Origin of the sequence: Pseudoalteromonas sp. MMG024, assembly GCF_021654175.1 — a bacterium.
GTDB lineage: Bacteria > Pseudomonadota > Gammaproteobacteria > Enterobacterales > Alteromonadaceae > Pseudoalteromonas.
This window is the reverse complement of the sequence record NZ_JAKFZO010000014.1, coordinates 57,672-115,342: the sequence shown is the minus strand read 5'-3', so window position 1 is coordinate 115,342 and position 57,671 is coordinate 57,672. Positions and strand designations below refer to the sequence as shown.

Annotated in this window: 60 protein-coding genes, 3 tRNA genes and 1 pseudogene (2 of these 64 cut by a window edge); 49 read left to right on the top strand and 15 right to left on the bottom strand. The window is 39.9% G+C overall.

The window, feature by feature from the left end:
* The 5 genes from L1068_RS14650 to L1068_RS14630 form a co-directional block, all read right to left on the bottom strand.
* A protein-coding gene (locus L1068_RS14650) for an efflux RND transporter periplasmic adaptor subunit (RefSeq protein ID WP_343221938.1) crosses the window boundary here: on the bottom strand, positions 1 to 4 show its start. The gene continues 1,187 nt to the left of window position 1, outside the view; only the first 4 of its 1,191 coding nucleotides appear in the window; its start codon is at positions 2 to 4; its stop codon lies off the left edge, out of view.
* A gap of 114 nt (positions 5 to 118) precedes the next feature.
* Positions 119 to 469: a hypothetical protein gene (locus tag L1068_RS14645; RefSeq protein WP_237130859.1), complete on the bottom strand. Its 351-nt coding sequence runs from the start codon at positions 467 to 469 to the stop codon at positions 119 to 121.
* A 76-nt stretch (positions 470 to 545) separates the two neighbouring features.
* Positions 546 to 1,427, bottom strand: coding sequence for a cation diffusion facilitator family transporter (locus L1068_RS14640; protein WP_237130858.1), 882 nt, complete (start codon positions 1,425 to 1,427; stop codon positions 546 to 548).
* Complete coding sequence (locus L1068_RS14635; protein ID WP_237130857.1) at positions 1,414 to 2,145, bottom strand: transglutaminase family protein; 732 nt, start codon at positions 2,143 to 2,145, stop codon at positions 1,414 to 1,416. Before L1068_RS14635 ends, L1068_RS14640 begins: the two co-directional genes overlap by 14 nt.
* Before the next feature lie 10 nt (positions 2,146 to 2,155).
* Entirely contained in the window at positions 2,156 to 2,815 is a 660-nt protein-coding gene (locus tag L1068_RS14630; RefSeq protein ID WP_237130856.1) for a cation diffusion facilitator family transporter, read from the bottom strand.
* Positions 2,816 to 2,892: 77 nt separating this feature from the next.
* Between L1068_RS14630 and cadR the strand changes: the two genes are divergently transcribed.
* The 17 genes from cadR to L1068_RS14545 all read left to right on the top strand — a co-directional run bounded on the left by cadR (position 2,893) and on the right by L1068_RS14545 (position 19,247).
* A complete protein-coding gene (gene cadR, locus L1068_RS14625) occupies positions 2,893 to 3,282 on the top strand; it encodes a Cd(II)/Pb(II)-responsive transcriptional regulator (protein ID WP_237130855.1) in 390 nt (129 codons plus the stop codon).
* Between the two features lie 42 nt (positions 3,283 to 3,324).
* On the top strand, positions 3,325 to 3,702 hold the full coding sequence (locus tag L1068_RS14620) for a MerR family transcriptional regulator (protein ID WP_237130854.1): 378 nt from the start codon (positions 3,325 to 3,327) through the stop codon (positions 3,700 to 3,702).
* Positions 3,703 to 3,763: 61 nt separating this feature from the next.
* Positions 3,764 to 4,153, top strand: a complete 390-nt coding sequence (merC, locus tag L1068_RS14615) for an organomercurial transporter MerC (protein WP_237130853.1) — start codon at positions 3,764 to 3,766, stop codon at positions 4,151 to 4,153.
* Positions 4,141 to 4,365, top strand: a complete 225-nt coding sequence (locus L1068_RS14610; RefSeq protein WP_237130852.1) for a GDCCVxC domain-containing (seleno)protein — start codon at positions 4,141 to 4,143, stop codon at positions 4,363 to 4,365. The genes merC and L1068_RS14610 overlap by 13 nt, the downstream gene beginning before the upstream one ends.
* 134 nt (positions 4,366 to 4,499) lie before the next feature.
* A complete protein-coding gene (locus L1068_RS14605; RefSeq protein WP_237130851.1) occupies positions 4,500 to 4,880 on the top strand; it encodes a hypothetical protein in 381 nt (126 codons plus the stop codon).
* 107 nt (positions 4,881 to 4,987) lie between these two features.
* Positions 4,988 to 5,485 carry a DUF411 domain-containing protein gene (locus L1068_RS14600; RefSeq protein WP_237130850.1) on the top strand — a complete coding sequence of 166 codons (498 nt, stop codon included), beginning with the start codon at positions 4,988 to 4,990 and terminating at the stop codon, positions 5,483 to 5,485.
* Positions 5,485 to 6,912: a TolC family protein gene (locus L1068_RS14595; RefSeq protein ID WP_237130849.1), complete on the top strand. Its 1,428-nt coding sequence runs from the start codon at positions 5,485 to 5,487 to the stop codon at positions 6,910 to 6,912. Before L1068_RS14600 ends, L1068_RS14595 begins: the two co-directional genes overlap by 1 nt.
* A complete protein-coding gene (locus tag L1068_RS14590; RefSeq protein ID WP_237130848.1) occupies positions 6,912 to 8,672 on the top strand; it encodes an efflux RND transporter periplasmic adaptor subunit in 1,761 nt (586 codons plus the stop codon). The genes L1068_RS14595 and L1068_RS14590 overlap by 1 nt, the downstream gene beginning before the upstream one ends.
* A 15-nt stretch (positions 8,673 to 8,687) precedes the next feature.
* Positions 8,688 to 11,837 (top strand): efflux RND transporter permease subunit, encoded by a 3,150-nt coding sequence (locus L1068_RS14585; RefSeq protein WP_237130847.1) that lies wholly within the window; start codon positions 8,688 to 8,690, stop codon positions 11,835 to 11,837.
* A gap of 28 nt (positions 11,838 to 11,865) precedes the next feature.
* Positions 11,866 to 12,537 carry a PepSY domain-containing protein gene (locus tag L1068_RS14580; protein WP_237130846.1) on the top strand — a complete coding sequence of 224 codons (672 nt, stop codon included), beginning with the start codon at positions 11,866 to 11,868 and terminating at the stop codon, positions 12,535 to 12,537.
* Complete coding sequence (locus tag L1068_RS14575) at positions 12,537 to 14,369, top strand: 2Fe-2S iron-sulfur cluster-binding protein (RefSeq protein ID WP_237130845.1); 1,833 nt, start codon at positions 12,537 to 12,539, stop codon at positions 14,367 to 14,369. The genes L1068_RS14580 and L1068_RS14575 overlap by 1 nt, the downstream gene beginning before the upstream one ends.
* A 26-nt stretch (positions 14,370 to 14,395) precedes the next feature.
* Entirely contained in the window at positions 14,396 to 14,743 is a 348-nt protein-coding gene (locus L1068_RS14570) for a copper resistance CopC family protein (protein ID WP_237130844.1), read from the top strand.
* 18 nt (positions 14,744 to 14,761) lie between these two features.
* On the top strand, positions 14,762 to 15,658 hold the full coding sequence (locus tag L1068_RS14565) for a CopD family protein (protein WP_237130843.1): 897 nt from the start codon (positions 14,762 to 14,764) through the stop codon (positions 15,656 to 15,658).
* Between the two features lie 15 nt (positions 15,659 to 15,673).
* The gene (locus L1068_RS14560; RefSeq protein WP_237130842.1) at positions 15,674 to 16,138 is read left to right on the top strand and encodes a nuclear transport factor 2 family protein; all 465 of its coding nucleotides are present in this window, start codon (positions 15,674 to 15,676) and stop codon (positions 16,136 to 16,138) included.
* 79 nt (positions 16,139 to 16,217) lie between these two features.
* Positions 16,218 to 16,649 carry a MerR family transcriptional regulator gene (locus L1068_RS14555; protein ID WP_237130841.1) on the top strand — a complete coding sequence of 144 codons (432 nt, stop codon included), beginning with the start codon at positions 16,218 to 16,220 and terminating at the stop codon, positions 16,647 to 16,649.
* Positions 16,639 to 18,882 carry a heavy metal translocating P-type ATPase gene (locus tag L1068_RS14550; protein WP_237130840.1) on the top strand — a complete coding sequence of 748 codons (2,244 nt, stop codon included), beginning with the start codon at positions 16,639 to 16,641 and terminating at the stop codon, positions 18,880 to 18,882. The genes L1068_RS14555 and L1068_RS14550 overlap by 11 nt, the downstream gene beginning before the upstream one ends.
* Positions 18,883 to 18,893: 11 nt before the next feature.
* A complete protein-coding gene (locus L1068_RS14545; protein ID WP_237130839.1) occupies positions 18,894 to 19,247 on the top strand; it encodes a cupredoxin domain-containing protein in 354 nt (117 codons plus the stop codon).
* A gap of 130 nt (positions 19,248 to 19,377) precedes the next feature.
* Here L1068_RS14545 and L1068_RS14540 read toward each other — a convergent pair whose 3' ends face one another.
* Entirely contained in the window at positions 19,378 to 19,983 is a 606-nt protein-coding gene (locus L1068_RS14540) for a DNA-binding protein (protein WP_237130838.1), read from the bottom strand.
* Positions 19,984 to 20,239: 256 nt separating this feature from the next.
* Here L1068_RS14540 and L1068_RS14535 point away from each other — a divergent pair, with 256 nt between their 5' ends.
* From L1068_RS14535 to yfbR, 3 genes are all read left to right on the top strand, one after another.
* Complete coding sequence (locus L1068_RS14535) at positions 20,240 to 20,590, top strand: hypothetical protein (protein ID WP_237130837.1); 351 nt, start codon at positions 20,240 to 20,242, stop codon at positions 20,588 to 20,590.
* A gap of 3 nt (positions 20,591 to 20,593) precedes the next feature.
* Entirely contained in the window at positions 20,594 to 21,163 is a 570-nt protein-coding gene (locus L1068_RS14530) for a recombinase family protein (protein WP_237130836.1), read from the top strand.
* Positions 21,164 to 21,274: 111 nt separating this feature from the next.
* Positions 21,275 to 21,868 (top strand): 5'-deoxynucleotidase, encoded by a 594-nt coding sequence (gene yfbR, locus L1068_RS14525; RefSeq protein ID WP_237130835.1) that lies wholly within the window; start codon positions 21,275 to 21,277, stop codon positions 21,866 to 21,868.
* A gap of 118 nt (positions 21,869 to 21,986) precedes the next feature.
* On the opposite strand, the pseudogene L1068_RS14520 reads toward yfbR, so the two are convergent.
* A pseudogene (locus tag L1068_RS14520) lies at positions 21,987 to 22,316 on the bottom strand (HD domain-containing protein); the annotation flags it as partial.
* A 122-nt stretch (positions 22,317 to 22,438) separates the two neighbouring features.
* Between L1068_RS14520 and L1068_RS14515 the strand changes: the two are divergent.
* Genes L1068_RS14515 through L1068_RS14505 form a run of 3 tightly spaced genes read left to right on the top strand, consistent with a single transcriptional unit; the run spans position 22,439 to position 24,523 of the window.
* Positions 22,439 to 23,014, top strand: a complete 576-nt coding sequence (locus tag L1068_RS14515; protein WP_237130834.1) for a hypothetical protein — start codon at positions 22,439 to 22,441, stop codon at positions 23,012 to 23,014.
* 59 nt (positions 23,015 to 23,073) lie between these two features.
* Positions 23,074 to 23,877, top strand: coding sequence for a glucosaminidase domain-containing protein (locus L1068_RS14510; RefSeq protein ID WP_237130833.1), 804 nt, complete (start codon positions 23,074 to 23,076; stop codon positions 23,875 to 23,877).
* The gene (locus tag L1068_RS14505; protein WP_237130832.1) at positions 23,870 to 24,523 is read left to right on the top strand and encodes a DUF2987 domain-containing protein; all 654 of its coding nucleotides are present in this window, start codon (positions 23,870 to 23,872) and stop codon (positions 24,521 to 24,523) included. The genes L1068_RS14510 and L1068_RS14505 overlap by 8 nt, the downstream gene beginning before the upstream one ends.
* Before the next feature lie 232 nt (positions 24,524 to 24,755).
* Here L1068_RS14505 and pyk read toward each other — a convergent pair whose 3' ends face one another.
* The gene (gene pyk, locus L1068_RS14500) at positions 24,756 to 26,192 is read right to left on the bottom strand and encodes a pyruvate kinase (RefSeq protein WP_237130831.1); all 1,437 of its coding nucleotides are present in this window, start codon (positions 26,190 to 26,192) and stop codon (positions 24,756 to 24,758) included.
* 468 nt (positions 26,193 to 26,660) lie between these two features.
* On the opposite strand from pyk, the gene gndA reads away from it, so the two are divergent.
* A complete protein-coding gene (gndA, locus tag L1068_RS14495; RefSeq protein WP_054981264.1) occupies positions 26,661 to 28,034 on the top strand; it encodes an NADP-dependent phosphogluconate dehydrogenase in 1,374 nt (457 codons plus the stop codon).
* Complete coding sequence (msrB, locus tag L1068_RS14490; RefSeq protein WP_237130830.1) at positions 28,034 to 28,405, top strand: peptide-methionine (R)-S-oxide reductase MsrB; 372 nt, start codon at positions 28,034 to 28,036, stop codon at positions 28,403 to 28,405. Before gndA ends, msrB begins: the two co-directional genes overlap by 1 nt.
* 62 nt (positions 28,406 to 28,467) lie before the next feature.
* On the opposite strand, the gene ansA is transcribed toward msrB, so the two are convergent.
* Positions 28,468 to 29,478, bottom strand: coding sequence for an asparaginase (gene ansA, locus L1068_RS14485; RefSeq protein WP_237130829.1), 1,011 nt, complete (start codon positions 29,476 to 29,478; stop codon positions 28,468 to 28,470).
* 61 nt (positions 29,479 to 29,539) lie between these two features.
* Positions 29,540 to 31,405, bottom strand: coding sequence for a signal peptide peptidase SppA (sppA, locus tag L1068_RS14480; protein ID WP_237130828.1), 1,866 nt, complete (start codon positions 31,403 to 31,405; stop codon positions 29,540 to 29,542).
* A gap of 215 nt (positions 31,406 to 31,620) precedes the next feature.
* Here sppA and L1068_RS14475 point away from each other — a divergent pair, with 215 nt between their 5' ends.
* From L1068_RS14475 to L1068_RS14435, 9 genes are all read left to right on the top strand, one after another.
* Complete coding sequence (locus L1068_RS14475; protein WP_237130827.1) at positions 31,621 to 33,594, top strand: NADPH-dependent 2,4-dienoyl-CoA reductase; 1,974 nt, start codon at positions 31,621 to 31,623, stop codon at positions 33,592 to 33,594.
* Positions 33,595 to 33,652: 58 nt separating this feature from the next.
* A complete protein-coding gene (locus L1068_RS14470) occupies positions 33,653 to 34,348 on the top strand; it encodes a DoxX family protein (RefSeq protein WP_054981269.1) in 696 nt (231 codons plus the stop codon).
* 74 nt (positions 34,349 to 34,422) lie between these two features.
* Positions 34,423 to 34,971, top strand: a complete 549-nt coding sequence (locus tag L1068_RS14465) for an NAD(P)H nitroreductase (protein ID WP_105171316.1) — start codon at positions 34,423 to 34,425, stop codon at positions 34,969 to 34,971.
* Between the two features lie 7 nt (positions 34,972 to 34,978).
* The gene (nagZ, locus tag L1068_RS14460) at positions 34,979 to 35,965 is read left to right on the top strand and encodes a beta-N-acetylhexosaminidase (protein ID WP_237130826.1); all 987 of its coding nucleotides are present in this window, start codon (positions 34,979 to 34,981) and stop codon (positions 35,963 to 35,965) included.
* 12 nt (positions 35,966 to 35,977) lie between these two features.
* A complete protein-coding gene (locus tag L1068_RS14455; protein WP_237130825.1) occupies positions 35,978 to 37,354 on the top strand; it encodes an SLC13 family permease in 1,377 nt (458 codons plus the stop codon).
* Between the two features lie 93 nt (positions 37,355 to 37,447).
* Positions 37,448 to 37,825, top strand: coding sequence for a hypothetical protein (locus L1068_RS14450; protein ID WP_010560000.1), 378 nt, complete (start codon positions 37,448 to 37,450; stop codon positions 37,823 to 37,825).
* A 57-nt stretch (positions 37,826 to 37,882) separates the two neighbouring features.
* Positions 37,883 to 37,973, top strand: a tRNA-Ser gene (locus L1068_RS14445).
* A 52-nt stretch (positions 37,974 to 38,025) separates the two neighbouring features.
* Complete coding sequence (locus tag L1068_RS14440) at positions 38,026 to 38,400, top strand: hypothetical protein (protein ID WP_237130824.1); 375 nt, start codon at positions 38,026 to 38,028, stop codon at positions 38,398 to 38,400.
* A gap of 69 nt (positions 38,401 to 38,469) precedes the next feature.
* Entirely contained in the window at positions 38,470 to 39,087 is a 618-nt protein-coding gene (locus tag L1068_RS14435; RefSeq protein WP_010560002.1) for an FKBP-type peptidyl-prolyl cis-trans isomerase, read from the top strand.
* A 70-nt stretch (positions 39,088 to 39,157) separates the two neighbouring features.
* Here the strand turns inward: L1068_RS14435 and tusE are convergent, their stop codons facing one another.
* From tusE to L1068_RS14410, 5 genes are read right to left on the bottom strand one after another with little or no spacing between them, the layout of a single operon-like run.
* Entirely contained in the window at positions 39,158 to 39,490 is a 333-nt protein-coding gene (gene tusE / locus L1068_RS14430) for a sulfurtransferase TusE (RefSeq protein ID WP_100913447.1), read from the bottom strand.
* A gap of 5 nt (positions 39,491 to 39,495) precedes the next feature.
* Positions 39,496 to 39,753: a DsrH/TusB family sulfur metabolism protein gene (locus L1068_RS14425; protein WP_237130823.1), complete on the bottom strand. Its 258-nt coding sequence runs from the start codon at positions 39,751 to 39,753 to the stop codon at positions 39,496 to 39,498.
* Positions 39,753 to 40,109 (bottom strand): sulfurtransferase complex subunit TusC, encoded by a 357-nt coding sequence (gene tusC / locus L1068_RS14420; RefSeq protein ID WP_237130822.1) that lies wholly within the window; start codon positions 40,107 to 40,109, stop codon positions 39,753 to 39,755. Before tusC ends, L1068_RS14425 begins: the two co-directional genes overlap by 1 nt.
* Positions 40,106 to 40,459, bottom strand: a complete 354-nt coding sequence (locus tag L1068_RS14415; protein ID WP_237130821.1) for a DsrE family protein — start codon at positions 40,457 to 40,459, stop codon at positions 40,106 to 40,108. The genes tusC and L1068_RS14415 overlap by 4 nt, the downstream gene beginning before the upstream one ends.
* Before the next feature lie 57 nt (positions 40,460 to 40,516).
* Positions 40,517 to 41,182, bottom strand: a complete 666-nt coding sequence (locus L1068_RS14410) for a Bax inhibitor-1/YccA family protein (protein ID WP_237130820.1) — start codon at positions 41,180 to 41,182, stop codon at positions 40,517 to 40,519.
* 244 nt (positions 41,183 to 41,426) lie between these two features.
* Here L1068_RS14410 and L1068_RS14405 point away from each other — a divergent pair.
* The 15 genes from L1068_RS14405 to L1068_RS14335 form a co-directional block, all read left to right on the top strand.
* Positions 41,427 to 41,517, top strand: a tRNA-Ser gene (locus tag L1068_RS14405).
* A 14-nt stretch (positions 41,518 to 41,531) separates the two neighbouring features.
* Positions 41,532 to 41,622 (top strand) — tRNA-Ser (locus tag L1068_RS14400).
* Positions 41,623 to 41,709: 87 nt separating this feature from the next.
* Entirely contained in the window at positions 41,710 to 42,087 is a 378-nt protein-coding gene (locus L1068_RS14395) for a hypothetical protein (RefSeq protein WP_237130819.1), read from the top strand.
* A 141-nt stretch (positions 42,088 to 42,228) separates the two neighbouring features.
* Complete coding sequence (locus L1068_RS14390) at positions 42,229 to 42,684, top strand: GAF domain-containing protein (protein WP_010560009.1); 456 nt, start codon at positions 42,229 to 42,231, stop codon at positions 42,682 to 42,684.
* Position 42,685: 1 nt separating this feature from the next.
* Positions 42,686 to 42,976: a hypothetical protein gene (locus L1068_RS14385; RefSeq protein WP_010560010.1), complete on the top strand. Its 291-nt coding sequence runs from the start codon at positions 42,686 to 42,688 to the stop codon at positions 42,974 to 42,976.
* 17 nt (positions 42,977 to 42,993) lie between these two features.
* Positions 42,994 to 43,644: an RNA chaperone ProQ gene (proQ, locus tag L1068_RS14380; RefSeq protein WP_010560011.1), complete on the top strand. Its 651-nt coding sequence runs from the start codon at positions 42,994 to 42,996 to the stop codon at positions 43,642 to 43,644.
* 11 nt (positions 43,645 to 43,655) lie between these two features.
* Positions 43,656 to 45,680, top strand: a complete 2,025-nt coding sequence (prc, locus tag L1068_RS14375; RefSeq protein ID WP_237130818.1) for a carboxy terminal-processing peptidase — start codon at positions 43,656 to 43,658, stop codon at positions 45,678 to 45,680.
* A gap of 137 nt (positions 45,681 to 45,817) precedes the next feature.
* On the top strand, positions 45,818 to 47,278 hold the full coding sequence (gene nhaC / locus L1068_RS14370; protein ID WP_237130817.1) for a Na+/H+ antiporter NhaC: 1,461 nt from the start codon (positions 45,818 to 45,820) through the stop codon (positions 47,276 to 47,278).
* Positions 47,279 to 47,296: 18 nt separating this feature from the next.
* Positions 47,297 to 49,900, top strand: a complete 2,604-nt coding sequence (gene pepN, locus L1068_RS14365) for an aminopeptidase N (protein WP_237130816.1) — start codon at positions 47,297 to 47,299, stop codon at positions 49,898 to 49,900.
* Positions 49,890 to 50,117: a DUF2835 domain-containing protein gene (locus L1068_RS14360; RefSeq protein WP_100913439.1), complete on the top strand. Its 228-nt coding sequence runs from the start codon at positions 49,890 to 49,892 to the stop codon at positions 50,115 to 50,117. The genes pepN and L1068_RS14360 overlap by 11 nt, the downstream gene beginning before the upstream one ends.
* 277 nt (positions 50,118 to 50,394) lie before the next feature.
* Positions 50,395 to 52,488, top strand: coding sequence for a DUF1302 domain-containing protein (locus L1068_RS14355; RefSeq protein WP_237130815.1), 2,094 nt, complete (start codon positions 50,395 to 50,397; stop codon positions 52,486 to 52,488).
* A 10-nt stretch (positions 52,489 to 52,498) separates the two neighbouring features.
* The gene (locus tag L1068_RS14350; RefSeq protein ID WP_237130814.1) at positions 52,499 to 53,866 is read left to right on the top strand and encodes a DUF1329 domain-containing protein; all 1,368 of its coding nucleotides are present in this window, start codon (positions 52,499 to 52,501) and stop codon (positions 53,864 to 53,866) included.
* A gap of 47 nt (positions 53,867 to 53,913) precedes the next feature.
* Positions 53,914 to 54,900, top strand: a complete 987-nt coding sequence (locus L1068_RS14345) for a YCF48-related protein (RefSeq protein WP_237130813.1) — start codon at positions 53,914 to 53,916, stop codon at positions 54,898 to 54,900.
* A gap of 2 nt (positions 54,901 to 54,902) precedes the next feature.
* A complete protein-coding gene (locus tag L1068_RS14340) occupies positions 54,903 to 57,227 on the top strand; it encodes an MMPL family transporter (protein ID WP_237130812.1) in 2,325 nt (774 codons plus the stop codon).
* Between the two features lie 203 nt (positions 57,228 to 57,430).
* Positions 57,431 to 57,671 carry the 5' end (the start) of an NAD-glutamate dehydrogenase gene (locus L1068_RS14335; RefSeq protein WP_237130811.1) on the top strand. Its footprint extends 4,598 nt past the window's final position, so the window shows 241 of its 4,839 coding nt (coding positions 1-241); its start codon is at positions 57,431 to 57,433; its stop codon lies beyond the right edge, outside the window.

Below are 57,671 nucleotides of genomic sequence, written 5' to 3'. Positions count from 1 at the left end.
ACAGGCACAAACCTGCACTTTTTAAATTTATATACATATGAATTCTTATTTTTTAAATTAATAAACACCAACTTTTTGTCCGTGTAACAGGCCCAAAAAGTCATTGATAATTAAAAAACTAAGGAATAGGAGGGCGCAATATAGCGTCTAAGAATTCTTTTGTTTGATCGAATTGAAAAGGTATATGGTTGGTTTTGAATAATTTGGCAGCAATATTAGAATTATTGACTAATATCCAAGATAGGTGACTTCCGCTACAGTGACCACAGTGATGACAGTCACTTATATCATGTGGTTCATCATCAGTGCTATCATTTAAAATATTGCGATCATCTTTATGATCATGTTGAGTTTGTAAGTGCTCTACATCAAATTGATGATTCTCAGAAGTTGCAGACGCAATAGAGCTTATCGATTGTAAAACAATCGACAGAACTAATATTATCTTTAACGCAACAGTGAAATTCAAAATAAACACCTTCAAAAATATTAGCGAAAACTATAGCAGGAAGCGAACATTGGGACTAGCCCAACGTATCGTTTTCTTACTCATCTCGGCAAGTTTCCTTTGGAAACTCAAATTCAATGGTTGTATGAGACAAGCGATAGGCAGAAAGTTTCTTAGCCACTTGTTCCTTAAGTTTAATTAATTCATCAACGTCAGTTTTTTCGACTAATTCTATGTGCGCAGTTAATACGTGACTTTCGCCATCTAACGACCAAAAATGCAGATGATGTACGCCATTAACTTTAGGGAGGTTAGTCAGAGACTGTTTTATACTTTCTTGAGTTTCTTCATCTGGCGCGGCCTGAAGAAACAAGACAAGTGTTGACTTTAGATTTTTAAAAACATTGAACAAGATAAACAATGTGAAGCCAATAGATAGTAACGGATCTAAAATGGGCAAATCTACAAATAACAGCACAATAGATACAATAAGCACAGCAACCCAGCCAAGTACGTCTTCAAGCAAATGCCATGTAAGTACTTTTTCATTTAAGGTTTCTCCAGCTTTCAGTTTGAACACTGCATATCCATTTACGGCAACACCAAGTATCGCAAGTCCTAACATCCCTTCAACCACAGGCATTTCGGGGTTGGATAACCTAGGAATTGCTTCAAATAAAACCCAAACTGAACCAACGACCAACACTATGCAATTTACCAATGCCCCGAACAAAGTGAGTCTTCGATAGCCATAGCTATATTTATCTGACGCTTCTTTGTTTGAAAAACGACTTAATATCCATGCAAAACCTATAGACAGGCTATCACCTAAGTCATGTACCGCATCAGCCATGATAGCTGTGCTGTTGGTAAGCCAGCCACCTATAAACTCTATTATTGTGAATGTTACATTTAGAAAAAACGCCCAACCAATACGGTCGTCTTGTCCATGTTGATGACTGTGATTATGGTTGTGCATTTTGTACCTCCAGTTCTGTCGTCTTTCTTATGTTGGCGACATTGAAGTTGATCAGGTGACGGATCACTCGTTGATACATCCAACGTTTAACGCCTGACAAATTAGTGCCTTTTTCTTGATAGAACTTATCAGGAGAGTCATAAAGTCCGAAATCATCATGAATACCTTCTTTTTGAATATAGGTATCAGTTCCGCGCCAATTTATATCTGGAGTAGAGAAGCATTTTGTCGCAACACCATAACCACAAAAGTTATCTTTTTCTTCGCTAAATTTCTGTTGTAACGAAGTGAGATATTGCTCATCCAAGATAAAGCCTTCTAAGTTGATCCAACGTCCATCAAAGTAAACCTCTACCCAACTGTGGATAATGTATTTCGGCGCTAACCAAAAGACATACGTTGGAATTGCACCTTTTTGTAATTGCTGATCAATGGTGAACCCGTGAAATCGGCATTGAATACCTAACCCTCGTAACAAGGCCATCAGTAAGTTACCTTTGGTATTACATTGTCCGAAACCATCCACTAAAACATTGCTTGCAGAAATGTCATCGCTTTCATTGTAGCCAAATAATATTTCATCTTTAACGAATTGGTAGGCCGCACCAATTTTGTTGTAATCATCAAGTTCTTGCCAATTGCGCTCTTCAATTAAGGCTTGAATAGCAGAGTGTTCAAAATTCACTATCTTGGTTTTTTCTAAATATTTAGTATTCATAAGAGTCTCCTTACTTTGAAGAACAAGAGATTGTTTGTTGATCTTCGCTTTGCTTTTCACATATTTTTTTAGCCACAGCTAATTCTTGTTTAGCATCACTTAATATTCGATATGCGCCTCGAAGAATTAACACAGAAATAGTGCTACCTATAACGATATCAGGCCAGCGTTGTTCAATTACCATAACGAGAATACCAGCGACAACCACGCCAAGGTTTGCGATAACGTCATTTGCTGAAAATATCCAACTAGCCCTCATATGCACCTCATCATTATTGTGCTTTCGGATAAGTAACAAACAGATAGTATTTGCGACTAACGCCACTAAGCCAACTGCAATCATGAACAATGAATGGGGTTCACTTTCACCAAATAATCGTCTAGCGATATCTAACAGTATTAAAACTCCTAATCCCAGTTGGAAGTAGCCACTGACCAAAGCTGCATTAGCTTTGTGTTGGATTGACTTTCCAACCGCATATAGTGCTATTGCATAAACGATTGCATCAGCAAGCATATCTAACGAATCGGCAATTAAAGCCGTTGATTCTGATAACCAACCAAAACCAATTTCAAAAATAAACATCGTGGCATTAATAGCCAGAAGCCAATAAAGAACCGTTTTTTGCTGGTTATCTTTTACTTCAACCTCACATCCACAACCGCTCATTTTTATCTCCGCCAAACTTGTATGCTTTAACTATAAAACCTATAGTGACTATAGGGTCAAGCTTAAATAAGAATTTTATGAAAATAGGTCAGTTATCGAAAACCTCAGGGTGTTCAGTACAAACTATCCGTTATTATGAGAGGGAAGGATTACTTTCAAGTCCAGAGCGATCAGAAGGTAACTTTAGGTTATATAACGATAGTGCTTTGAAACAATTGGAATTCGTCAAACATTGTCGAAATTTAGATATTCCGCTTAATGATATTAAGCGACTCATTGAATTAAAAAACAAGCCAGAGGAGAGTTGCTCTAGTGTAAATGCGTTGATTGATCAACAACTCGAATTAGTTAATCAACGAATGAAAGAGTTAAAGGCACTTAAAGCTGAATTACAGCAAATGGCAAGCACATGCGGGTCCGGCGGTACAATTGAAGCGTGCGGCATTATAAAGTCATTAGATAGTTAAACTAAAGATAACTTTAGATTATTAGTATTCACAAAGGCAATAATGAAAACCATTGGAAAATTAGCACAATCATTAAATTTAAATGTAGAAACCATTCGTTTTTATGAACGAGAAGGGCTGATTACACAACCTGAAAAACCAATATCTGGTTATAGACAATATGACGAAACAATAGCAGGACAACTCAGGTTCATCACAAAAGCCAAAGTCCTCGGCTTTACGTTAAGAGAAATAAAATCGCTAATGTCTATGAACAGCAACTGCGCTCAAGTTGAGCTATTAAGCCGACAAAAGTTAGCAATCATTCGAGACAAAATTAATGACCTTCAACGTTTAGAGAAAGTAATTGTGGATATGACAAATACCTGTATGCAAAACGAAGATCCAACACATTGTCCCATAATTGATTCATTAAAATGATTGACTCCGTACTTGTGTACAGAGTTTAGAGTGTTGGTAATATCAACCAATAGACTTTCAAATGATAAATAAAATATTAGACAAAGTAGGCTCTGGTGGCGTTTGGCTAGCGGCACTTAGTTGCACTGCCTGCTTCCCAGCATTAGGGTCACTTGCATCGGCATTAGGACTAGGCTTTCTCTCTCACTTCGAAGGAATAGCTGTAAATACGCTTTTACCTATTTTTGCATCATTGGCACTATTGGTAAACTTATACAACTGGCACAAAAATAAAAGCCATACCAGAGCTGTCTTCAGCACTCTAGGGCCTGTAGCAGTGCTATTAACGCTTTATCCTTTTTGGCAATATAATTGGAGCACATACCTATTTTACTTTGGTATTTGTTTAATGGTCGTTATGTCGGTTTTGGATATCGTAAAACCAGTAAGGAAGCAAACGTGCAAAATATAGAACTTAACTCGATGATCACATGTCCCGAATGTGGACATAGTAAAATGGAAGAGATGCCAACCAACGCTTGTCAATGGTACTACGAATGTGAGTCGTGCAAGGTCTTATTAAAGCCTCGGAAAGGTGATTGCTGTGTTTATTGTTCATATGGAACAGTAAAGTGTCCACCAATTCAGGAAGGACATAATTGTTGCTCTCATACTGGTGATTAATTAGTTATTTTTTCTCGACTATATTCACTAGTCTCCTGTATTAAGCTGAATTTTTAACAAGAACCACGGTTTATCATTTACTTAGATATGAATTTATTTTAGTATTGTGATGGTATTTTTCTTAAGAGAACTTTATGTTTAAACCACTTTCAAAAGTCTTAGTTTTTGTAGCTATGCTGATTGCCTTTGTTGGGCAAGCATTGGCTTATACTGCTATGTCTTGCGAAATGTCATCAGGTTCTCACGAGTCACACATGAACATGGATCATTCCAAGATGAGTCATCATGAAGGAATGAATCATGGTGAAATGGATAAAAGCAGCAATGGTCAATCAGAAGATTGTTGTGATGTTGAATGTGTTTGCCCTGCAAATGCTTGTTCATCTACCACAGTTCTAAATTCCAGTGTTGACTCGACAGATATTCAATTATTGAGTGAATCTGTAGCTGCTCTGCAACCTAAACAACCTCATTCAATTTCCACTTCCCTTTATCGTCCACCGATTTTTGCCTAATACAGGATTAGTGCGCCCAAATTTCGCGCACATGTAATAAATTTTTCTGTAAGTCAATACAGCGTCGTAGCGCTATAGATATTTTCCAGCGAAGTCTGGGGGCAAAAATGATCAATAAGTATTTAAAAATAGCAGTTGTAATGCTGCTTTCATCTGCGTTTGCAAACGCTAATGAACATAACCATGTAGATAATCACGACGTAACACCTTTGGAGTTAATCGTTTATAAAACCCCTACTTGTGGGTGTTGTAAAAAATGGATAACTCATATTGAAGACGAAGGGATCGTTGCGCACTCCAAAGATTTCCGAAACATCGGCAATATCAAAACTAAGTATGGTATTGAGCCTCATTACCGCTCCTGCCACACGGCAGTGAGCAGAAATGGATTTGCCTTTGAAGGTCATGTACCCGCTAAATTTATTCAACAGTTCTTATTAGAAGAACATCCCAATGCGATTGGGCTTTCAGTTCCAGCAATGCCAGTTGGCTCTCCCGGTATGGAAGTCGGTGACCGCTTTATGCCATACAACGTGTTAATTCTATTTAAAGATGGAACGAGCAAAGTCTATGCAAAAGTTAAGACATACGAGGAGCAATTCTAATGAAATTGAACGCTTTAAACCTTACTTCACTTTCAACTGCACTAATATTCGGCTTATCTGTATTCTCAGCTCAAGCTGAGAAAGTAGTGTCGCTTGAACAAGCTATCACCTTAGCTCAGCAAAATGATCCTTGGCTTCATGGTAGCCGATTGAAACAAAGTGCAGTTGAGAATAGAAGTATTGCTTCAGGTACTTTGCCTGATCCGAAAGTATCGCTAGGGATAATGAATTTACCAACAGATACTTGGGATTTAGATCAGGAAGGAATGACTCAGCTAAAGGTTGGCGTCTCTCAAATGTTTCCTAGAGGCGACAGTCTAGAGATCAAACAAGACCAGTTAAAGATTGAGTCCACGAAATTTCCACTGCTACGCGAGAATCGTAAAGCGAAGTTGAAAAGCCAAGTGTCACAGCTTTGGTTAGATACCTACTTAGCGCAACAAACCATTAAATTGATTGAAGCAGACTGGTCTCTATTTGAGCAAATGGCGGAGGTGGCGAAAGCTAGTTACTCAAACGTTGTTGGTAGAACCAGACAGCAAGATGTTATTCGTGCTCAGTTGGAAATCGTGCAGTTAGATGACAGATTGACGTCTCAAAAGCAGAAACTTGAAACGACAATCGCTCGTCTCAATGAGTGGCTTCACATTTACGATGCGGACCGATTGCATGAATCATTCAACTTTGATGCGCAACCATTAGAATTTAGTGTCTCAAAAGAATTGCCTTCGATTCGATTGAAGAATCCAGCAGTCCTAAAAGCATCTAACTACTCAAGAAATATATTGGCTCAGGAACTTGCGAATCATCCAGCCATACTTGCAATTGATGTAAAGCGCAAAGCTTCAGAAAAAGGAGTTGAGTTAGCCAAACAGCAATATGAGCCGCAATGGGGTGTTAATGCGAGCTATGCCTATCGTGATGATATGCCTTCTGGTGATAGCCGAGCTGATTTATTTTCTGTTGGTGTAACGTTTGATTTGCCGTTGTTCACTGAGAATAGACAAGATAAGCAAGTAGCAGCGTCTATTGCAGATGCAGAGGCTATTAAAACAGAGAAGCTTTTACTGACAAAACAAATGATCAGTGCCTTAGAAAAAGAGCTAAGACAGCTTAAACGCTTATCAGATAGACAATCTATCTATAGAGAACAACTTATCAAACAAACACATGACCAAGCTGAAGCATCATTGACTGCTTACACCAATGATGATGGCGATTTTGCCGAAGTTGTTCGAGCAAGAATCGCAGAATTAAATGCCAGAATATCAGCCTTAAGAATAGATGTTGACGCACTTAAAACAGTTGTTCGCATCAACTATTTCTTTGCGCATTCTCAATCTAACTCAAATGCTGAACATAAGTCGAAGCACACTTCGCACAAAACTAATCAGCTCTTATCCAGTCAGCAATTTGGAGAAAAATAATGTCAACGAATACTAAAACAGTTATTGCCGTCATCATTGGTGCAGCACTAGGTGCTGGAGCATTAAGTTTATATCAAGGTACAGGTTCAAGCGGTAATGGTAATGAAATTACATCAGCAGAGAAGAAACCGCTGTATTGGGTTGCACCGATGGATTCTAACTACCGCCGGGACAAGCCCGGTAAGTCGCCTATGGGAATGGACTTAATTCCCGTGTATGAAGGTGGATCATCAAGTGATGAATTCGGCCCCGGTGCAGTTAAAGTTGCTCCTCACGTCGTAAATAATCTTGGTGTTCGTACAGCGCCAGTTGAGCAAAAAAAATTGCACACCGAAATCTCCACGGTAGGGTATGTGCAATATGACGAGGATAAGCTAATCCACATCCACCCACGGGTCGATGGTTGGATCGAAAAACTATACGTCAAGGCTGCTGGTAACCCAGTTGAAAAAGGTCAGCCACTATATACCTTATATTCTCCTCAGTTAGTTAATGCTCAAGAAGAATTGCTAATCGCTTTAAAGCGCAATAATGGCTCTTTAATTTCAGCAGCTAAAGATCGTCTTAAAGCATTACAACTTTCAGCAGACTTTATTAAAGAGTTAGAGCAAACAAGAAAAGTTCAACAATCCATTACTTTTTATTCGCCTCAAACTGGTGTTGTTGATGGGTTAAAGATACGAGAAGGCTTTTATGTGAAGCCGGGAAATACTTTGCTTAGTATCGGCAAACTTGACCAAGTATGGGTAGAAGCTGAGGTGTTTGAACGAGATACAGCCTTAATCAAAAGAGGATTACCAGTATCTATGACTCTGGACTATCTGCCCGGTGAGGAATGGAGTGGTGTTGTTGATTATGTTTATCCAACATTAAACAGCAAAACTCGCACTCTTAGGGTTCGTTTGAAATTTGATAACCCTGATTTTCAATTAAAACCCAATATGTTCGCACAGGTGTCGATACATGCAAATCAAGTGGGTAGCGCAATTCTCGTACCAAAAGAAGCTGTTATTCGCACAGGTAAACAAGACCGAGTAGTACTTGCTTTAGGTGATGGACAATTTAAGTCTATCGAAGTCAGTATTGGTCGAGTCAATACCAATAGTATCGAGATTTTGGATGGATTAACTGAAGATGATGTTGTTGTTACATCTGCTCAATTCTTAATTGATTCTGAATCAAGTAAATCATCCGATTTTAAACGTATGACCCATGATGAGATGCCGAATTCTATTTGGATGCAAGGCGAAGTAAATAGTGTCATGACAGGACATCGCATGGTCAATATTACACATGACCCGGCTGAAGCTTGGGATTGGCCTGAAATGACGATGGACTTTGATGTGGCTGAAATAGTCGATATTGATTCATTGAAGTCAGGTCAATCTTTGCACTTCGAAGTATCTAAAACTGATGAAAGCGGATATGAAGTCACGGGGATTCATATCATGGGGGAGCCAGAAGTATCGTCAGCAACAGTTTCAGGTTTAATCAATGAAATAATCTTAGGTAATCGCACTGTCAATATTAGTCGAGGTCCAATAGAGAAGTGGGATAGACCTGCGGCAACGATGGATTTTATCGTTGAGGAAAACATAGACATAGCAGACTTTAAAGTTGGTGAAAATGTAATATTTACATTTGAAGTGAGAGATGAATTAGTTATCACTGAAATTTCCCTTGAATCAAATGAAAAAAACAGTGGCGAGCATGAGAAAAATCATGAAAAAAAAGCTGTTGTTGATCATTCGAATCATTAAGTTGGGAGAATAATAATGATTGAATCAATAATTAGGTGGTCAGTTGGCAACCGTTTCTTTGTTTTATTAACCACGCTTATCATCGCTTTTGGTGGAATATTTGCGTTAAAAAATACACCAGTTGATGCGCTGCCTGACTTGTCAGATGTACAAGTAATTATCAAAACGAGTTATCCGGGACAAGCACCTCAGGTAGTACAAGATCAAGTTACTTTCCCTTTAACAACCGCTATGCTTTCAGTGCCGGGAGCGCAAACGGTTCGAGGGTACTCTTTCTTTGGTGACTCTTACGTCTACATTATATTTGACGACGATACAGACCTTTATTGGGCAAGGAGTCGGGTGTTGGAGTATTTGAGTCAAGTAGCTCCGAGTTTACCTGATTCGGCAAAACCACAGCTAGGGCCTGATGCTACAGGTGTGGGCTGGGTTTATATATATGCGCTTACGGACTCTTCAGGAAATCATGATCTTAGTCAGTTACGTAGTATCCAAGACTGGTTCCTCAAGTATGAACTCCAAACTGTGCCGGGAGTTTCTGAAGTAGCTGCAATTGGTGGCATGGTTAAACAATATCAAGTGCAAGTTGACCCAGATAAGTTGCGAGCTTACGGCATACCATTGACTCACGTTCAAATGGCGCTGAAAAGAGGTAACCAAGAGACAGGTGCATCTGTAGTTGAAATGGCCGAAGCTGAGTACATGGTAACGGCGACTGGTTATATTCAATCTGTCGGTGACATTGAAGAAATTCCGTTAGGCGTTAATGAGCAGGGCACGCCTTTACGTATTGGCGATATTGCTGATGTTGGACTAGGTCCACAGATGCGTCGAGGGATAGCAGAATTAAATGGCGAAGGAGAAGTTGTAGGCGGCGTAATAGTAATGCGCTTTGGAGAGAATGCACAGCAAACAATCATTGGTGTTAAAGACAAACTTGATTCATTGAAGTCTTCTTTACCTGAGGGCGTTGAAATTGTTCCTGTTTATGACAGATCTAAGTTAATTGAACGAGCAGTTAGTAACCTATCAGATAAATTGGTTGAAGAGTTAATAGTAGTAGCACTTATTTGTGCAGCATTTTTGTTTCACCTGCGATCCTCTTTTGTGGCAGTTATTACATTGCCGTTAGGTATTTTGGTGTCTTTTATCATCATGTATATGCAGGGTATAAATGCCAACATCATGTCATTGGGCGGAATTGCAATAGCGATAGGAGCAATGACGGACGGCGCAATTGTCATGATTGAAAATATGCACAAGCATATGGAAAAGACACCTTTAACGGATGAAAATCGCTGGCAAATCGTTGCTAAAGCAGCAAGTGAAGTTGGACCTGCATTGTTTTTCAGTCTCCTCATTATCACCGTGTCATTTTTACCCGTCTTTATTTTAGAAGCGCAAGAAGGAAGAATGTTCGCCCCGCTTGCATATACAAAGACCTACGCAATGGCGGCTTCCGCTGGATTAGCAATCACTCTAGTTCCCGTTCTTATGGGATACTTCATTCGTGGCAAGGTTATCTCGGAAAAGAAAAACCCACTAAATCGCGTACTAACCGCTCTATATATGCCAGCCTTAAGACAAGTAATGAAATTCCCTAAATCGACAATTGTAATGGCAATATTGGTTACGGTAGTTGGTTTTTGGCCTGTTAATAAGATTGGTAGTGAATTCATCCCGCCACTAGATGAAGGTGACCTGATGTATATGCCAACCACTTATCCGGGCATTTCTATTGGTAAAGCTCGCGAGATATTGCAACAAACTGACAAATTACTTCGAACAGTACCTGAGGTAGAAACCGTTTTTGGTAAAGTTGGTCGTGCTGAAACCGCAACTGACCCAGCCCCTTTAACTATGATTGAAACTTTCATTCAGTTAAAACCACAAGAGCAGTGGAGAGAAGGCGTAACCACTGAAAGTCTAAAAGCTGAATTCGATAAGTTGGTTAAATTCCCCGGCTTAACAAATGCGTGGGTAATGCCAATAAAAACCCGAATAGATATGTTAGCGACAGGCATCAAAACGCCTGTTGGAATTAAGGTAGCAGGTCCTGATCTTGATAAGATTCAAGAAATTGGTCAACAGATAGAACAACTGTTGCCAAAAGTAGAAGGTACTGCGTCTGTTTATTCTGAACGTGTTGCAGGAGGCCGTTATATCAAGGTCGATATCTCTCGTGAAAAGGCGAGTCGATTTGGGTTAAATATTGCTGATGTCCAGCAGGTCGTATCGACGGCTATTGGAGGCATGAATGTCACTCAAACTGTTGAGGGACAAGAGCGTTATCCCGTTAATTTAAGATATCCACAAGATTATCGAGATTCTCCTGAGCAACTTGCAAGGTTACCTGTTATTACGCCAAATGGTCAGCGCATCGCACTCGGCGATGTGGCAGATATTCGAGTTGAAAATGGTGCTCCGGGAATAAAAAGTGAAAACGCTCGTATTAATGGCTGGGCATTCATCGATATTGAAGATGTTGATGTCGGCACCTATGTAGAAAATGCCAAAGAGTACCTTGATAAAAACTTAGAAATACCAGCAGGCTACTCAATTTCTTGGGCTGGACAGTATGAATATATGGAAAGAGCTAAAGAAAAATTGACTTATGTATTGCCTTTAACGCTTGCCATTATCTTGATCTTGCTTTATTTGAATTTCCGCTCGTTCAGCGAAGTTGCCATTATAGTTGTGACATTACCTATGGCAATGATAGGTGGCCTGTGGTTGATGTATTTAGAAGGGTTCAACTTTTCTGTTGCTGTTGGCGTAGGCTTTATTGCGTTAGCAGGAGTTGCAGTCGAGATTGGCGTGATCATGCTTGTTTACTTGAATCAAGCGCTTACAGAGCTTAAAGAAAAAGCTACTGAACGAGCAGAAAAAATATCTGACGATGAATTCAGAGATGCCTTATTACATGGGGCTGGCTTGCGTGTGCGCCCTGTCATGATGACTGTAGCAACAATTATCATTGGTCTTTTACCTATTTTATATGGAACAGGAACTGGCTCAGAGGTTATGAGTCGAATCGCCGCACCAATGGTGGGTGGAATGACGAGTGCAGTTTTATTGACTCTGATTGTACTGCCAGCTATTTATTCAATCGTTAAAAAGCCTGAAGTAAATTCATTTAACAAAGAGTTATCAAGTGATGCTTAGTAAAGCTAGAAAGTATCATAAATGGCTGATGGCTTTTGTCGGAATACAGTTCCTGTTTTGGTCGATTACTGGCATGTATATGGTGACTATGGATATTCACTATATACATGGTGAATCTTTGGCTAAAAGCCAGAAGGCCAAGATAGATATGGTAAATGTAGACTACTCTGTAGCGGAGCTTGTAACTAAGTATCCTGAAGCTAGAAGCGTTACACTTTCCCAAAGCATGGGTAAACCTTTGTATACATTCGTTGATGGAGAAAAGGGTAAAGTCGCAATTAGTGCCAAAACGGGTTTGCCTCAGCCACTTGTTGATGAAGTAAAAGCTAAAGAAATAGCATTATTTTACTACATGGAGAGCCACGAAATAGACAGTGCAGAGCTTATTAGCTCTGTAACTGATATGCCTGCTGAGCTATCTCCAAGACATTTACCTGTGTGGCGAGTGACTTTTGACAGTTACTCAACACCAACATTTTATATAAGCCAACATACAGGAGCGCTCGTCGCTAAACGACATGACTTTTGGCGTTTGTTCGATTGGATGTGGCGCTTTCACATTATGGATTACGATGATGGTGAAAATGTTTCTAACTGGTTTTTATTTTTAGTAGCTGCATTGGGTCTAGTTGCTGCTATCACTGGCGCGGTATTGACTTACTTTCGTGTGTTTTCTTCAAAGAAAGAGGAAGTAATCTGATGAGGCTATATAAACTAAATACGTCAGTACACAAATGGCTTTCTTTGATAGTTGGCCTACAACTGCTTGTCTGGCTGGGTACGGGCTTGTACTTCAATCTGATGGATCACACTAAAGCGAGTGGTAATGAGTTTAGGGTTCATTCTCACCATGACGGCAATATTGCTGATTTTAATCTAATTCCTGTTAGTGAAATCAATAGTGAGTCGCCCTTGGAAGTAAAACTTATATGGGTTTTACATCGACCTTACTATCACTTTATCTATGAGAAAGGACAGCATAGCTACCAAAAGCAAGAGTCAAAGTTATTTGATGCTACAACAGGTAAGCGCTTTAACCTGTCTAAAGAGCAAATTTTAACTTTGGCTCTAAACTCTTACTCAGGATCAGGAGATTTAACCACTCCAGTACTCACTCAGCCACCATTTTCAGATTACGTGAGTCAACAAAACTTAATGTGGCAAGTGGACGTTAAGGATGAAAATAGTACGACAGTTTATTTAGACAGCACTACGGGACAAATACTTCGTCATGCCAATGATGACTTTAGATTGAAAGACTTGATGATGATGCTTCACTTTATGGATTATGGGAAGTCTGGTGGGTTTAATCATTGGTGGATCATAGCGTTGGCTTTTGCGACGCTGTTTCTATCGATTACTGGCGTTACTTGGCTTATACAGCAGTATCAAAACGGTTTACTAAAGCTTAGCTGGAATCGAAATAAACAGAAAATAGCCGTGACTTTTTCAGAAGACGGCACAAGCTCAGACTTTGATGTAAACGGTAATTCAAGCGTGTTGGAAGGTCTTGCCAATTCACATATTTATTTGTCGTCAAGCTGCGGCGGTGGCGGTACTTGTGGCACATGCTTATTCTTAAATTCAACTCAATTACCGATCACTTCATCTGAGCAGGAGCACTTATCTATTGAGCAATTGGAGCAAGGCTACCGATTGGGATGTCAGCATAAGGTTTCGGAAATCAATTCAATTGCAGTTAATACGAATCGTGATATTGAAAATCATGAGTTAGTTGTTACCGCGACCCACTTTGTTACTCCATTTATTAAAGAGATAAAGTTTAAGGTGAAATCTGGCAAACAATTGTCATTTAAAGCCGGGGCATACATGGAATTTAAAGTACCTGCGGGGACCAATGAATTACGCCCAATTGATATGCCAGCTAACTTTGAAAAACATTGGAATGAATATCCTCACGGAAAATTCTCTCATGAAGGTGCGACTCGTCACTACTCTCTAGCTAATTTTGACGAAGAAACCGATGAGCTTACGTTTAACGTTCGCTGGCAGACTGCTGTGAATGGTGATAGAGCTGGGATCGGTTCAAGTCATTTAGGTTCACTGCGAGTTGGAGAAATCATATCTGCCAAAGGTCCATTTTCAGACTTTTGTGCCACTTCAAATAACAAGGTTCGCCGCTTTTTTATTGGTGCTGGCTCTGGCCTTGCCCCGCTTAGGTCGATCATTTTCGAACAGTTGATAAAACACCATCATCAAGGTGATATGACGCTGATTTACGGTGCTCGATCTGAGGATGACTTGTTATACCAAAGCGAGCTGGCTGCAATGGAACAGCAGCACAACAACTTTTCTTATGTTCCTACACTATCAACCCCTTCAGAAGAATGGGAAGGTCACTCAGGTTATGTACAGCATGTGCTATTGATGCATTTGAGCAAAGGAGTTCAACCATTCTCGACAGAGTTTTACTTGTGTGGCCCTGAAGCAATGATGAATGAGGTAGAACAAATCATTACTGATGTTGGTGTGCCCGGCAATCAAATATTCAAAGACAGTTTTAGTCGCTAATTCATAAATTTTAAATAGAGGTAAATATGAAAACATTAATCAAAATTTTGGCTGTAATAAGTATTTTATTCAGTAGCACAGTATTCGCACATGTACATCTTGAAAAAAGTGTACCTTCGGATAATGCAATGCTAATGAGTACACCGGAAAAGTTGACGCTTACATTCAGTAAAGATGTACGTTTGGTCAAAGTATCGTTAAAAAATAAGCAAGGTAAAAAAGTGAAGTTTGGCTTTAAACCTTCAAAAGAAGCGAGCAATGAATTCTCGTGGAAGTTACCTAAGTTGGCTCCCGCTAATTACATCGTAGATGTGACTTTCTTAGGTAAAGATGGTCACAAGATGAAGGACAACTTTGGTTTCATGGTTCATTAACTAAATGGAATAACTGTAATGGAAATCTATATCTGGAATACAGTCATAGTACTGTCAAAAACAACTTTTTATATTGGCTTTGCCTGTATTGCTGGGTATACATTTTTTGACCGAGCGTATAGTGGAAACGTTATTGAAAATGGAAAAGAAAGATCATTTAGTCAAATAACCATTTTGAGTGCCTTCATAGCTTTTATTGCCAATGCAGTATGGTTTTTTGCTAATACTGGCGCAATGGTTGAAGAAGGGATATCAGGAGCAGTAGACCTAGACATGATTGATATCATGTGGGATTCATCAATTGGCGATACGGCATTATGGCGCTCGATTGGCTTAATTGGAGCTACTACAGTAGTAATGTTTTCTTCTAGATTTACAGAAAGAAAGCAAAGTAAACATGTCCAACAAGCCTTGCTTGTCATATGTCTATTTGTCTTTTCCTATTCATTTACTTTGATTGGGCACATTTCCGACATGGGGGTGTTTGAAAAAACTCTGTTAATGGTGCATGTCATAGTTATGGCATGGTGGTTTGGTGCCCTTTACCCACTCAAAAAAGCTTGTAATACGTTAGGGCGAGATGAGCTTTATCAATTAATGGAAGGCTTTGGAAAACAAGCTAGCGTTATGGTGAGTTTGCTACTAGTTGCGGGTTTATTATTAGCAATTCAGTTGGTTGGTGATATTGATGCTTTGTTGTGGAGTAATTATGGGCAAACCATATTGGTTAAATTGTTTCTTGTAACTAGCATATTGACCATTGCAGCTTTGCACAAACTAAAATTGGTCCCAAATCACGAATCTCACAATGGCAGAGAGGCTTTATCTAAATCGATCTCGATAGAAATGGTAGTCGCTTTTGTCATTTTATTCGTTACTTCAGGGCTTACCAGTGTTGTTGGCCCTGCAAATTAAAACCTAAAAGAGAACATGAAAACAATAAATATATTACTCGTTTTATTAATTATGTTTAGTTTCGCGGCAAACGCTCACGGAGATAAACACAAAGGCAAAGGATTATTTAAAGGGATAGATACGCCTGCTGCAAAGGTAGTGTTGGCGTTCCACGAGGCACTTGAAACTGGCAATAAGAAACAAGCTAGAGCGCAGTTAGCGGATGATGTCACCATTTATGAGGGCGGTCGTGTTGAAAGAAGTGCAGACGAATACGTTCATCATCATATGTTGTCTGATATGAAGTACTTGGAAGTTATGAAAAGCAAAACTCTAGAGCACCAAGTGACAATACTTGGAGATACAGCGATTTCAGCCTCACGTAGCCACACCCAAGGCACTTTCAAGGGTAAAGAGCGCGACTATCAAGGGATGGAAACAATGGTGCTGGAAAAACAAAACGGCGAATGGAAAATCAAGCACATTCATTGGTCAAATTGATAATTAATATACTTGACCTGTGTCTTGGACACAGGTCTAAACTGTACTTAATTACTAATTTATTAAGTCAGGAGAGTCTATGAAAGTCTCTGAATTAGCGGATGCATTCGGCACGACAGTCGATACTGTTAGATACTACACTCGCTTAAAAATGTTGAACCCAATTAAGTCAGAAAATGGCTATAAGTATTACTCTCCTAGCGAAATTTCTCGGTTCAAGTTTATTTTAAGTGCAAGACAACTGGGGTTTTCAGTGTCAGATATACAAAACATTGTTGATGAGGCGAGTCACGGTAAAGCGGCTTGCCCCTTGGTACGAACACTAATAAAGGAAAGGTTAGCTGAAACCGAAGAACAATTTCAGGCTATGTTAGTTTTGCGAAAAAATATGAAAGATGCGTTGATGCAATGGGAAACCAAGGAAGACAAAGCTCCGACCTCAACTATGGTATGCCATCTAATAGATAGCTTCGAGCTAGTGGCTGATGAGGGAGGTTCTAATGACAAATAAGATATCCAACCAACAACTTATCATTGAAGGTGCGGGCTGTGCTAGCTGTGTTGGAAAAATCGAAGGGGCTTTAAATGCAACCCTTGGTGTAGTTAGCTCAGAAATGAACTTTGCCGATAGAACCGTAGTGGTAGTTGGTAAAGCTAAAACTGAAGAGTTAATCAGAGCCGTAGAGTCGGTTGGTTACAATGCTAAACCAATTGAGGATAGCTCGGCAACTGATGTACTAGATGAAAAAGAAGCGGCTGATTGGGCTTATTACAAAAAGCTGATGAGAGATACATTTATTGCACTTTCTTTAGGCATACCTCTTATGATCTACAGTATCGTTGTTGGTGAAATGACAGTAGAAACAAACGCTGAACGAATGTCGTGGTTCATGGTTGGTGTTTTAATTTTTGGCGTTATGTACTTTTCAGGTAAGCATTTTTATGTTGGTGCTTGGAAGAACTTCAAAAATCATTCTGCCAATATGGACACTCTGATTGCACTAGGAACGGGTACGGCATGGATTTACTCTATGGTTGTTGTCTTGGTGCCTGATGCTATCCCGATGATGGCTAGGCATGTGTATTTTGAAGCAACTGCTATGATAATTGGTTTGATTAATTTGGGTTTAGCACTTGAACTGAAAGCTAGAGGAAAAACATCGGAAGCTATAAAGCGTCTCATTGGTTTACAAGCTAAAACAGCAACTGTAGTTCGCGATAATAAAGAAGTTCAAATTGGAATTGAACAAGTTTTACTTAACGATGTTGTGAAAGTTAAACCGGGTGAGAAAATTCCTGTCGATGGCGTTGTATTAGAAGGTCACACTGCGATTGATGAATCAATGCTTACTGGCGAGCCGATGCCTGTTGAGAAATCTGAGAAAGATGAAGTTGTTACGGGCACTTTAAACAAATCAGGCATGATTTTATTTAAGGCAACACGAGTAGGGAAAGATACTGCGCTTGCACAAATTATCAATATGGTGAAACGAGCACAAAACTCTAAACCACCAATAGGCCGACTTGCAGACGTGATTTCAGGTTACTTTGTACCTGTAGTGATGATCATTTCGGTTTTAAGTGCATTAGCATGGCTTAACTTTGGGCCTGATCCGGCGATAGCCTTTGCCATTGTTTCCGCAACGACGGTGTTAATTATTGCTTGCCCTTGTGCCTTAGGCTTGGCGACGCCTATGTCGGTTATGGTTGGGGTAGGTAAGGCAGCCGAAGCTGGTGTACTTATTCGAAATGGAGAAGCATTACAAACAGCCTCAAAAATCACGGCAATGATATTAGATAAAACAGGAACTATTACGGAAGGGGCACCTAAGGTAACAGATATCGTTTTGGCACATTCAAAAGACGATAAAGAAGTATTACAGCTTGCCGCTAGTCTAGAGAGTGGTTCAGAGCACCCTTTAGCGCAAGCGATTGTTGAAAGTGCGTTAGAGCAGGATATTGAGTTACTAAAAATTGAATCGTTTAACGCCATTACGGGTTTTGGTGTAGAAGCAAACTGCAACAATAAAACCCTGCTTTTCGGCAACGATAAGTTAATGAAGTTAAAAGGCATAGACTTCACTGGCTTTATTGAACAAGCGCAGTCTTTAGCAAAAGAAGCCAAAACACCTATGTACTTTGCTGTAGATGGTGAGCTTGCCGCAATTATTGCTGTCGCAGATCCCATTAAGTCAGACTCAATCTCTGCTATCAAACGTCTTCAGGCCAATGATATACGCATCATCATGTTAACAGGTGATAACAAGGAGACTGCCGCCTCTGTTGCTAAAAAAGCGGGTATTACAGAGTTTCTTGCTGAGGTACTGCCAGAAGATAAAGCAAACAAGGTTAAAGAGCTACAAGACAGTGGCGAGATCGTTGGTATGACAGGTGATGGCATTAACGATGCTCCTGCGCTAGCGTTAGCTGATGTTGGTTTCGCCATAGGCACAGGGACTGATGTAGCTATCGAAAGTGCTGACATTACCCTAATGCGTGGCTCACTTCATGGCCTTGCTGATGCTATAGCGGTAAGCAAAGCAACTCTGCGAAATATCAAACAAAACTTGTTTGGCGCGTTTATTTACAACGTTGCAGGAATTCCTTTTGCAGCGGGAATTCTTTATCCGTTCTTTGGTATTTTACTTAGCCCCGTCATAGCAGGGGCTGCTATGGCCTTTTCGTCTTTGACTGTGGTGTCAAATGCGAACCGTCTTCGTTTATTTAAAGCAAAAGAACACTAAGGGAAATCGTTATGATGATTACTAATTTCTTAGGTTTTGTATTGATAGCGCTCATTATTTGGTGGTTCTGGCTATACAAACCCAAAAAAACAATCGTAGATACTAGTGAAGTTATTATTGAAGTAAATGATGGCGTTTATTCTCCAGCATCTATTCAAGTCCCCGCCAGACAGCCAATTACTTTGAAGTTTATACGTAAAGATCAATCTCCATGCTCAGAAGCATTACTTATTCCAACACTTGATGTAAGTGAGCAACTGAAATTGGGAGAGGTAACACAAATTAATCTTACAAACCTAATGCCGGGCGAATATGCGTTTCATTGCCAAATGCAAATGTATTGTGGTGTTATAAAAGTAATTTAAAATCACTTGGTAGTATTTTTTTCAAGTGGATTTGAATATAGAATCCACTTCATAGAATTGTTAGGTCTGAATTTACTGGCAAAAGTACAAAGATCTGTTACCGACTAAGCGTAATATTAGATCAATGTTATTACTTACTTAATACTTCAACTTTACCTTCTAGTTTTCCGTAAGCTCGTTGGAGTTTATCAAACTCAACTTCTTTAAATTCAAGTTGCTTGATGCGACTTTCATTCGCTTCAATTAGTCCAATAAGCTTCGAGTTCTCAGCAACTAATTCCTCATTTCTAGATTGCAAAGCATCTATTTCAGATTCTAGTTCGTCAATTTTATTGTCGCTTGATTCAATAGCGAGGCTTGCTTGATTTTCAGATTCCTCATATTCAAGGATCTTTGATTGGTAATCATCAATAGTAGATTTAACTCTTCTTTCGGCAACTTGTTGTGCGACTTTGTAGCTTTCAATTGCTAGTTTTTCTAATTGGCTCTTAGCAGTCAGTTGGTTTTTTTCTAACTTGTCTGCTATTTCAATCGGCAGCTCTACTTCTGTTGTATCTTCCTCTGTAACTGTTTCTTGTTCTTCTAGATGTTTGGACCACACTAATTTAATACGTTCCGAACTTCCGCCTTGCAATCTATTTCTTATCGCAAAAGGGCTTATGAGTTTGCCTTCTGCCTCAATTGCCAGCCCAGCGTTAATAATTTGCTGATCTGAAAATTCCGCTTTTCTACCCATGCTCACCTCAAAAAATAAGTTAAATAAGTTATTTATCTTAATTAACTTTAGTGTGTTTTTGCTATTTTTCAAATAAATGAATAGATAAAGTCGCTTGTAAGCTAAGCAATCACTTTTTTGTAAATGTTATGGCGTTCTACTCTATATGGTGAACGAAAGTTGTCGATTCTATTAGTTCATGTACGAAACTTGTTGGATTGACTTTCGTTCACTTCTTGGATAGGGTGTACGAAAGGTATAACTTTCGGACATTTATATGAGTAAAAAGAAAGAAATCAGAAAAATATCATTCGAAGAGTTAAAAGAAATTTTAAGAGATCCATTTCGAGTAATAGTGGAAGAAGGTAATACCACGCATATTTGTGAATATGGACAAGAAAGCTATAAGGTACTTGAACGAGTGTCATTAAGTTCAGAGGCTCACAAATTAATTAAGCATTTAAGTACTAACAACATTATTTATAAATCTAAATGGGGAAGAAACATAGTTTCTGATATTCCTGACTTCGCTACGTTCTATGACATTCATCGTGGAGATATCTATGGAAATCAAACTAGTGATGAGTACGAGATAGCAGAATCTTTAGGGCTGGCTGAAGCTAGATAATATATGAAAGTTGGTTTTGCCAGAGTATCAACTCAAGAACAGGAGCTTGATATTCAACTTACTAAATTAACTGAATTTGGCTGTGAAAGAATCTTTCAGGGTAAACAGTCTGGTGCTTCAGTTAAAAATGATGAGATGCTAAAAGAGCTTATTGATTTTATAAGAGATGGTGATGAGGTTATTGTAACTCGACTAGACCGATTAGGTCGCTCTTTAAAATCTATTCTGAACGCTATAGAGGATATCCATCGCAAAGGTGCAAACCTTAAAACCATAGATGGCTCACTTAATACAAGCAGTGATAATCCTTTTTCGAAAGCGATGGTTAATCTGTGTGGAGTATTCGCTCAACTGGAACGTGACCTTATTCGGAGCAGAACTGCTGAAGGTCGCGAAAAAGCAAAAGCCCAAGGAAAGCATTTGGGAAGGATGCCAGCGTTATCTAATAAACAAGCTAAAGATATAAAGGAAGCTATATCCAGAGGTGAATCTATATCTAGTATGGCAAAAAAGTACAAAGTTAGTCGCTCAACAATCAATCGAACACTTAATCGAATCTCAAAAGAAGGCTAAGTACACATTTTATAGATATATGCCACTTGAACCTTCAAGTGGGGGAATATGATATTTTATTTTAAATACTGAATTGGTAAGAATTTTAATTTTATTAAGAGAGGTGCTGTAGTGAAAAATAGTTCGTTTTTAGCATGGATATTGCGTATGAACCTTATTAAGCGATGGTCTCCCATGCACTTAATGAAACAAGAAAATGTTGCAGAACATAGTCATCAAGTTGCCGTTATTGCTCATCTCCTAGCAACTATTAAAAATGTGTACTGCGGTGGTCAAATAAGTCCTGAGAAGGCGGCTACAATAGCTTTGTACCATGAGGTTTCTGAAACTAAACTTCAAGATATTAATCACGTTACTAAATACAGTTCTCCAGCATTAACCGAAGAATTCAAGAAAATTGAAGACTTGGCAGAGATTGAGTGTCTAAACACGCTACCTGAAAAATTACAACCTCTCTTCAAAGAGCTGGTTATCCAAAAACAGGTTGATAAAGAATATAAGAAACTAGTAAAAGCAGCCGATATTCTTACTGCTTATTTCAAAGCATGTGATGAACTCAAATTTCATAATCCTGAATTCGTATCTGTCAAAAAGCGCTTATCTGAAAAGGTTGATTTGTGTAAAGAAGAAATGCCGGAAGTAGGAGTGTTTATGGAGCTATTTGAACAAAATTGTTTAGCTAGCTTGGATGATTTATCTAGTTAAATTTGACTTTTGAATTTTGTATGTGGTAAATTGTATGTATAGTTTTTGGCTTAAAGCATTAATTAATAAAGCCTAAAGCTGCCTCCCTTCATCAACAAATACAAAAACGGTGTTTTCTTCCGAATGGCGGGTGACCAATGTCGTGGGCGAGCGATAATGTTTCGATAAGACTGCGGCAAGGTAAACATGCTGAAAATGACGCATTGCTTGGATTTGCTCTTAGTTGACCTAAAATACCACTGGCAATTTGCGCTACTTCGAGTGAATGGGTTAATCGGGTGCGATAAAAGTCATTTACGCCAATGCCCATAATTTGGGTTTTTGCTTGTAAACGCCTAAAAGCGGCTGCGTGAATAATGCGAGAGCGGTCTTTTTGATACGGGGAACGTTTATCATCGGGGCGATGTTTGTTTTCTTGATAACGTCTAGCCAGCCATTCTTCAGTCATAAATCCGGTTTAATCTACTTATATCATAGTGTTATTTTAGACATAAATTGCAACAACTTAAAACACTATTAAGGTATAAGCTGTGCCATAGTTAAAGCTATGGTGATATTTGGAGTGAGATTATGCCATTACCCATTTTGCTTGGTGTGTCAGCAGCCGCAGTGTTAGCAAATTCGTTTTATCGTAGTGAGATAGAAAAGCAAGATAAACAACGTAAGTTAGGTTTAAAGGCAAGCAGTGCGGTCGGACGCTACCCGTGTGATCATTTACCGAGTGAATTTCAAATAACGCCGCAAATTGGCAGTATAGTGTGTTGTGGTGTGTACAACGGGTTTATCCACACAGGCTTAGTAATTGATGATGACCTTGTATTAGAGTTACATGGTTCTGGATTATCGCGTGCCATTAGTTTTAAGCGCTTTTTACAAGACCGCAGTGGTCAGCATATTTTTGTTGCAGCAGACACGCTTACCAACCCAATCATATTTGATTTTGACCAAGAACACATCGCTCGTCAGGTGTTTGCTTATCACGATTATCACGTGAGTAAACGTAATTGTTATTCACATTCTTGGTACTGCTTAACGGGTAAAATGACGCCGTTTGCTAGTTTCGAATTATTTAATAAAGCACTTAGTTCGTTAGTGGGTCACAGTATTTATTGGGATAGAGCAAAGATTAAAAAGCTTACGTCCTAGTATGCATTAGTGTAGAATTGTTCCTTTTTTTAGACATTTCTAAACTACTTAAATTTTATATGAAGTTATTATTAAAACTAATTATAGTGTGTTTGTTTGGTTACATGTTGGTCGCGCCTTGGCTCACTGACACTGAACAACAAACCGAATCTAAAGATAAAGCAACGCAAGTAAAAAAAGTGGTTGTTGAAAAGCCGCTGCATAATGTGAAATTGCCTGATTTTGCGGAAATTCGTGATGTGAAAGCGCGCAAAAAAGCGTTCTTTGATTTGTTAAAGCCGCATGTTTTAGCGGAAAACAAGCGCATCCTAAAGCAACGTGAAAAAATTGATTTAGCCTTAACTGAACTAGAACTCGGCTTTGCAGTTCCCGAAACACAAATCAAACCGTTAAAGAAAATTCTTGTTGAATATAAACTCGACGACACAGTTAACGAAGAAAACTTAACGCGTGCATTACGCCGTGTTGATATGATTCCACGCGCCATGGTGTTAACACAGGCGGCGAACGAGTCAGGCTGGGGTACCTCGCGTTTTGCACGTATTGGCTTAAACTTCTTTGGCTTATGGTGCTTTAAAGAAGGCTGTGGCATGGTACCTAATAAGCGTAATGAAGGGCGTAGCCATGAAGTTGCGGCATTTAAAACACTTGAGCAAAGTGTGCGCGCATATTTCAGAAACATTAATACTCACCCTGCATATCAACAACTTCGTGATCTAAGGCAAAGCAATCGCTACGACGAGCAGATTATACTAGCCGAGAAGTTATTGAATGGTCTTGGCAGCTACTCAGAACGCGGTCAAGCCTATATTGATGAACTAAATCACATGTTAATGACGAATCAAAGGTATTTCGGTGAATAAGATTTTAGTAGCGGCAGGCATTTTTGCATCAACACTTTCGTTAACGGCAAATGCGTCTGAATTTGTTGTCTCGTATGATGGCTTTTATGACCGTTTAAAAGTGATGTCGAAAGGGGATTACGCAAGCGCAGATGTTGGTTTTTATTTAATTAACCAAAACGCCAATCCCTGTACGATTGAAAGCGGCAGTATTATTACTAAAACCAATGAGTATCCTCTTAATTATACGCAAACCAGTAAATTGCTGTTACCGTTTGATGAAACGCTCGATAAAGACAAAGCGCTTATCGTGATACAGCCAAAAGCAGGTGAGCAATGTCAGTTAAAATTGCAGATGGAATCAAGCCAAGATTATGGTGACAGTGTGTCGTTAAAACAAATGGCAAAGCTGCAAACTGAGTTTGATGATTTAATTGGCCGTTTGTCTGGCTTTTTTATGCGTACGTTGTTCTCGTTTATGATGCCAGAAGTGAAAGGTGTCACCTTAGTGTTTGATAACACAGTAGCTGCACCAATGGGCGCGGGCGATGAAATTAAGTGTAAGGACAATCGCTGTACAATTGAATCGCTTAATGTGGAAGGGGAAGACAAGCGTTTAACGTTTTCACAACCAATTAAACAAGTGATCCCATATATCGCAAAATAATACCAATTCACTTAAGTAGCTGATCATCCTAGCGGACTAAATATCATGTTAACTGCGTTAGAATTTATCAATGTAGAACAACTACATAAGAAAAATTCCGCCTTGTTACCATTTCATTTATCCAGCGCTATTCTTGATCACATACTTAACAGAATTGGTATAAGCGATTTATTCATTGTTAAAAACAAAAAAACCAGTTCATTTGAACTGGTTTTTTTATATTAATTTCGGCTTAATCTACCGTAACTAACTTAAGTGTATTTGTTGCACCAACAGTTTCCATTGCATCACCATGGGTCAAAATTACTTTATCACCAGATTGTAAGTAGCCTTTGCTTACTAATGTCGCTAATGCTTGTTTTACCAGCGAACCTGAATCGTATTCTGTTGAATCGAAATACACCGGATAAACACCACGATAAAGTGCTGTTTGACCAAGTGTGCGGTTGTGGCGAGATAGCGAGTAAATTGGTAAACCAGAGCTAATACGCGACATTAATTTTGCCGTGCTACCCGATTCAGTTAATGCAACAAGTGCTTTTACAGAATCTAAGTGGTTTGCTGCGTACATTGCTGATAGTGCGATTGTTTCAGATGTATTTTCAAACATTGAATCTAAGCGGTGCTTAGAAATAGCAGTTTGAGGCTGAGACTCTGCACCTAAACAAACACGCGCCATAGTCTCAACTGTGATAGCAGGGTAGTCACCCGCTGCAGTTTCTGCTGATAACATTACCGCATCAGTGCCATCAAGTACGGCGTTTGCAACGTCCATTACTTCTGCACGAGTTGGCATTGGGTTATCAATCATTGATTCCATCATTTGCGTCGCAGTGATAACAGTGCGGTTTAGCGTACGTGCACGGCTGATAATTGCTTTTTGCTTACCAACAAGCGCCGCATCACCAATTTCAACTCCTAAATCACCACGGGCAACCATAACGGCGTCAGATGCTAATACGATATCGTCAATTGCTTCTTCCGTTTCAACGGCTTCTGCACGTTCGATTTTTGCAAGTAGTTGCGCTTTTGAACCGGCAGCTTCTGCGAGTGAACGTACATAACGCATATCATCGCCAGAACGAGGGAAAGAAACCGCAATGTAGTCAACGTTGATCTCAGTTGCAGTGATTAAATCTTCTTTGTCTTTGTCTGTAAATGCTGGTGCGGTTAAGCCACCACCTAAACGGTTGATACCTTTGTTGTTTGATAACACGCCACCAACAGTTACTGTGGTGTGCACTTTTTTACCAACAACTTCATCAACAGTTAATTGAATTAAGCCATCGTTTAATAGCAATAAGTCGCCTGATGACACATCTTGTGGTAACTCTTTATAGTCGATACCTACACCATTGATGTCGCCTTGACCTTTTTCCATTTCAGCATCAAGAATAAACTTTGCGCCTACTGCTAAGTCAACTTTACCTTCTTTAAACGTTGAAACGCGGATTTTAGGGCCTTGTAAGTCGGCAAGAATAGCGATGTGTGTATCTAATTTTTTAGCAATTTCACGTACTTTTGCTGCACGATCTTTATGATCTTGTGCGACGCCATGAGAGAAGTTTAGGCGTACTACATTGGCACCTGCTTTTATTACTTTTTCTAAATTATCGTCTCTATCTGTAGCAGGACCGAGTGTGGCAACGATTTTGGTACGTCTTGGCATTTAGTAGCTCCCGTTGGCTATTTCTATATATTCTTTGTATTACACAACAACTAAGCTAAAGAGGCTAGCTTAATATACTTGCTTTTTGTGTGGTTAGTAGATTATGACACCGGTGTCATGTTGGCGTCAACTGATTGCACACTAGATTTAGTATGAATAATATTTATGTAAATTTTATTATACGCCTTTTAAATTATCTTAATAGCCCTAAAAAAGGACATAAGTCCGCTGAAATCGGTCGTTAGACGATTGATATTCGGTAGAGAATTGAACAAATCGAGTAAAATTAAGGCCTAGCAAAGAAATTATATTCTATAATTTTTTTAATAATAAAATTGCATGCTGGTCGAAAAGCCATATAATGCGGCGCCATTACCGCTTAACTAATCTAAAAATTCAGTGTAAACATCGCACTGACTAAAATTTAGATTAGCAATGAATTCACACCTAACAGTTAGGAGATTTTATATGCAAGTCGCATTAGTTGGCTTAGGCGTTATGGGTAAGAACCTTGCCTTAAATTTAATTGAGAAAGGTTTAAATCTCGTCGCTTATGACAAAAACCCAGATGCAGGCGAAGATTTACTGAGCTTAGCGAAAAAAGAAGGGTTTGCCGAACGACTGCATATTGTAAGCGACTTATCCGACATGGTTCGTCGTCTTGAAACACCGCGTTCAATTTTACTTTTAGTACCAGCAGGCGAGTTGGTAGACAAAGTGTGTTCAGAATTAATCGAAGCGGGCGTTGATATTAACGATATTATTGTCGATTGCGGTAACAGTAATTATAAAGACGGTATTGCCCGTAAACTGAAATATCAAAATAAGTTTGAATTTGCCACTATGGGTATTTCGGGGGGGGCTGAAGGAGCACGTCATGGTCCTGCAATGATGGCATCGGGCTCTGAAGGCGGTTGGGAACGCATTATTCCTTTCTTCGAAAAAGTAGCGGCAAGCCATAATGGCGAATCGTGCTTTGCCCGTGTTGGCCAATCGGCATCAGGTCATTTTGTAAAAATGGTTCACAACGGCATTGAATATGCGCTGATGCAGTTAATTGCTGAAGTGTATCATTTATTGCGTTTAGGCTGCGGTAAATCAAATGATGAAATTGCAGCGCTTTTTGATACTTGGTCTGAAGGTGAACTAAACAGTTACCTACTGTCAATTTCAAGCCATATATTAAAGCTTAATTCGAGCGATAACACACCGATTGTTGATTTAATCGATAACAAAGTTGGTGCAAAAGGCACAGGCCTTTGGACTGCACAAAATGCCCTTGAATTAGGTATTGCGGTACCGTCGTTAGTCGCAGCGGTTCAAGCTCGCCACTTAACGAATACACAAGATACACACGCTGCGTTAGAAATGACTTACGCAGCTAAGCAACCTGCGAAAGTAGACATTGATCTTGAAGAATTACGCAAAGCATTCCATTTAGCGAGCCTGTTATGTTACCGCCAAGGTTTAGCCTTGATTAAAGGTGCATCACGCTCTCATCAGTGGAAGGTGGATTTAGCTAAAACGTTACAAACATGGCGTGCAGGCTGTATTATTCGTGCAGATTACTTAGATCAAATCGCAGAAGGTAACGGCTTTATTGATGGTTTAAATGATGAAGTGATTGCACTTCGCAACATTGCTGCTGACGCAGTAAGATCAGGCCTTGCGTTCCCAGTACTTGCAGCTACGCAAACTTACTATGCAACGCTCACAACACCAAGCAATGGTCATTTAGTGCAAGCACAACGCGATTACTTTGGTGAGCATGGTATTAAAACGCATGAAGGCGAAACCTGTCATTTAACTGACTTAACGCATATAGACGCAAAAGTACGATAATGGATAAAAAATGGCAAACACACCTCACCGACGCACAAAAACATGTGTGCGTAGATGGGGGCACTGAATACCCATTTACGGGAGAATATAACGACTTCTTTGAGTCGGGTGATTATTACTGTGTTTGCTGTAATGCTTTGCTATTTAAATCGGATGATAAATTTCAATCTGGTTGTGGTTGGCCGGCTTTTAGTTTCAGTGAAAAAGAAAGTATTCGTTACTTACGTGATAGCTCACATGGCATGGAACGTATCGAAGTGCGTTGTAAGCAGTGTGATGCGCATCTTGGTCACGTATTTAATGATGGTCCGCCGCCTACCGGTACACGCTATTGTATTAATTCAGTGTGTTTAGATTTTAAAGCAAAGTAATTACAAGTTAGTTAATAAAAAAGCGCCGTAGGGCGCTTTTTTATTGGCATATTACATTTGCTCTAGCGAGTGAGTTCACCTTTTAGATTGTCTTGCATTAAATGACGTACTGTTTCAACTTCTAAGTTTTGACTAAGTAAGTAATGTAGTTTTGTAAGACAAGCTTCTAATGTCATATCGTAACCGCTAATTACGCCCGCATTTAGTAGTGCGTTACCGGTTGCATAACCCCCCATATTAACACTGCCTTGAATACATTGAGTAAGGTTGATAATTACTAACCCTGCTTGTGTTGCGCTACTAAATAATTCAAGCATTTCGGGGTTTTGAGGTGCATTACCTACACCGAAACTCAATAGTACAAGTGCTTTTAAAGAGTCTGTCATCATACTTTTAATCAGGTCGACAGAAATGCCTGGGTACAAGTGCAATACGGCAATTTGCTGAGGCGTAATTTTAGTGACGTCCAGTTTATTGTTTAAACTTGGGCTTAATTGACCGGCAACTAACTCAATATTAATGCCAACCTTAGCAAGGGGCGACATATTGGGTGAACCAAAGGCAGCAAAACCATCAGCATGCATTTTAGTTGCACGGTTACCACGGTAAAGTTGATTATTGAAATATAAACTTACTTCACCGATAGGGTAATTAGCTGCAAGATACATTGCATTGAGTAAGTTAACTTGACCGTCTGAGCGCAATTGCGATAGTGGAATTTGCGACCCAGTAACAATTACCGGCTTGGTTAAATTTTCCAACATAAAGGAGAGGGCAGATGCGGTATACGCCATGGTGTCGGTGCCATGTAGGACGACAAAACCGTCGTAATCTGCGTATTTTGCTTTAATATCATCGGCGATTTGCTGCCAATGAATCGGGCTCATATCAGATGAATCAATTAACGGGCAATACTCGTGAATATCAAATAATGGCATTTCTTCACGATTAAATTCAGCGCTGGCTTTAACAGTTTGAGTAAGAAATCCTTCAGCTGGAATATAGCCTTTGCTTGATTTCTTCATACCTATGGTACCGCCTGTATAGGCGATATATATTTTCTTTCTTTTCATAAAAATAGCCCGGTAGTTGTACCGGGCTATTATAGTGTAAAAGTTAGGATATAAGTAGCGTTTAGTAGCTAACTGTACACACTAAACACTTAGCGTAAACACCATTTGGATCGTTAAACTGCTCTAAGCTTGATACTTGCTGTTTAAGACCATGTGCTGTTTGCATTATGCTGTTTTTAACTGGCGCGTAATCGTCTTTACTAATGTACGCTTTAACAAACGCGGCCGCTTGAGATTCACCAAAAATCTTTTGTACTAGCATTTCTTGCTCAGTCAGTTGATGCTCAATAGTGATAACATCGTACATCGATAAGCTAGCAAGCTCAGCTGCGCGTTTAATTGCATCTTGCTTATTACCAAGAGCATCTACAAGACCAAGCTCTTTTGCTTTTGTACCAATCCAAACGCGACCTTGTGCTACTTTATCAACTTCGCCTTTATCCATACCGCGTGCTTCAGATACAACCGTTAAGAAGCGGTCATACGCACTTTCTACAGACATTTGAATAACGTCAGCTAGCTTTGGCTCAAGTGGGCGCAGCATAGAAAACGATGCCATATCGGTTGTTGCAACACCATCTGAATAAATACCTAACTTAGCGAGGGTCTTTTCAAATGTCATCATAGTACCGAATACACCGATTGAACCAGTGATAGTACTAGGCGCCGCCCAAATTTCATTAGCGTTTGCTGCAATCCAATAGCCACCTGATGCAGCAACAGAGCCCATTGATGCAATAACAGGTTTACCTGCGTCTTTTAACGCTAACACTTCTGCACGAATAATTTCAGATGCGAACATACTACCGCCACCTGAATCAATACGCAGTACAACGGCTTTTACTTTTTCGTTTAAGCGAGCGCGACGTAGTAGTTTCGCTGTTGAATCACCACCAATTTCGCCTGCTTTACGTTCGCCATCAACAATGTTGCCTTTTGCAACAACCACAGCAACTTTATCCGTAATTGGGTTTTCAATTGGGAACGGTGGTTTTAACGTTTTTAAGTATTTGTTAAATGAAATCTGTTTAAATGATTTACCTGATTCATTGTTGCCTACTTCTGCAATTAGCTTTTGGCGTAATGCCTCTTTGCTCACTAATTGATCTACCCACTTATATTGCAATGCGAATTGACCTGAATGACCATTAACCTTGGCAAACTTTTCTTTGTACGTTTCCATATCTTCGTCAAAGTTTGTTATTTCAAAACCACGGTGTGCTGCAACGTCTGTTTTATATTCAAGCCAAAGCGCGTCTAACCATGCTTTATTTGCTTCTTTTGCAGCATCTGACATGTTGCTGCGGATCAGTGGCTCAACAGCGGACTTAAATGTACCAACGCGGAAGATATGTTGTGAGATTTCCAGCTTATCAATCGCTTCTTTAAAATAAAGCGGATAAGTTGCATAACCTGAAATATCAACAGCGCCATATGGGTGCATTAAGATTTCATCGGCTTTACTGGCAATGTAATACTGCGCTTGCGAATAATAATCGCCGTATGCATATACTTTTTTGCCAGTTTCTTTGAACTTATCAAGCTGCGCCGCAATGGCCTTTAATTTATTAAGATGCGCGCCCTGCATTTTTTGTAGGTCGAGTAATAACAGCTTTATTTTTTTATCTTTTGCTGCGTACTTAATCGTCATCAAAATATCGTCAAGCAATACTTCAGGTGGCTCATCATTTGAACCCATAGAGTCATTAAGTGCAGCTTCTACAGGGTCAATGTATGTTTTCTCTTCAACAATATTGCCAGATAATGACAGTACTAGCGCAGAGTCTTGTTCAACAATAATTTCGTCTTCTGAACTCATAATTGATACAAACAGTGCAATTAGAATAAAGAAGAACAGAATGTTTAATACGAGGCGTCTTGAAAAATTTAGAATATTCCAAAAGCCTACAAATGCCTTTTTAACCAAAATCCTATCCTATATATAGATTTATCATCTATTACCATCTTAACTTACTTTTTAGGCAAACTTAAATGAAAAACGTAACTAAGTGTTTAGCAAAAAAGTTTAGATAAAACATTATAGTTAGTGAGTAAGTTAAGAGATCACTTTGGACAAGCTTGAGTTAACTGGTTAAACCAGTTAAAGTGCTTGAGGTATGACCAGTAGAGTAAGTAGCAAGTATGTTAGAACAAGAATTAAAACTGAAAAACAATTCACTGCGAAATCGCCTTGTAATGGGCTCAATGCACACCGGTTTAGAAGAAGGTGTTTGGAACATAAAGCGCTTAAAAGCATTTTATGAGGCACGCGCAAAAGGCGGTGTTGGTTTAATTATTACAGGGGGCTTTAGCCCAAACTTGGTTGGTAAATTAACGCCAATCTCGTCGTCATTTAATACGTTTTTTGATGTGTTAAAGCATCGCCCAGTAACCAAAGCGGTGCACGAACACGGTGGTAAAATTTGCTTGCAACTGCTTCATGCAGGACGATATGCCTATCACCCATTTAATCAAGCGCCAAGCGCAATTAAGGCGCCAATCAATCCATATAAGCCAAAAGAAATGTCGCTTAGCAATATTCAAAGCACGGTTAAGTCGTTTGCTAAATCGGCTCGACTTGCAGAGCGTGCAGGCTATGATGGCGTTGAAATCATGGGTTCAGAAGGTTACTTAATTAATGAGTTTATGGCTCCGCGTACCAACAAGCGCACCGATAAATACGGTGGTTCAAACGAAAATCGTATGCGTCTTGCAAAAGAAATTGTTGAAGCTGTGCGCCGAGAAGTAAGCGATAAGTTTATTATTGTATTCCGAATTTCGGTAATGGATTTAGTGGAAGAAGGTTCAACCCAAGATGAAGTGATTGAACAAGCAAAAGTGTTAGAAAAAGCGGGTGTTGATATTTTTAACACCGGTATTGGCTGGCACGAAGCTCGTGTTCCAACCATTGCTAGCATGGTACCGCAAGGTGCGTTTGTTGAAGCAACCGAAATGCTAAAACAGCATGTATCTATTCCATGTGTTGCGGTAAACCGTATTAATACGCCAGACCTAGCTAATTCAATCTTAACTAATAAATCTGCCGATTTAATCTCAATGGCAAGACCGTTACTGGCAGACCCAGATTTCTTTAATAAATACGTTGAAAACAAAAGCGACAACATTAATGTGTGTATCGCGTGTAACCAAGGTTGTTTAGATAACGTATTTAAAGGTAAACGCGCCACATGCCTTGTCAATCCGCGCGCAGGTTTTGAACTAGACTATTCATTAGAGGCAACAACTAATACTAAAAATGTACTTGTTGTCGGTGGTGGGCCAGCAGGCTTAGCGGCAAGTTGCTATTTAGCTGAGAAAGGGCACAAAGTGACGTTAATTGAGCGCTCAAAGCACTTGGGTGGTCAGTTTAATTTAGCGATGCGTGTGCCGGGTAAAGAAGACTTTAATTATACCCTTGATTACTTTAAATCAGAGTTAGCTAAGTTAAAGGTAAATGTTCAGCTTGAAACTGCGTTTGACGATAGCATGTACGAACAATACGACAATCTGGTATTTGCTACCGGTGTGCGCCCGCGTGAAGCGTCATTTGCGTTAAAAGATGGCAGAACCTTGCTTGCGTATGATGAAGTTATCCGTGGCGAAGTAGAAATTGGCAAAAATGTCGTTATTTTAGGTGCCGGCGGTATTGGTTTTGATATGGTTGCGTTTTTAGCTGAAAAAGCGAATAAGTCGGTTGACGAATTCAAGCAGCAATGGGCAATTAATGTCGAAGGGCATCAACATAACATTCCACACAATATTACTATGTTAAAGCGCAGTCCAGGCCGTTTTGGTAGCGACCTAGGTAAAACGACGGGTTGGATCCACCGTGCGGTAGCGAAGCAACAAAATGTACAACAGATCAGTGGTTGTAATTATGTCGAATTGAATAAAGACGGTCTCGTTATCGAGGTAGATGGTAAACAACAAACCATTCCATGTGATTCGGTGATCACCTGTATTGGCCAAGTGTCTAATACAAATACCTTTGAATCACAACTCGAAAATGGGAAATATGCGTCTAAAATTGATGTGATCGGTGGCGCAAAATTGGCCTCAGCAATCGATGCAAAACGCGCAATTTTCGAAGCGCTGCAAGTTGCTCGAAAAATTTAGTGAATAAATAACTATGTTTTACCGGTCTTTAATTTAGTTATAAAAATTAGAGGTCGGTATGACACTGCTTAATCACTATCAAACATTAATTCAAAAAAGCCAGATTTTCTCTGGTATTCCATTTTTACTGTTCCGCTTAATTCTCGCACCTGTGATGATCATTGCAGGTTACAGTAAGCTCGGTATGAGCGAAAACCCTGCTAGTTTTTTAGAAGCCATTACAGCGTTACCTAGCGTTGTTTCATGGTTTGGTAATAGCGAATGGGGATTAGGCTTACCAATGCCGGAGTTGTTGGCATTTTTAGCTGGATGGACAGAATTTCTGGGTGGGTGGTTGATTTTAATCGGCTTATTTACCCGCGCCGTTGCGATTCCATTAGCGTTTACTATGGTTGTCGCGATTACCACGGTGCATTGGCACAATGGTTGGTTTTCAATTACCCCAACAAATAGTGAAACCAGTGCCGCAAAAGTATTGGATTGGCTAGCTATTCCTGGTGCAAAGGCCAGCTTAGAAAATTCCAAAGCAGCACAAGAGCGATTGAACAAGATGCGCGAAATCCTTGATGAACATGGATTTACCGAATACTTGTATGAAACCGGTAAACCCGTTGTGTTAAATAATGGTATTGAGTTTGGTTTTATTTATTTTGCGATGTTGTTGAGCTTATTTTTTAATGGCGGCGGCAGATACGTCAGCCTCGACTATTGGCTTGCGCGCAAGTTTTTGCCAAACACCCAGCAAGATAGCTAGCCCATCGGTGCGTTAAACTCTTTTCTTTTCAGTGCAGTTTGTTAAGCTTGGCAAAAAACTAACTTGTCAGCTTAATGAACGCATTAGAACTCTTATTAGAACGTCAATCAGACAGTAAACTCACTACACCAGGCCCAACAACTGAGCAATTGGATATTATTAAACAAGCAGCGCTTCGCGCGCCAGATCATGCAGCGCTTAAGCCATGGCAGTTTATTCTTGTTGAAGGTGATGCCCGTGAGAAACTTGGCGAAATTTATTATCAAGCCGCATTGAATAACAACGCCGATGACACCGTGTTAGCACGTGCAAAAGAACTGCCTTTGCGTGCACCGCTTATTATTATTTGTATTGCCAAGTATAAGCCTCATGACAAGGTACCGAGAATCGAGCAGGTACAATCAGCAGGCTGTGCGGTAATGGCAATGCAACAAGCGGCATTTGCACAAGGGCTTGCAGGTGTATGGCGCACTGGTAGTTATGCACAAGACGACTATGTAAAACAAGCGCTTAATCTTGCTCCAGAAGATGAATTAGTTGGCTTTTTGTATCTTGGCAGCAAAGTAAACGATTTCAAAAAGTCGCGAAATATCGACGTTAATGATTTTTTCACAAGCTTGTAGGGGCACCATGCTAGGACCAATTACTACAGGCATTGATGATAAAACGTTATCACAAGAAGAGCTTGAGCTATTAGCGCACCCATTAGTGGGCGGCGTTATTTTGTTTTCCCGTAACTTTGAAAATATCGAGCAACTGTGCGCGTTAACAAAACACATTAAAACCATCAATCCATCCCTTTTAATTTCAGTTGACCATGAAGGCGGTCGAGTACAGCGTTTTCGTGACGGGTTTACTGAATTGCCAAGTATGTCGGATGCATTTGTGTTTGCTAATGGCGGCTTAAATGATATTGGTTGGACACTGGCTGCAGAGTTACTTGCCTGTCAAATTGATTTCTCATACGCTCCTTGTGTTGACGTGAATGGTATTTCACAAGTGATTGGTAATCGTGCATTCTCGTCTGAACCCATGGATGTAATTAATGGCGCGAAAACGCTGATTGGTGGTTTACACAGTGCGGGTATGAAATCGGTTATTAAGCATTTTCCGGGTCACGGCTCGGTCGGTCCAGATTCGCACATTGCAATGCCGAAAGATGATCGTAGCTTTAGAGAGATAAGTCAGTTTGATTTACTGCCGTTTAAAGCGTTAATTGATTTAGGCATTGCGGATGCGGTAATGCCTGCGCACGTGATCTACTCTGAAGTTGATGAAAATCCAGCGTGTTTTTCGCCATTTTGGTTGCAAAAGGTGTTACGACAGCAGCTTGGTTTTAACGGCGCTGTGATATCTGACGATATGGGAATGCAAGGCGCAGTGCAAGTGGGAGATAATGTCACCCGAGTGACAAAAGCCCTGCAAGCCGGGTGCGATAACGTACTACTGTGCAATGAAAAAGAAGGACTTTACCAAGTACTTGACGGGCTTTCGATAGCAGATTTTCAAGAACACGGTTCACGTATGAAGGTGTTTCATCAAAAGCGTTATCCAAGTTGGGATGATGTGAAACGTGATGCACGATGGCAAAATTGCCAAAAACTGATAAAAAGTTAACCTACAAATAATATGAATAACAATAATAAACATATTTTGATTGGGGTTGTTTTGTGCCTTGTTGCTTATTTAGCATCACGATATTTATGGCTGCAACCCGATACTATTTCCTTTACCTTAGCAATTACCGTTATTACCGCCTATTTTTGGGTGACTGAGGCATTACCAATACCGCTTACGTCGGTCATACCAATTGGTTTGTTTCCATTTGTTGGCGTATTAACGCACCAGCAAGCAGCATCATCGCTAGGCTCACACGTTATTGTATTGTTGATGGGCGCGTTTATGTTAGCGGTGGGAATTGAAAAATCTGGCGTTCATCGACGCATTGCATTTGCCATTTTGAAAGTCATTGGTGGCGACAGCGCACTTCGTATTATATTTGCCATTATGGCAACTAGCAGCATTTTATCTATGTGGATTTCAAACACCGCGACAGTCGTTGCGTTGCTCCCTGTGGTGCTCGCGATTTGCGCATCAACCGATGATAATCGATTTAAAATCGCCTTATTGCTAGGGCTTGCGTATTCGGCATCGTTGGGTGGAGTAGGTACACTGATTGGTACGCCACCAAATGTGATTTTTGCGTCGGTTTATGAGGAGTTTGCTGGTGAAGAATATGGTTTTATTCGTTGGATGAAAGTAACCGTGCCGATTATTGTGATTTCAATTCCATTAATGGCGCTATGGCTTGCCCGTGGCATTCGTTTATCGTCGGCTATTCATCTGCCTAAGTGCGATGGTTGGAGCATTGCAGAAAAACGCGTGTTAGTGATTTTTGCGATGGTTGCGCTACTTTGGGTGTTTCGCAAAGAGCCGCTTGGCGGCTGGTCACAGATGCTTGATATTAATACCGTAGGGGATTCGTCAGTTGCCTTACTAGGCGTTCTTGCGATGGCAATAACCAGTAATGGCAAAGGAGGTCGTATTCTTGAATGGCAGGACGCGAAAGAAATCCCATGGGGCATGCTGCTGTTATTTGCCGGTGGTATTTGTATCGCTAAAGCGTTTGTTTCAAGCGGATTAAGTGAGTTACTCGGGCAGTTTTTTGTGGCACTGGGTACGTTACCTGTATTACTTAGTTTGTTTGCATTAGCGATAGGGGTCTCATTCTTAACGGAAATTACCTCTAATACCGCAACAGCGACGCTTATGATGCCAATTATCGCAAGTGCTGCGATTGCACTTAATTTACCAATTGAACTATTAATGATCCCTGTGGTGATTAGTTGCTCGTGTGCATTTTGTTTACCGGTTGCAACGGCACCTAATTCAATTGTTTTTGCCAGTGGCGAAGTGTCAATTAAAGATATGGCAAAACAAGGCGTTGCACTCAATATTTTAGTTGCGTCAATCGTCGCGTTAGTGAGTTTTTATTTCTTGACATAAAGCTAAAATGGGCTATTTCAAAACTGTTCGTTTTTTGTTAAGGTGATGTATTAACAACCAATTTAATCCATCAAAATAATAAAAGGCGCAGTTATGAATAACTTGTTTTTGCGCGAAAAAGAAAGTTGGTCAATATGGCTTATGTGGGGAGTCGTTTCAGCGATTGCTGTGTATATAACAGCAACGCAAACAAATGATTTTAGTCATATTGTCTTTATTAAGCTTGGCGTTTTTTCGCTACTGACTTGGTATATGACGTATTTGAAACGGTTTTCGTTTTGGCGTGCGATGAAAATTTCGCTTGTGGTGTTTTCGATTGCAATAACACCGGTATTATTTTTTAATTTTGAAGCGGTTAGCTTATTAAAAAATGCAGATATTGCGATAAAAGTGGGGCTTTTATCACTGGTAACGGTTATTTTTAGCTTAGTTTGTTCGTTAATTGCGCGTCAGCCAAAAGAATATTACTAAATATTAAATTTTTACTTTACAACGTGATACGAACTCATTAATATGCGCCCCAACAACGGAGAGATGGCTGAGTGGTTGAAAGCACCGGTCTTGAAAACCGGCATAGGTTAATAGCCTATCTAGGGTTCAAATCCCTATCTCTCCGCCACCTCATTCCCAAAACCGCCTTTAGGCGGTTTTTTTCGTTTTGGAGTTTGATTATGAATAATAAAGCGAAGTCGATTTTTCTGGTGTTAGTATTTTCGGTTATTTATGCAGTAGTGCTGCAACAAGGCATTTTATTGCTTACCGATTACTTGCAAGTTGGGGCGGACGCACTGGTTAGCAAGTGGCAAACAGCATTGGGCTTATTTGTATTTAACTTGCTTGTCGCACAAACTACACGTAAGTACTTTAAAACGCATCAGCGTTTACTTTTCTCTTTAACTGTTGGATTTTCATCGGCACTTTTACCGACATTATTTGCTTATCAATTGGCGCTGATTTGGCATTTGTTACTGACGAATGTCGTGATTTCAATTTTGGCATTGTTAGCACAAAGTAAGTTAGAGTTGTTACACAGTAAAAGTCAGTAATTGCGGTAACAAGTGGGTGTTATCTATGTTAGACTGGCATTTTTATAACTTAAATAAAGTATAGAGATTATGTCAGATAAATTTAATTCAAATGCTGAAAAAGCAAGCTACGGTATCGGTCTACAAATGGGTGAGCAACTTAAGTCAAACCCATTTGAAGGTTTAAACTTAAACTCAGTATTTGAAGGCATGAAAGATGCTTACACTGGTGCTGACTTCCAAGTTGAGATCCCAGCTATTCAAGCAGCGTTTGAAGAAATTAATGCTGAAATCACAAAGCGTCGTGAAGAAGAAGCAAAAGTACTTGCAGCTGAAGGCGAATCTTTCCTTGCTGAAAACGCTAAGCGTGCTGAAGTAACGGTAACTGCATCAGGTCTACAGTATGAAGTACTAACTACAGGTGAAGGCGATAAGCCAACAGCTGAGTCAACGGTACGTACTCATTACCACGGTACACTAATCAATGGTGATGTATTCGATAGCAGCTACGACCGCGGCCAGCCAGCTGAGTTCCCAGTAGGCGGTGTTATCAAAGGTTGGACTGAAGCATTACAAATGATGCCAGTTGGTTCAAAATGGCGTTTATACGTACCACACGACCTAGCTTATGGCGAGCGTGGTGCAGGTGCATCAATCGCACCTTTCTCAACACTTATCTTCGATGTTGAGTTATTAGATATCCTATAAGCATTTGCTTATTACTAAAAAAGCCAGCGTAAATGCTGGCTTTTTTATTTGTGTAAATTAACCGACCAGGTTAAATGCAGCGCGCTGGTTTTGGTAGCCCTGCAATTTTTGTAGCTTGTTTCGCCGGTCCCTTAGGGAACAATTTATATAAATACTTACTGTTTCCTTTGTCTTCACCAAGTTTTTTTGCCATGGCTTTTACTAACATACGTATTGCTGGACTGGTATTGAATTCAAGATAAAAATCTCGCACAAAATGCACAACTTCCCAATGATTATCACTGAGCGAGATGTTTTCCTGCTCAGCAATGATAGGAGCGAGTGCTTCGCTCCACTGGGTAAAATCCTTCAGATAACCTTCTTTATCAGTATCGATAGTTTTATCGTTTATGCAATAGCTCATGTAAATTACCATGTAATATGTTGTTCGCTGTCAACAATGAGCTCAACCCACTGCTGATCAGAAATTGTGATGATCTTTTCGTTTGAGATGGCGCGTGCCTTCATATCGATATCAAGTGCGTATAGGGTGTTTTGACAAAATGCATCAATATAGCAATTAACGCTGTAGCAGGCGTCGGATAACAGTAAGAGCTTATCGTCGGGGGCAATAATAAGTTGATGCTGTTGATAATGCGATAAGGGCTTATTAAATATATGCAGCATTATATTGTTACCACCTGATGCTGTTGTTGAAGTAATGCCTGTTTTTCTGAGGTATCGAGCGTAATGATGTCGTATGCAAACTGTGCAATATCTAAGCCGCGTTGCTTCATTGAGTGTTCGCACACATAAATGTGCTCAATATCGTAAAGGCTCAAGGTGCCAAAGGCTTTCAAGTAATTTTTAATCTCGAGTGATTCAATTGATTGGCCTTGAAGTAGGGCATAAAGTGCATCGCCTTGTAAAAGCAAACTAACTTGCTGATCAATTGCGGCAAAAATTAGCGCCATATCAAGACTTTCTTTGAGACTACCGTCATTAAAAGGAGAAGCATTACACACAATTAGGTAGTTTTTCATTTAATCTGCACCCATTTATCAGCTTTGCTAGCATCCATCGCAAATTCGGCAAGACCTGCAACTTCAAAGGGGTCACAGCGTGTAATATCGAGCCCACGTTTTTCGGCTGCAGTAACGCAAAGTGTCAGTTTAATACCTAAATCGGCCAGCGATTGCCAAATATCAGTTACTTGTAACTCATCTGACGGCAATGAAAAATGCTTACTGGCGTGAAACACCGCATCTTGATAGAGAAAAACCCCAGATACAGTGTGTCCAAGCGCGAGTGCACTTTTAGTGAAACGTAGCAAATGTTGCAAACTGTCGTGTGCGGTAACACTTGCATGATAACTAATAATAATATTGGCCAAAATCTACCTATAAAAAAGCCCCGAAGAACGGGGCTTATTTTATTAAACTTTTAGCGTTTAGTCATTATTTGCAACCAGTAGATGCAGGATAGACGTAAATAAGTTGTATACGTTTAGGTATAGGCTAACAGTTGCACGGATGTAATTTGTTTCACCGCCGTTAATAATACGGCTCGTGTGAAACAAAATTAAACCAGACATAATAAACACGATGGCAGCGTTCATCGCCATAAATACGATTGAACTACCTACGAATAGGTTTACTAGGCTGACTAGTACAACAACAATTAAACCTACGAATAAAAAACCACCTAGGAAAGAGAAGTCTTTCTTAGTTGTCATTGCATAGGCTGATAACCCGAAAAATACCAGTGCTGTAGAACCCAGTGCTTGCATGATAAGCATCGGGCCGTTTGGCATTGCTGCATAGTAATTTAACATTGGACCGAGTGCCGCACCCATAAGACCTGTAAAAACAAATACCCATGGTAAGCCAGATGCACTGTCTGCTTTCTTATTAACTACAAATAAGGTGATCAGACCGCCGATACTAAATACAAGACCCATTAAGTAAGGTAATTGCATTGCCATTGAAATGCCTGCTGTAACAGCACTAAATAACAATGTCATACCTAAAAGCATATAGGTGTTGCGTAGTACTTTATTTGTTTCAAGTACCGACTGCGCCGATTTTGGCGAAGAGTACGTGTGATTAAAGCTCATAAATAACTCCTTAAATTGAAACGCATTCCTGTTAGGTTTCAGAACTGCGAACAGCATATCAATTAACATGTTAGGTAGCAATTCTATTCCTTTATTAGAACGGTGAAGTAGGGCGTTTAGTTCAATTTAATTTTAAAATTTGATTGCATAATGTTCGGGTTGCATGTTTATTGCGCGGTTGACAAATAAATTGAAAAAAAAGCTTCACAAGTGAAATAGAATCCCCTAATATTCGCCCCGCTGCGGAGAGATGGCTGAGTGGTTGAAAGCACCGGTCTTGAAAACCGGCATAGGTTAATAGCCTATCTAGGGTTCAAATCCCTATCTCTCCGCCACTTTCTTTTTATGCGGAGAGATGGCTGAGTGGTTGAAAGCACCGGTCTTGAAAACCGGCATAGGTTAATAGCCTATCTAGGGTTCAAATCCCTATCTCTCCGCCACTTACTCCTATCTATATACTTAAGTCTACTGTTAATTATTTATCTATTTGTCATGCTTATCGTGTGTTTAACGCATTTGGCGCGATTATGGATAAAAAAATTGTACTTAAGGGTGTTGCCTACTCGTTGTTTTCCCCCTTTCTGATTGGTTGTTTAATCGGTATTTATTATGTTGCAGTATTAGATGGCGCGACAACTAAACTATTTTTGTCGATTGTATTAAGTGCGGTTTCAAATGCACATATAGTAGGGTTAACAATGGCGATATGTGTTGTACCTGTTTACATGTATTTGCAAAAGCGAAATAAATCAAATAACACTGCAATGATAATTGCAGCGATATTTGGTGGTGCGTTATTTAGTTTTATGTTTAATGTCGCGTCAGGGCAAGTATTTGTTGTAAATACGTTAATGGCAACTCTCGCAGCAAGCATATTTATTTTTACATTAAAACAGCAAAAATAAATTTCAGAGTCGAATAATTAGTAAACAATTAAGTGAATATTTAGCGATATTCACTTTTTTTAGCTTAAAAAGGTTTCATTTGTTGTTATGAAAGAGTACCTTTAAGCTTTGTGAATATTGAATTGTTAACTTTTCTACGTAATGAATAAAGAAAGCTTATATCAAAGTCTGAACAACCAAGTAGTTGCTTTGATTGAAGACGAAACCAACCTGATTGCGAACCTTGCAAATGTAAGTGCTTTGTTAAATCTTTCACTTGAAGATATTAACTGGGTGGGGTTTTATTTACTGGAAAACGACACATTAGTTTTGGGACCGTTTCAAGGTAATCCAGCGTGTGTTCGTATCCCTGTTGGTAAAGGTGTATGTGGTACAGCATTTGCCGAAAAACAAACACAGCGCATTGACAATGTTCACGACTTTGAAGGGCACATTGCATGTGATGCCGCATCAAATTCAGAAATCGTTATTCCACTTATTAAAGACGGCAATTATATTGGCGTGCTTGATATTGATAGCCCAAGTCTAAGTCGTTTTGATAGTGATGATCAAACTGGCCTAGAGCGAATTATGGCGTCATTGGCAGAGCATCTTTAATATGAAGGACTGGCTTAGCGTACAAGATTATTTGTTTGGTATAGATCAGGTAGGTGATTGGGAAGGGCAAGAAGAAACCGTTGCGGAAAACTTGAATGAACTGATTCATGTTGCATGGCAACAACTGCCTGACGAAACAGACGCAGATACGATTGACAAAATTATTGAAGGTATTTGGCAACATTTACGCGGTGATACTGCAATTTTGGAAGCTGAACACGAAGAATTAATCGATTGGGTGTTGCATTACGTGACAAACCAATTGGAAAACAACTTAGACGAAGAGATTTAAAACTTAAGGTTAAACACATGGACTCTACTAACAAGCTAAAAGACATCAAAGAGGTATTAAATTACCTTTTCACAGAGTTTCCAGCCTGCTTCAAAGAGAAAGACGGCATCAAGCCGTTGAAGGTTGGTATCTTTAAAGATATTGCTGAGCGCATCGAAAACGATGAGCGCGTAAGCAAAACACAGGTTCGCCAAGCGCTTCGCAAATATACGTCTAACTGGCGTTATTTGGAATCTGTTACAAAACACGAGTTCCGTATTGACCTTGATGGTAACGATGCAGAAAAAGTTGAGCAAGAACACGTTGAGCATGCAAATAAAGCACTAGAAGAAAGCCGTGCTAAACTTGCTAAACGTAAGAAACCTGCACCGCGTAACGCTGGTGAAAAGAAATCTTACAAAAAGAAAGGCAATTTTGCTGATAAAAATGCTGCAAAAGGAACTAAATTTAGTTCTAGCAACACTAATAAAGACAAACCTGCGCGTCGTTCTAATAAAGTAGAAGCGCTACCTTCAGGTGATATTAAAGTGGATGCTGAGGTAAAAGTTAAACTTGGCCAAGCTTTAGTAAAAGGTACTATCACCGAAGTGAACAAGGAAGACATTCATGTAGTGCTTGTAACAGGCATGCAGGTGAAAACGAAAGCAGAGAGTCTATTTATCGTATAAGGAGACAGTGTATGAGTGAGAAGTTTAGGCTTATTCCACTGGCGGCAGCGCTATTTTCAGCAAATTTATTTGCTTCTGCCGATAATATTAGCATCGAAAACTTACCTGAGTTAAAACAGGAAATTCAGCATATTGCTGCAACCAAGCGAATAACCAATTTATTTACTCGCTCGCACTACAAACTTATTCGATTAGACGATGAATTATCGAGCCAAATCTACGACCGATTTATTGAGTCGATTGATAGTAACAAAAGCTTGTTCATGCAATCAGATTTGGCTAAATTCGAGCATTTCAAGTATGAAATTGATAATGCATTAATTAAAGGCGATATGTCTTTTGCGTTTGAAATTTTTAATTTGAATATGCGTCGTCGTTTTGAACGCTTTGAATATTCACTTTCTTTACTTGATAAAGAAATGAAATTTGACGTTGAAGACAATTACTTTTTTGATCGTGAAGATGCAAAAATTCCAACTACGATGGCGGATTTGCATGAAATCTGGCGTCAACGCGTCAAGTACGACGCGCTTCGCTTAAAACTTACAGGCAAAGAATGGCCTGAAATCCAAGAAATTCTGAAAAAACGTTACCGCTACACGCTAAAACGTATTTCACAAACTAATAGCGAAGATGCTTACCAAATTGCAATGAACTCATTTGCAAGAAGCATCGAAGCACACACTTCTTATCTATCGCCGCGCCGCGCTGAACAATTTAAGCAAGATATGCAGCTTGAACTAGAAGGTATTGGCGCAGTGTTAGGTGTTGATGAAGATTACACTGTGATTCGCTCACTTGTTCCAGGTGGCCCAGCATCTAAAACCGAAAAACTAAAATCTGATGATCGCATTATCGCTGTTGCACAAGGTCAAGAAAGCTTTGTCGATGTAATCGGATGGCGCTTAGATGATGTAGTTGATCTAATCAAAGGGCCGAAGGGCACCAAAGTAAGGTTACAGTATCTAAAAGGTTCTGATTCGCACGGTACGCCGCATGAAGTGGAAATTATCCGTGATAAGATTCGCCTTGAAGATAAAGCGGCTAAATCAAGTGTATTTGAACCAGTTTACTCAGAACTTGATACTAAAATCGGTGTCATTGAGATCCCTGGTTTTTATAACAACTTGTCTAAAGACGTTAAAAAAGAGCTCGCTAAATTACAAGAGCAGAACGTTGACGGTATTGTTATCGACCTACGTGGTAATGGCGGTGGTTCGTTATATGAGGCGACACAATTATCTGGTTTGTTTTTCGATAAAGGCCCAGTTGTTCAAATACACAACATTAACGGCAAAGTTGAAAAACAAAAAGATCGCGACGGCGTTACCTATTACGACGGCCCGTTAACCGTATTAGTTGACCGTTACAGCGCATCAGCGTCGGAAATTTTTGCTGCGGCAATGCAAGACTATGGTCGCGCAGTTATTATTGGTGAGCAAACCTTTGGTAAAGGTACAGTGCAACAGCACCGTAGCTTAACAAAAGCATTTGATTTATTTGAAAACCCGCTTGGTAGCGTGCAGTACACAATTGCTAAGTTCTACCGTATTAATGGTGGCAGTACGCAGCATAAAGGGGTGATCCCAGATATCACATACCCATCGCCAATTGACCCCGCTGAGTGGGGTGAAAGCCAAGAAGACAACGCATTACCTTGGGATCACATTCGTAAAGCGAATTATTCAAAGCTTGACGATTTAACGCCAGCGATTACGTTTTTGACTGATAAACATAAAGAGCGTATTGCAGGCGAGCCTGAGTTTATCTATCTCAATGATGACATTGCCTTGTATCAAAAAGAGAAAGACCGTGCATCAGTGACGCTTGTTAAGGCGAAACGCGAGAAACAACGTGAAGAAGACAAGCAAAAATCACTGGCTCGAGCGAATGAAAGGTTAAAACGTCTGGGGCTTGATGCAATTGCATCACTAGACGATGCACCAGACGTACTTGATGAAATCGACCCGGGACTTGAAGAAGCGGTTCATATAACATCAGATTTTATTAAGTATGGCCGTTACGCAAAACATTAATTTATAACTAATGTAGTAAGCGCCGATTTTCATAAAGTCGGCGCTTTTTTATGTAAAACTAAAAATAATAAAACTCAACGCTTCGTGCTTATTCAGAAGTCAGTTGATAAATAATGACAACAATTTGAGGTATCTTTGTGAAGCAAGTAAAACAAGCGACCTTTTTAGACGCGTTAATCCCAATTAGCGTTTTAGTGCTACTGCTTGGCACATCCGTTTATCTATACAGCGACGATTCGTCGTATGGCCCAAACCAAATAGCGTTACTATTTTCAGCCGCTATAGCAGTGATCATTGGTCTTAAAAATGGTTTTAAATGGGCCGAATTAGAAGAGGCGATGATCAAAGGCATCACCATTTCTCTTGGTGCGGTATTAATCCTACTTATGGTAGGGGCATTAATAGGTACTTGGTTATTGTCGGGCACGGTGCCATCGCTAATTTATTTTGGCTTGCAGCTGATAAACCCGCATTGGTTTTATGCGGCAAGCTGTATATTGTGCGCTATTGTTGCCTTGAGTATTGGTAGCTCATGGACGACAGCCGCAACAATCGGTGTTGCATTACTCGGCGTATCAACGGGTCTCGGCCTTGATCAAGTTGTCACTGCGGGCGCGGTTATTTCGGGTGCTTACTTTGGTGATAAATTAAGCCCATTGTCTGAAACGACAAACCTAGCCCCGGCTGTTGCTGGCAGTAATCTATTTGACCATATCCATCATATGCTTTGGACGACAGTGCCGAGCTTTGTTATTGCGCTGATTATTTTCTTAGTAATGGGTTTTAATGCTGAAGGCGTACCAAATGAAGGACGCATAGAAGAGATTTCTAACATTCTACTGCAAAATTTCAATATTGGTATTGAGATGTTAGTGCCTTTAGTTGTGTTACTGACATTAGCAATTAAAAAAATGCCCGCATTCCCGGCGGTTGCCATTGGTGCGCTATTTGGCGCGGTTTGGGCTATTATCTTTCAACAAGACTTAATTGCTGGGCAGATTGAGTCGGGCGTATCTCACTTTGTTGGTACGTTTAAATTGGTATGGGCCGCGCTATTTGATGGGTTTAGCATTACAACTGGTGATGCGAAAATGGATAGCTTATTAAGCGGTGGCGGTATGTCGGGTATGCTCAATACGACTTGGTTAATTATTTGTGCGTTAATGTTTGGCGCGGTAATGGAAAAAGTGGGCCTACTAAAAGTCTTCGTTTCTAGCATTTTAAAAATTGCAAAAAGTACCGGCTCATTAATTGCGTCGACAGTTGCTACCTGTATCGGCACTAACCTAATTGCGGCAGACCAATATATGGCAATTGTAATGCCTGGGCGCATGTATAAAGAAGAGTATGAAAAACGAGGACTAGCCAACGTTAACTTGTCACGAACATTAGAAGATGGCGGTACTATCACAAGCCCTCTTATCCCATGGAATACCTGTGGTGCGTATATGCAAAGCGTACTACTTATTAACCCGCTTGATTATGCAATGTATGCATTCTTTAATTTAATTAATCCATTATTGGCAATTATTTACGCCTACTTAGGCATTAAAGTGTTAAAAATTACGCCAAAGCATTTACAGACAAACGATGAATAATTTTGTGGAGCAAACGTTATGACAACACAAGAAAAATCAATTAACCAAGCTAAGTTCAGAACTGATTATAAAGCACCGGATTACACGGTTTCATCACTGTATTTAGAATTTGACTTAAAAGCGACGCAAACCCGTGTATTGCAAAAAGCGCAGTATCAGCGTGTCGGCGCGAATAACGAGTTATGGCTAGATGGCGTCAATCAAACATTATTGTGCATTAACGTAAATGGCTTACCGTTTAGCGATTATGAAATGTCTGAGGTAGGTTTGACGCTGAAAAACTTGCCAGCAGAGTTTGAACTACATATTGAAACTGAAATTGACCCACAAAACAATACGTCACTTGAAGGGTTATATTTATCCGATGGCGCTTACTGTACACAGTGTGAAGCTGAAGGGTTTCGTAAGATCACTTATTTTCAAGACCGCCCCGACGTATTAACCAAATACACAGTTAAGGTCATTGCAGATAAGGCGTTTACTCATTTATTGTCAAATGGTAACAAAATTGAGTCTGGCGAATTGGCTGATGGGCGTCACTTTAGCACTTGGCAAGACCCTTACAACAAACCGAGCTATTTGTTTGCATTAGTGGCAGGTGATTTTGATGTCTTACATGATAACTTCAAAACGCGCTCTGGCCGTGATGTAAAACTCGAGCTATTTGTTGATAAAGGTAATCTTGATAAAGCAGATCACGCAATGGCTTCGTTAAAGCGTGCAATGAAATGGGATGAAGAGCGTTTTAACCTTGAATACGATCTTGATATATACATGATTGTTGCGGTTGATTTCTTCAATATGGGCGCAATGGAAAACAAAGGGTTAAATGTATTTAACTCAAAATGTGTATTAGCAAACCAAGCTACCGCGACCGATCGAGATTATCACACCATTGAAAGCATTGTGGGTCATGAATATTTTCACAATTGGACAGGTAACCGAGTAACGTGTCAGGATTGGTTCCAATTATCGTTAAAAGAAGGTTTAACGGTATTTCGCGACCAAGAATTTAGCTCAGACATTGGCTCACGTGCATTAAATAGAATTGATGCAGTAAAAGTGATGCGTGGACCGCAGTTTAGTGAAGATGCAGGTCCGATGGCGCATCCGATCCGCCCTGAAAAAGTTATTGAAATGAATAACTTTTATACCGTTACTGTATATGACAAGGGGTCAGAAGTGATCCGTATGATGCATACCATTTTGGGGGAAGCAAATTTCCAAAAAGGCATGCAATTGTATATTGAACGCCATGACGGTACAGCGGCGACATGCGATGATTTTGTAAAAAGTATGCAAGACGCATCTAACATTGATCTCTCGCTTTTCTCAAAATGGTATAGTCAGTCAGGCACGCCAGAGCTTGCGGTAGAGCGAGAATTTAATGATGCTGACAAAACACTAACGCTGACGGTGTCGCAGTTAACACCAGCCACGCAAGATCAAAGCGATAAATCGCCATTGCATATTCCAATTGCACTAGAACTTATTTCACCTGAAGGTAAATCACAACCCTTAGTTATTGATGGCAATAAGGTTGAACGCGTTATTAACCTAACAGATGCACGTCAGCAATTTGTATTCGAAAATATTGCAAAAGACACTGCGGTCGTCTTTTTAGAAGATTTCTCAGCGCCGTGCAAAGTGAAATTTGAACAATCTCTTGCTGAACTTATCACGATTGTTAAATATGCGCGCAGCGATTTTTCAAAGTGGGATGCGATGCAGCGTATAATGGTTGACGCGCTAAAAGCAGGCATCGATAACGGCACGCAACTTAATGAAGAAATAGTGGCGTTGTTTCGCTATTTACTTACCTCAAACGTTAAGGACCTCGCGTTATTAAGTGAGCTTTTAACACTGCCGAGTTTTGATACGGTTGCCAGTGATTATCATCCAATTCCTGTAGATGCCATTACTGATCAGTTGCATACAGTAAAATCATTTTTAGCGAGCGCGTTGTTAAGCGATATCGCAGCGCGTTATCAAACACTTAGCGAAAACGGTGAGTTAGATGCAACGAGTATTGCAACGCGTGCATTAAAAGGTCGCTTACTAGATTATCTTGCAGCGGCAGATTGGCAGGATGTAGATAGAGAGCTTGAGACGCAGTTTACCAGCGATAACATGACAAACAGCTTAAATGCGCTGTCAGCAGCATGTGAAAATAAACGAACCAGCCACGAAGGCTTACTCGAGCGCTTCAAAGATAAATGGCGTCACGATGTATTAGTATTAGATAAATGGCTTGCACTGAAAGGTCGATTAAAAGGTGACAATACAACAAATGTGATCCGCGCCATGTTTGAAAGTGGTGAAGTTGATATTACTAACCCAAATCGCGTACGTTCATTGCTAATGAGTTATTGCATGTTTAACCCGCAATCATTCCATGCGCTAAATGGTGAAGGGTATCGTTTGCTGACGGATTTACTGATTAAACTCGATAAAATTAATCCACAAAACGCAGCACGTTTAATTACGCCGCTATTAAGCTTTAAGCGTCATACCGATGAACGTCAATTGCACGTTAAAGCGCAATTACAGCGTCTTGCTGATTTACCAGACCTAAGCCCTGATTTATTTGAAAAGGTGAGTAACGCGTTAAATGGAGCGTAAAACCTACTACTTTTCAATTAATTTAAACTATCAAGAGTGTATGGCCTACTATAAAGGCCACTACACCAGCATTCAGGTACTAAGTGATTGTGGTAAAACAATTCGCTTCGCTGCAGAAAAATTACGACCTTTTATGTCATCAATTGGCATAAAAGGGCGTTTTCGCATCCATTTAACCACCGAAAATAAATTTATTTCCATAGAAAAAATCAATTAAAATCAAGTGGTTGCGTTTTGTTTTGTTGGTGTGGTTTGAACTTTTTCAAGTTCTTTTCATTAAGCACTTTTCATTTCGATTGTTTAACTGGTAAGATGTCTTACCTATGTGATTAGAAAGTAGAATATCAAATAACAAGAGCGAATATGTAATCGAATTAATTGATTACGCTATATCTCATGTTTTACTTGTAATTTTATGAATTGCTTTCTATCGTTACAAGCATACTAAAAACAATAACTTGATAACAAAACAGCCCGCCATAGGGGGAATATATATGATAAAAAGTCCTCTTTTTGTCAAAAATAAACTGGCTTTAGGTGTTACAGCTGCGTGTATGGCACTTGCTAGCCAAAGTGCTTCAGCTGCATCATTTGAAGTTGGTGGTTTTGAAGTACAATTTGACTCTACTTTTTCTTACGGTACTAGCTACCGTTTAGAAGACCGTGATTTCGATACTCACATTGGTAAATCTAATCACCCTCGCTTTGATTGGACAGGATATCATCCTGCACTTAACCCAATCTACACATCAGATCAAATCTGGGCTGAGCCAGGTATTTACTCAAATAATGGTGACGCCGGTAACCTTAACTTTGATAGCGGTGAAGCATTTTCACAGTTATTAAAAGGCACCCATGAATTAGAAATACGTAAAGACAACTTTGGTTTCTTTACACGTTTTATGTATTTCTATGATTTTGCTCTTAACGATAAAGACTTAGCATACAAAAACCCGACATCAGGACAGGGCGTTGACCCATGTGCAAATAAAGAGTCGGAAGAGCTTGTGTGTAAAGATCTTCGTTTACTTGATGCATTTGTGTATGCAGATTTTGATTTGAATGATGGCTACAACCCATTGTCAGTTCGTTTAGGTCAGCAAGTAATTAACTGGGGTGAAAGTGCCTTAATTTCACATGGTATTAATATTAACCCAGTCGACGTGGATCGTTTAAAAGCGCCAGGTGCTGAAGTTAAAGAAGCCTTTATTCCTGTAGGTATGCTTTGGGCATCACTCGGTATTACAGAAAATGTTTCTGCTGAAATGTTTTATCAATACCAGTGGCACGAAACACGCCTTCCTGTCGCTGGAACCTATTTTTCTACTAATGACTTTGCGGCGGTAAACGGTAATGCTAACAACGTTCAGCTTGGTTTTACATCAAACCCAGATATCGATTTAGCTTATTTAACTAACTCACTAAACAGTATGTATGGACAGTGGGGACAAGTTGTTGCCGCACAAGGTATGGATCCATCAAGCGCTGAAGCGCAATCGCTACTTGCTAGTATGTATTTAGCGCACCCAACTAAAGTTGCGATTAAAGCCAATGGCGACAAAGCACTTAAAAAACCAAAAGATTCAGGCCAGTATGGTTTGAAATTAGGTTGGTTTGTACCTGAGCTTAATGAAACTGAGTTTGGGTTTTATTACGTAAACTACCATGAGCGCAGACCGTTAATTTCAGGTAAGGCGTCAGATTTTACTGCTGCTGGAATTGGGCACGACTTAGCGTATATCGCTACAAACACCATTACTGCAGACAACATCACTAATTTAAAAGGCTTTACTGAAGCACAACTTGAATATCCAGAAGATATTCAAATGTATGCACTTAGCTGGAATACAGCCATTGGTGAAACAGCGTTTGCTGGTGAATTCACTTATAGAAAAGACGAGCCATTACAAATTGATGACGTTGAATTGCTATATGCCGGTATGGCCGAGCAGCTGGCAAACCCTGGTGTGCCAGATAAGGTACGTCAGGACATGTTTGCAGGTATCTCACAAGTAGAAACGGTGTCACCAAGTGAAGTTGCACAAGGTTATATTCTACGTGATTCTGCGCAGCTTCAATTTAGTTTTTCACACTTATTTGGCCCATCTTTAGGTGCTGATAGTTGGGCGGTATTAGGTGAAGTAGGTGGTGTACACGTTCTTGATATGCCTGAGTATGATGAACTTCGTTTAAATGCACCAGGCACCGGTCGTAGTGGTATTATGCAAGGTCCAGCTGATGATTACACGGCGCTTCACTTGCTATTATCTAACGGTCCTGAAACGGAGCAGTTTGCATCAGCAACATCATGGGGTTATCGCCTAGTTGCTAAAGGTGAATACAACAACCTATTTGCAGGTGTGAACTTCTCACCTCGTGTTGTATTCTCACATGATGTGAATGGTACAACACCGGATCCAATGTTCTTATTTGTTGAAGATCGTATGTCTACTTCTGTTACCCTTAATTTTAACTATCAAAACCAGTGGTCATTTGACTTTGGTTACAATAGTTTCTGGGGTGGCGGTAAAGCCAATGGCTTAGCAGACCGCGATTATGTTTCATTTAATATTAAGTATTCTATTTAAGGGTAACAATATGATTAAAAAACCTACCCTAGTGGCTCTAGCATTGTGTAGCGTATTTAGCGCTTCACAAGCTTTAGCTAAAATTTCACCAGAACAAGCTGCCCGCTTAGGTCAAGATTTAACACCACTCGGTGCTGAAAAAGCGGGTAATGCGGATGGCTCAATTCCATCATGGGAAGGTGGTATTACAAAAGCACCTGACAACTATAAAGTAGGTGATCACCACCCAGATCCATTTGCTGACGATAAAGTATTATTCACTATCGATAAGTCGAACGTTGAACAGTACAAAGAGATGCTTTCTCCTGGTCAGGTAGCGATGTTTGAAGCTTATCCAGATAGCTTCAAAATGAATATTTACCAAACACGTCGTAGTGCGTCATACCCACAGTTCATCTATGATGCAACGAAAAAGTATGCAACAACAGCAGAGCTTGTTGAAGAAGGTAATGGTATTAAGAATACTGCAATCGGTATTCCTTTCCCGATTCCTGAAACAGGTTTGGAAGCAATTTGGAACCATATTTTACGTTACCGTGGTCTTTCGATTAAGCGCTACGGTGGTCAAGCGGCTCCAACGGCAAGCGGCTCATACAACATTGTTGGCTTTGATGAAAAACTACTGGTTAAGTATTCAGAGCAAGATGCGACTCCTGAGTCACTGCAAAAGTCGAATATCCTGTTTAAGTTTAAACAAAAAGTAACGGAACCTGCGCGTTTAGCAGGTACAGCACTACTTGTTCACGAAACAATGGACCAAGTATTAACACCACGCCAGGCATGGACTTATAACACGGGTCAACGTCGTGTTCGTCGTGCACCAAACGTTGCATATGATGCACCGGGAACAGCGTCGGATAGTTTACGTACAACTGATGACTTCGATATGTTTAACGGTTCACCAAACCGTTACGACTGGAAGTTATTAGGCAAAAAAGAAATGTACATTCCATATAACAGTTACAAGCTACATAGCAATGAGCTGAAATATGATGACATTTTGAAGCCAGGTCATATCAACCCAGAACACGTACGTTATGAAAAACACCGAGTTTGGGTGGTCGAAGCGAATCTTAAGGATGGTACGCGTCATATTTATAAGAAGCGTGTATTCTTTATTGACGAAGATAGCTGGCAAATTCATGTTGCAGATCTTTATGATAACCGCGACCAGTTATACCGTGTAGCAATGGCTCATGGTGTGAACTACTACGAAGTACCAACTCATTGGAGTACTTTGGATGTTTATCACGATCTTAACTCACGTCGTTACTTAGCAATTGGCTTAGATAACGAAGAGAAGATGTATGACTTCCAAGAAATGTTCAAAGACACCGAGTTTACTTCAAACGCATTACGTCGCTCTGGTCGACGCTAAATAATAATACGGCCCGCGAGGGCCGTTTTTCTCACAACGCTACCTATATGAAAAAATATCTATTTTTAATCGGCTCTCTATTGACGACTAGCGCAATTGCGCAAGTAACACCACAGGCGGCAATTCCAGCTAAACTTGCGGCTAAAAACCTCTTAACCGATATTACCCGTGTCGGCAGCCAAACTTTGGCAGTTGGTAAGTGGGGAAACATTGTTTATAGCAATGACAACCAAGAGTGGCTACAAGCAAACTCTCCAGTCCAAAGCTTGCTAACGGGAGTTTATTTTATAAATGCAAATGTTGGTTGGGCGGTAGGCCACGACGCAACGATTTTGCATACTACAGACGGCGGAAAAAATTGGACAATTCAGCAGTTTTTACCTGAATTAGATAAGCCGTTACTTGATATTCTGTTTTTTGATGCCAACCATGGATTAGCAATTGGCGCGTATGGCTTAAGTTATCGCACAACTGATGGTGGTAAAACATGGCAAAAAGAATTTTATGATTCGCTGTTGTATGAAGAAGACCGTACGTATTTGAATGACTTAAAAGAATCCGATCCAGAAGGGTACAAAATAGAGACCCAAGCGATTCTACCGCATTTCAATAAAATATTTTTAGATGGCGAAACACTTTGGCTAGTGGGTGAGCTAGGTTTAATGGCAACCAGTAGCGATATGGGCAAAACATGGCAACGTCTAGATGAAATCTATGCAGGTTCATTTTTCTCATTCAATAAATTAGACAATCAATACCTAGTCGGTGGCTTACGCGGTACTGCGTTTTCTAGTACTGATGGTGTTGAGTGGACACAATTAGAAACTGACACCACAGCATCAATAAATAATATTGAAATTGTCGGTAATAAAGCGGTGCTTTTGGCAAATAGTGGTGTGTGGTTTACCTACAGTGATAACCAGTTAGTTAAATTTGTTACAAAAGACGGCAAATCACTTTTGGCGGGTGCGAAGAATAGTAATGAATTAATCGTCGCATCAGAAGCGGGAATACATAAACTTAGCGTGCAGTAATTATGAATTCATTATTAACAAAAATAGAAACAAGTCTTTTTAGACACCGCTTAGCAGTATTGCTTATCTTTATTGCGGCCACTGTATTTTTAGGTTTCCAAGCTACTCAAATTAAACTCGATGCGTCGTTTAATAAGAATATTCCGTTAAACCACGAGTACATGAAAACCTACCTTAAGCACGAAAAGCAATTCGGTGGTGCTAACGGTATTTTAATTTCAGTGTGTGATACGCGTGGTGACATTTTTAATGAAGAGTTTTTTACCCAGCTTAAAAATGTGCACGATCAGTTATTCTTTATTCCTGGTGTTAATCGACCGCTTGTAAGTTCGATATTTGCACCGAGCGCGCGCTTTGTTGAAGTAGTTGAAGACGGCTTTGCCGGTGGACCAATTATTCCAGCCGATTTCAAAGCTGATGCACGCGGCCTTGCAACCGTTAAATCAAACATTGAAAAAGCAAAAGTTGTTGGCCGTATGGTAGCGAACGATTATTCGTGCGCTATGGTAACGGCTCAGTTAATGGAAACCGATCCAAAGACGCAAGAAAAACTCGATACCTTAGTATTTGCTGAAAAGCTCGAATCGGAGATTCGCAACAAATTTACTACCGATAACGTGTCTATTCATATTATTGGTTTTGCTAAAATGGCAGGTGATGTTGCCGATGGCGCTAAAGATGTTGTGTTGTTTTTCTTAATTGCGATTTTGATTACCACGGTGATGGTATGGCTTTTCTGTAAGAGTATGAAGCTAACCGTGTTACCAATTGTGTGCTCACTTATCGCCGTAATTTGGCAACTTGGCTTATTAAATTTAGTTGGCTTTGGTCTTGATCCAATGTCAATTTTAGTACCATTTTTGGTATTTGCTATCGGTGTAAGTCATGGCGTGCAGATGATCAATAGTATTGGTCAGAAAGTGGCGAAGGGCTTGTCTAACAAGGTTGCAGCGCAATCTAGTTTTGCTGCATTGCTTGTACCTGGTGGTATTGCATTATTGTCTGACACCGTTGGTTTTATCACATTATTATCAATCGACATTGGTATTATTCGTGAGCTTGCGATTACGGCGAGCCTTGGTGTAGCGGTAATTATCTTTACCAACCTAGTGTTACTACCAGTGATCGCATCTTACCTTGACTACACCAAAATGAAGCGTGTTGATGATGGTAATGGTGAGACGCATGATGCATTTGCGGGTATTCGTGAAATGCTTGTTAAAGCCACTGAGCCAAAAGCGAGCAAGGCGATTTTATTTATTGCTGCTGCTCTTTTTGTATTTGGGTTTATTAAATCAAACGAAATGCAAATCGGTGACTTACATGCGGGTGCGCCGTCGCTTCATGAAGATGCCCGTTATAACCAAGATACTTTCCTTATCACCGATAAATATTCAATCTCGGTTGATATTTTAAAAGTAATTGTAGAGGCTGAGCCTGAAGCGTGTACTTTCCACGACACAATGGAGCGAATCGATCGTTTCCAGTGGAAGTTACAAAACGTTGACGGTGTGCAATCTGCTGTATCTCTTAGCAGTATCGCACAGCAGGTTAACGCTGGTTACAACGAAGGTAACTTAAAATGGCAAACTCTGCCGCGCAATACAGCGTCACTTGTACAAGCGTCTAGCCGCGTAGAAACAAGCTCAGGTTTATTAAACAGCGATTGCTCTGTGATGCCAATTGTTGCCTTTATTGAAGACCATAAAGCGAAAACGATTAATCACGTTGTCGATGCGGTTAAGCAATTTGCCGAAGAAGAGGGCACAGACACACTTAAATTTAAGTTAGCGTCGGGTCCTGTTGGTGTTATGGCTGCGACAAACGAGTCAGTAAGCGAAGCGCAATTGCCGATGATGATTTACGTTTACGGTGCGGTAATTTTACTTTGCTTAATCAGTTTCCGTTCGTTACGTGCCACCATTGCTGTAGTGTTACCGCTTTATGTGGTATCAACACTTGCACAAGCGCTGATGGTGTCGTTAGAAATTGGTTTAACAGTAAGTACATTACCGGTAATTGCACTTGGTGTTGGTATTGGTGTTGACTATGGTATTTACATTCTGTCATCAATGAGTGGGTTATTGCGCCAAGGTATACCATTAACAGAAGCATATCGCCGTGCGTTGATTGAGCGTGGTAGTGCGGTACTGTTTACCGGTATTACCTTAGCTGTTGGTGTAAGCACTTGGGTATTTTCTGCACTTAAGTTCCAAATGGACATGGGAATTCTGCTAACCTTTATGTTTTTGGTCAACATGTTAGGTGCTGTACTCCTCCTACCAGCGCTAGGTACACTACTGTGGCGCAAAAAAACTTCTGAATAAATGTGTACTGAAATGGCCAGAAATGGCCATTTCTATCTATATTTTGTGAATAGTAAGCCAACTGGTTGAAATATGTACTGGTTTGCTACAAAAAATGCTATTTATATCTATGCTAAAAGAGTTAGAATTCACCTGACTCCATTGCAGTTTGTTAGACTGCAAATAGTTACCGTTCACAGGTAGGTATAGATAAGGAACACATAATGACTCAACAAGAAGGCCAAACCTCAGTTTTACTTGAAAACGTATCGTCTTTGATCCGTAGTAAGGTAAAAGCCACAAATGTGTCGCTTGTCGAAAAGTTTGCTAAAACACTCTACAGTAATATGTCGACTGAAGACTTAGCAAGCCGTAATGACAGTGACTTATATGGCGCAGCGCTTAGCTTATGGAATAGCTTGGAAAAACACACTGATGATACAGCGCTTATCCGTGTATTTAATC

Excerpts from the sequence above, each read along its gene's own strand:
- L1068_RS14640 (WP_237130858.1), bottom strand. The coding sequence starts at position 1,427 with ATGCACAACCATAATCACAGTCATCAACATGGACAAGACGACCGTATT.
- L1068_RS14635 (WP_237130857.1), bottom strand. The coding sequence starts at position 2,145 with ATGAATACTAAATATTTAGAAAAAACCAAGATAGTGAATTTTGAACAC.
- L1068_RS14630 (WP_237130856.1), bottom strand. The coding sequence starts at position 2,815 with ATGAGCGGTTGTGGATGTGAGGTTGAAGTAAAAGATAACCAGCAAAAA.
- cadR (WP_237130855.1), top strand. The coding sequence starts at position 2,893 with ATGAAAATAGGTCAGTTATCGAAAACCTCAGGGTGTTCAGTACAAACT.
- L1068_RS14620 (WP_237130854.1), top strand. The coding sequence starts at position 3,325 with ATGAAAACCATTGGAAAATTAGCACAATCATTAAATTTAAATGTAGAA.
- merC (WP_237130853.1), top strand. The coding sequence starts at position 3,764 with ATGATAAATAAAATATTAGACAAAGTAGGCTCTGGTGGCGTTTGGCTA.
- L1068_RS14605 (WP_237130851.1), top strand. The coding sequence starts at position 4,500 with ATGTTTAAACCACTTTCAAAAGTCTTAGTTTTTGTAGCTATGCTGATT.
- L1068_RS14600 (WP_237130850.1), top strand. The coding sequence starts at position 4,988 with ATGATCAATAAGTATTTAAAAATAGCAGTTGTAATGCTGCTTTCATCT.
- L1068_RS14595 (WP_237130849.1), top strand. The coding sequence starts at position 5,485 with ATGAAATTGAACGCTTTAAACCTTACTTCACTTTCAACTGCACTAATA.
- L1068_RS14590 (WP_237130848.1), top strand. The coding sequence starts at position 6,912 with ATGTCAACGAATACTAAAACAGTTATTGCCGTCATCATTGGTGCAGCA.
- L1068_RS14585 (WP_237130847.1), top strand. The coding sequence starts at position 8,688 with ATGATTGAATCAATAATTAGGTGGTCAGTTGGCAACCGTTTCTTTGTT.
- L1068_RS14580 (WP_237130846.1), top strand. The coding sequence starts at position 11,866 with ATGGCTTTTGTCGGAATACAGTTCCTGTTTTGGTCGATTACTGGCATG.
- L1068_RS14575 (WP_237130845.1), top strand. The coding sequence starts at position 12,537 with ATGAGGCTATATAAACTAAATACGTCAGTACACAAATGGCTTTCTTTG.
- L1068_RS14570 (WP_237130844.1), top strand. The coding sequence starts at position 14,396 with ATGAAAACATTAATCAAAATTTTGGCTGTAATAAGTATTTTATTCAGT.
- L1068_RS14565 (WP_237130843.1), top strand. The coding sequence starts at position 14,762 with ATGGAAATCTATATCTGGAATACAGTCATAGTACTGTCAAAAACAACT.
- L1068_RS14560 (WP_237130842.1), top strand. The coding sequence starts at position 15,674 with ATGAAAACAATAAATATATTACTCGTTTTATTAATTATGTTTAGTTTC.
- L1068_RS14555 (WP_237130841.1), top strand. The coding sequence starts at position 16,218 with ATGAAAGTCTCTGAATTAGCGGATGCATTCGGCACGACAGTCGATACT.
- L1068_RS14550 (WP_237130840.1), top strand. The coding sequence starts at position 16,639 with ATGACAAATAAGATATCCAACCAACAACTTATCATTGAAGGTGCGGGC.
- L1068_RS14545 (WP_237130839.1), top strand. The coding sequence starts at position 18,894 with ATGATGATTACTAATTTCTTAGGTTTTGTATTGATAGCGCTCATTATT.
- L1068_RS14540 (WP_237130838.1), bottom strand. The coding sequence starts at position 19,983 with ATGGGTAGAAAAGCGGAATTTTCAGATCAGCAAATTATTAACGCTGGG.
- L1068_RS14535 (WP_237130837.1), top strand. The coding sequence starts at position 20,240 with ATGAGTAAAAAGAAAGAAATCAGAAAAATATCATTCGAAGAGTTAAAA.
- L1068_RS14530 (WP_237130836.1), top strand. The coding sequence starts at position 20,594 with ATGAAAGTTGGTTTTGCCAGAGTATCAACTCAAGAACAGGAGCTTGAT.
- L1068_RS14515 (WP_237130834.1), top strand. The coding sequence starts at position 22,439 with ATGCCATTACCCATTTTGCTTGGTGTGTCAGCAGCCGCAGTGTTAGCA.
- L1068_RS14510 (WP_237130833.1), top strand. The coding sequence starts at position 23,074 with ATGAAGTTATTATTAAAACTAATTATAGTGTGTTTGTTTGGTTACATG.
- pyk (WP_237130831.1), bottom strand. The coding sequence starts at position 26,192 with ATGCCAAGACGTACCAAAATCGTTGCCACACTCGGTCCTGCTACAGAT.
- gndA (WP_054981264.1), top strand. The coding sequence starts at position 26,661 with ATGCAAGTCGCATTAGTTGGCTTAGGCGTTATGGGTAAGAACCTTGCC.
- msrB (WP_237130830.1), top strand. The coding sequence starts at position 28,034 with ATGGATAAAAAATGGCAAACACACCTCACCGACGCACAAAAACATGTG.
- ansA (WP_237130829.1), bottom strand. The coding sequence starts at position 29,478 with ATGAAAAGAAAGAAAATATATATCGCCTATACAGGCGGTACCATAGGT.
- L1068_RS14475 (WP_237130827.1), top strand. The coding sequence starts at position 31,621 with ATGTTAGAACAAGAATTAAAACTGAAAAACAATTCACTGCGAAATCGC.
- L1068_RS14470 (WP_054981269.1), top strand. The coding sequence starts at position 33,653 with ATGACACTGCTTAATCACTATCAAACATTAATTCAAAAAAGCCAGATT.
- L1068_RS14465 (WP_105171316.1), top strand. The coding sequence starts at position 34,423 with ATGAACGCATTAGAACTCTTATTAGAACGTCAATCAGACAGTAAACTC.
- nagZ (WP_237130826.1), top strand. The coding sequence starts at position 34,979 with ATGCTAGGACCAATTACTACAGGCATTGATGATAAAACGTTATCACAA.
- L1068_RS14455 (WP_237130825.1), top strand. The coding sequence starts at position 35,978 with ATGAATAACAATAATAAACATATTTTGATTGGGGTTGTTTTGTGCCTT.
- L1068_RS14450 (WP_010560000.1), top strand. The coding sequence starts at position 37,448 with ATGAATAACTTGTTTTTGCGCGAAAAAGAAAGTTGGTCAATATGGCTT.
- L1068_RS14440 (WP_237130824.1), top strand. The coding sequence starts at position 38,026 with ATGAATAATAAAGCGAAGTCGATTTTTCTGGTGTTAGTATTTTCGGTT.
- L1068_RS14435 (WP_010560002.1), top strand. The coding sequence starts at position 38,470 with ATGTCAGATAAATTTAATTCAAATGCTGAAAAAGCAAGCTACGGTATC.
- tusE (WP_100913447.1), bottom strand. The coding sequence starts at position 39,490 with ATGAGCTATTGCATAAACGATAAAACTATCGATACTGATAAAGAAGGT.
- L1068_RS14425 (WP_237130823.1), bottom strand. The coding sequence starts at position 39,753 with ATGCTGCATATATTTAATAAGCCCTTATCGCATTATCAACAGCATCAA.
- tusC (WP_237130822.1), bottom strand. The coding sequence starts at position 40,109 with ATGAAAAACTACCTAATTGTGTGTAATGCTTCTCCTTTTAATGACGGT.
- L1068_RS14410 (WP_237130820.1), bottom strand. The coding sequence starts at position 41,182 with ATGAGCTTTAATCACACGTACTCTTCGCCAAAATCGGCGCAGTCGGTA.
- L1068_RS14395 (WP_237130819.1), top strand. The coding sequence starts at position 41,710 with ATGGATAAAAAAATTGTACTTAAGGGTGTTGCCTACTCGTTGTTTTCC.
- L1068_RS14390 (WP_010560009.1), top strand. The coding sequence starts at position 42,229 with ATGAATAAAGAAAGCTTATATCAAAGTCTGAACAACCAAGTAGTTGCT.
- L1068_RS14385 (WP_010560010.1), top strand. The coding sequence starts at position 42,686 with ATGAAGGACTGGCTTAGCGTACAAGATTATTTGTTTGGTATAGATCAG.
- proQ (WP_010560011.1), top strand. The coding sequence starts at position 42,994 with ATGGACTCTACTAACAAGCTAAAAGACATCAAAGAGGTATTAAATTAC.
- prc (WP_237130818.1), top strand. The coding sequence starts at position 43,656 with ATGAGTGAGAAGTTTAGGCTTATTCCACTGGCGGCAGCGCTATTTTCA.
- pepN (WP_237130816.1), top strand. The coding sequence starts at position 47,297 with ATGACAACACAAGAAAAATCAATTAACCAAGCTAAGTTCAGAACTGAT.
- L1068_RS14360 (WP_100913439.1), top strand. The coding sequence starts at position 49,890 with ATGGAGCGTAAAACCTACTACTTTTCAATTAATTTAAACTATCAAGAG.
- L1068_RS14355 (WP_237130815.1), top strand. The coding sequence starts at position 50,395 with ATGATAAAAAGTCCTCTTTTTGTCAAAAATAAACTGGCTTTAGGTGTT.
- L1068_RS14350 (WP_237130814.1), top strand. The coding sequence starts at position 52,499 with ATGATTAAAAAACCTACCCTAGTGGCTCTAGCATTGTGTAGCGTATTT.
- L1068_RS14345 (WP_237130813.1), top strand. The coding sequence starts at position 53,914 with ATGAAAAAATATCTATTTTTAATCGGCTCTCTATTGACGACTAGCGCA.
- L1068_RS14340 (WP_237130812.1), top strand. The coding sequence starts at position 54,903 with ATGAATTCATTATTAACAAAAATAGAAACAAGTCTTTTTAGACACCGC.